Origin of the sequence: Amycolatopsis deserti (assembly GCF_014653945.1) — a bacterium.
GTDB classification, from domain to species: Bacteria; Actinomycetota; Actinomycetes; order Mycobacteriales; family Pseudonocardiaceae; genus Amycolatopsis_E; species Amycolatopsis_E deserti.
In genome coordinates this window covers 1-57671 of record NZ_BNAU01000002.1, presented here as the reverse complement: position 1 = coordinate 57671, position 57671 = coordinate 1, and the positions used below count along the sequence as shown (strand labels likewise).

Sequence of the window (57671 nt, the reverse complement as noted above, 5' to 3'; positions counted from 1 at the left end):
ACCAACGACGCGCTGATGCGCCAGTCCACCCCCGAGTGGCCGCACGCCTGGGCCCGCCTGGACGCGCCCGCCGAGAAGTTCCTGTCCGAGTTCGGCGCCAACCACATCCACGCGATCCCGGGCGACCACCGTGCCGAGCTGCGCGCCGCGGCCGGCCTGCTCGGTGTCGAAGTGCACGAGTGGTCCCGTGGCTGACCTGCTGCTCGGCATCGACATCGGGACGTCCAGCTCCAAGGGCGTCCTGGTCACCCGCGACGGCGAGATCGTCGCGCGCGCGTCCCGGGCGCACGAAACGTCCCACCCGCACCCCGGCTGGGTCGAGCACGACGCGGAAACCGTGTGGTGGCAGGACTTCCTCGCGCTGACCCGCGAGCTGGTGGCGGCGGCCGGCGACCGGAAGCTGGCCGCGCTGGCGGTGAGCGGCATCGGGCCGGTGCTGCTGCCCGCCGACTCCGACGGCACACCGTTGCGGCCGGCCATCCTGTACGGGGTGGACACCCGCGCGTCACGCGAAATCGAGGAGCTGACCGCGGAACTCGGCGCGGAGTCCATTGTGGAACGCGCCGGGACGGCGTTGTCGTCGCAGGCGGTCGGCCCGAAGTGGCGCTGGCTCGCGCGGCACGAGCCTGAGGTGTTCGGCCGCACCCGGCTGTTCCTGATGTGCAGTTCCTACCTGGTGCACCGGCTGACCGGCGAGTACGTCCTGGACCACCACTCGGCCAGCCAGTGCGACCCGATGTACGACCTGCGCGCCGGGGACTGGGCCGCGGACTGGGCGGCGCTGTGCGCGCCCGGCGTCGAGATGCCGCGGCTGGTGTGGCCGACCGAGGTGGCCGGCACCGTGAGCGCGGCCGCGGCGGCGGAAACCGGCCTGCCGCAGGGGCTTCCGGTCACCGCCGGCACGGTCGACGCGTGGGCCGAGGCCGCCAGCGTCGGCGTGAGTGAGCCGGGCGACACGATGGTCATGTACGGCACCACGATGTTCCTGATCCAGGTGCTCGCCGACCCGCGCCCGCACACCGGCCTGTGGACCACGTGCGGGGCGTTCCCCGGCACGTACTCGCTGGCCGCCGGGATGGCCACCTCCGGCGCGATCACCGACTGGCTGCGCCGCCTGGTCGGCGGCGACTTCGCCACGCTGGTCGACGAGGCCGCGAAGGTGCCGCCGGGCAGCCGGGGGCTGCTGATGCTGCCGTACTTCGCGGGCGAGCGCACGCCGCTGTTCGACCCGGACGCGCGCGGGGTGCTGGCCGGGCTGACCACCGCGCACGGCATCGGCGAGATCTACCGGGCGGCGCTGGAGGGCATCGCCTACGGCGTGCGGCACAACCTGGAGGCGATGCGTGACTCGGGCGGCGTGGCGCGGCGGCTGGTCGCGGTCGGTGGCGGCACGCAGGGCGGGCTGTGGACGCAGATCGTCAGCGACGTGACGGGCGCCAACCAGCAGGTACCCGCCGAGACGATCGGCGCGGCCTTCGGCGACGCGTTCCTGGCGGCCGTCGCGATCGGCGCGGAACCGGACATCACGCGCTGGAACCCGGTGGCGAGCACCGTGCGCCCGGATCCTGCCGCGGTGGACGTCTATGACCGGTTCTACCAGCGCTACCGCGACCTGTATCCCTCCACAAAGGACATAACGCACTTCCTGGCCGAGCGTCAGCGGGAGAGCGGGCACTAGCCTGGCCGGGTGTTGTCCGAACCCCCGGGCCAGGGCTGGCGGTACATCGGCGGCGGGCTGATCTTCGTGCGCCGCCGGGAGCTGGCGACCCGCTCGGGCCACGCGGCGTCACCGGACTGCTCGCCACGCTGGCCGAGCAGCCCGGGAACGGGACCGTGCAGACCGGCGGTGTGGACGACGCGAGCGAGTAGAAGCCGCAGGTCAGCGAGGTTCCACTACCCCAAGCGGGTGAAAAGCGGACGGTCAGGTTCCCGGAAGGTAACGATTGGCGCTCGGCTCGCGAGGAATGGTTGACGCGCTCGGTGGAAGCGCGGTGAGCCGAGAGAAGACGACGCCATGGGTGTTGTTCCCACCGCGGGCCCCGGCCCGGGACCGCGGCGGCCGCTGGCCAGTTCGATGGCGGTGTTCGCCGCGCTCGGAGTGGTCCTGACGGTCGGCCTCACCTCGATGCTCGTCGCCGGGCAGCGCTCCGCCGACCCGTCGGTGGGGTCGCTGAGCGGGGCCAGCGCGCCGGTGGTGGCGCCGGTCGCGCCGGTGCCGCAGGTGTCCTACGCCGTGACGTACGAATTGAGCGGTGGCGCGGGCGCGCTGAACGTGACGTACGTGGCGAGGGGGGCCGACATCGCGCAGGTCCTGGAGACGGACACCCCGTGGTCGGTGTCGCTGCAGCGGACCGGGGCGCAGGGGTCGGAGCAGTACTTCAGCCTGACGGCGCAGAACGCCGGCGGCGGCACCCTGACGTGCCGGATCATCGTGGACGGCGTGGTGGTGAGCGAGCGCTCCGTGTCGACGCCGCAGGGCATGGTGCGCTGCTCGAAGTCCCTGCCCTGATGGCGCTGCCTGCTGCCGCGCCCCCGGCCGTGCGGTGACTGAGCTGCCTGGCCGTGGGGGATCGCGCCGACCCTGTTAGTGGTCCCGCCCCGCCGAGTGGTGATCGTGCCGCGCCGCCGTGGGATCGCGCCGCGCCCGTGTAGTGGTCGCGCCGCCCGCCATGGGTGCCACGCGGCCCGCCGTGCTGGGGCCGCGCCGCCGGCCCGGCGGCCGTAGCGGCTCGCTCGGCCGGCTCGCCAGCCAGGGCCCCACCCGGGGTCTGGGTCGCCGAGGCGCCTTGAGCCGCCGTTCGATTCGCGCTGCCCTCGCCGACGGACCGTGAGATCGCGTTCGCATTCCGGCCCGAGCGCCGCACGCGTCGCGCCGTAGCTCAGCGCCGCCCCGCCCGCATCATGAGACGACCCCCGCCGCTAAGGCGCTCGCCACGCCTTGCCCCCATTGGCTGCCGCCCGCGAGCCGGGACCGGCCGCTGGGGTTGCCGAGCGCCCCCGCCGCATCACCGCGGCTTGATGGGCCATCCCCTGCGCCGCAGGGCTGCGATCGCATGCCGGCCCGTCCAGCCCTGCCCCAGCGCCCGCCCCTCATCCGGCGGCCCCTCCCCGCCGTGGGGCACGATCATCCCCGTGAGCGGAGCCACCCTGCAGGCCGGCCCGATGCTGGCCGTAGTCCTCGCGGTGCTCGTCGCGGCCGGGGCGCTGGCCGTGTGGCTCGGGCGGCTCGGGCCCGGGTGGGCGGTCGTCACCGCCGCCGGTCGCGCCGTCGCCCAGCTGGCCGCGGTGTCGCTGCTGATCACCGCCGTCCTGCGCTCCGGCTGGTGGACCGGCCTGTTCGTGCTGCTCATGTTCACCGTCGCCGCGGTCACCTCGACCCGGCGCGTCGGGCTCCCGCTGGGCCGCCTGCCGTGGATCGCCGTCGCGCTCGCCAGCGGCGTCCTGCCGGTGCTCGCGCTCGTGCTGGGCTCCGGCGTGATGCCCCTGAAGCCGATCGCGGTCGTGCCGATCGCCGGGATCGTCATCGGCGGCACGATGAGCGCCACCTCCCAGGCCGCCCGCCGCGCCCTCGACGAGCTGTCCACCCGGCACGGCGAGTACGAAGCCGCCCTCGCCCTCGGCTTCCTGCCGCGCGCCGCCGCGCTGGAGATCTGCCGCCCCACCGCCGGCCAGGCGCTGATCCCCGCGCTCGACCAGACCCGCACGGTCGGCCTGGTGACGCTGCCCGGCGCCTACGTCGGGGTGCTGCTCGGCGGGGCCAGCCCGGTGCAGGCCGGGGTGACGCAGGTGCTGGTCCTGATCGGGCTGCTGGCGGCCGAGGCGATCGCCGTGCTGGTGACGGTCCAGCTCGTGGCGGCGGGACTCGTCGATCGCGGTTAGCGTGGGGGCATGACTGTTGCGGACTTGGTGATCGACGGGTTCGGCCGCATCCAGGAGGTCGTGCACGAGGCCGTCGACGGGCTCACCGAAGACCAGCTCGCCGAGCGCCTCGAGGAGGGCGCCAACTCGATCGCGTGGCTGGTCTGGCACCTCACACGCGTCCAGGACGACCACATCGCGGACCTGGCCGGCAGGCCGCAGGTGTGGACCGAGCAGGGCTGGCACGAGCGGTTCGGGCTGCCGTTCGGACCGGGGGCGACGGGCTACGGCCACCGCTCGAAGGACGTGGCCGCCGTGCGCGCGGAGGCCAAACTGCTCACCGGCTACCACGACGCCGTGCACGACTCGACGGTCTCCTGGCTCGGGTCGTTGCGCGAGGACCAGCTGGACGAGGTGGTCGACGAGGCGTGGGACCCGCCGGTGACCCTCGGCGTCCGGCTGGTGAGCATCCTGTCCGACGACCTGCAGCACGCCGGCCAGGCCGCGTTCATCCGCGGCGTCCTGGAGCGCCGTTAGGGAGGCGGGAACTCGGCGGCGACCTCGGCCGCGTCGTCCATCGCCGCGGGGTCGGGGTGCCCGCCGCCGGGCGCGGCCTCGGCGATGACGACGAGCGAGCCGCTGCGCCGTGAGCCGTAGTACTGCCCGGTGAACTCGACGCCGGCGAGGCCGAGCGCTCCGGCCGCGAGCGGCTCGACGTTGCCCGTGCCGTCGGTGTCGGCCAGCTCCTTGAGGTCGGCGGCGGTGCCGGCGCTGGGCATCCGGACCCACGCGATCGAGACGACGACGGTGTTGCCGTGCGTGTCACCGATCGCGAGGAGGAGCCGGTCCAGCTTGCGGCACGGGTGCTTGAGGAAGAACTGCCGCACCTGGCCGTAGGAGTGGGCGCCGCAGGTCAGCTCGGCGCGGGCGGTCTGCTTCAGCTGGCGCAGGCCCAAGCGCGTCCAGGCCTCGCCGCGCTGTCCCTTGCGGGCGGCGTCCTTGCTCGCCGGCTTGCCCTGCGCGGAGGTCGCGGAGCCGCCCGCGGTGCCGCCGCCGGCCGTCAGCCCCGCCCCGCCCGCGGCGAGCGCTCCTACCGCCACGGCCGCCACCACCGCCTTCCCGCCCTTCTTCGGGCGATCCTCGCCGAACGGAAGCTTCTTGCCGTTCACCGTGCGCACCATGGTTCGGAATAATTGCCGCATCACTCCATTGGTGTTCTCATTTCGCGCGAAATCGCTCGAACGGCCCAGTCCCGCCGACTCCCGGATTTCGAAGTCTCCCGGAATCTCCGGAAAAACCGCTGGTCGTCACTAACGAAACCGGCACTGTCCGAAAAGGACATCAAGGCAACTGAGGGTGTTCTGCCCGCGTCATCCGAACAGGACCCAGGTTCGCTCACCTGGCCGTTGCCGCTCCCGGGCGGGGAATGACACCGTCGAAGGCATGCAGGCCTTCACTCTGCCCGAGTTCTACGTCCCCTATCCGGCCAGGCTCAACCCGAACCTGGAGGGCACCCGCGCGCACAGCATGGACTGGGCGCGCCGCATGGGCATGCTCGACGCGCCCAAACCCGGCGGGGGTGTGGTGTGGACGGAGGCGGCGCTGGCCGAGATGGACTACGCCCTCATGTGCGCCTACACGCATCCGGACTGCGCGGGGCCCGCCCTCGATCTGATCACCGACTGGTACGTCTGGGTGTTCTTCTTCGACGACCACTTCCTCGAGCAGTTCAAGTATTCGCGCGACATGGTGGGCGCGAAGGAGTACCTGGACCGCCTCGAGCTGTTCATGACCGCCCCCGGCCAGGAACCGCCGGAGCCGGTGAACCCCGCCGAGGCCGGGTTGAAGGACCTGTGGGAGCGCACGATCCCGGCGATGTCGGAGGGGTGGCGCCGGCGGTTCACGCTGAGCACCCACAACCTGATGGTCGAGTCGATGTGGGAGCTGGCGAACATCGACCTGGGCCGGGTGGCCAACCCCATCGAGTACATCCAGATGCGGCGGCGGGTCGGCGGGGCGCCGTGGTCGGCGAACCTGGTCGAGTACGCCGTGCGGGCCGAGGTGCCGGACCGGCTGGCGGGGACGCGGCCGATCGAGGTCCTGTCCGACACCTTCGCCGACGCGGTGCACCTGCGCAACGACCTGTTCTCCTACCAGCGCGAGGTGCAGGAGGAGGGCGAGAACTCCAACGCCGTGCTGGTGCTCGAACGGTTCCTCGGCTGCTCCACCCAGGAGGCAGCCGAGCTGGTGAACGAGCTGCTGACGTCGCGGCTGCAGCAGTTCGAGGACACCGCCCTGGTCGACGTGCCCGCCCTGCTCGCCGAGCGCGCCGCGCTGCCGCACGAGCAGATCGCCGTCGGCGCGTATGTGAAGGGCCTGCAGGACTGGCAGTCCGGCGGCCACGAGTGGCACGCGCGATCCAGCCGGTACATGAACGAGGGCGCGGCCGGCGGCGGTCCCAGTCGCATCACGCCCGGGCCGGTCCTGCGCACCCGGACGCGGCAGCGCGACCACATGCCGTTCACCAAGGTGGGGCACCTGCCGCTGCCCGAGATCTACATGCCCTACGCCTTCCGGATGAGCCCGCACCTGGAGGAGGCGCGGGAGCACAACGTGCACTGGTGCCGGGAGATGGGTTTCTACGATTCGGTCCCGGGCGTGGAGGCCGGGGGAGTGTGGGACGAGGAGCGGCTGCGCGCGATCGACCTGGCGCACTGCGCGTCGATGATCCACGCGGACGCCGATCCGGAGCAGCTGCACCTGTCCACGGCGTGGCTGGCGTGGGGCACCTACGGCGACGACTACTTCCCGGCGGTGTTCGGGGCGGGCCGGAACGTGCCCGCGGCGAAGGTGTCCAACGACCGGTTGTCGCTGTTCATGCCGCTGGACGCGGGCGAGACGCCGGAGCCGCTGAGCCCGCTGGAGCGCGGGCTGCAGGACCTGTGGCGCCGCACAGCGGCCCCGCTGAGCGTCGATGCGCGGCGCGTGTTCCGGAAGGCCGTGGAGGACATGACCGCGAGCTGGGTGTGGGAGCTGGCCAACCAGGCGCAGAACCGCATCCCGGACCCGATCGACTACGTCGAGATGCGGCGGCGGACGTTCGGGTCGGACATGACCATGAGCCTGTCCCGGATCACCCACCTCACGGCGGTGCCGCCGGAGCTGTTCGGCACCCGGACGCTGCGCGAGCTGGAGACCGCGGCCCAGGACTACGCGTGCTTCGTGAACGACCTGTTCTCCTACCAGAAGGAGATCGAGTTCGAGGGCGAGCTGCACAACATGGTGCTGGTGGTGGAACACTTCCTGGGCGTGGACCGGTTCGCCGCGCGGGACGTGGTGAACGACCTGATGACGGCGCGGATGCGGCAGTTCGAGCACATCCTCGCCACGGACCTCCCCCAGCTCTTCGAGGACGCCGAACTGGACCACCCCGCGCGCGAGGCGCTCACCCGGCACGCCGACGAGCTGAAGGACTGGATGTCCGGCATCCTCGAGTGGCACCGCCGGTGCGTCCGCTATACGGAGCCGGAGCTGAAACGCCTCACGAGCCCGCCCGCCTTCCCTGCGGAGCTGGGCATGTCGGCCCTCCGGCTGGCGGAGCGCTTCCGGGCAGCCTCAGCCTGAGCTGGTTGCCAGGTCAGGCTGTCGGCCTGCGGGCCGGCTGGGTTCCGCCGTGCCCCGGGGCCGGTAATGTTCCGACTGCCCGGGTTGGCTGAATTGGGCCCGACGCGGATCGGCCGGGTTCCGCCCAGCCCGGCGTGGCTTCCTTCAGAGCCGCCGGCGTGCGGCCGTGCGACCGTGCGACAGAGCCGCAGGCGGGGCCACGGTTGATTTCCCCCACCCGGGAGAGCCCCAGCGCCCCCGGTGGCGGCCTCTTCCGGGCGCCACCGTCGGCTCCGCCCAGGCGGCCTCCGCCTGCCCGCCTCCGGCGGCCATCTGCGGCGCCCGACTGTGGTGTCCGACTCCGCATCCCGCCCTCGGCCCGCCTCCGCCTGCGGGCGCCCCCTCCGGTGGCCTCCGCCTGTGGCGGCCACCACCGTCGGCTTCGCCTCCGGCCCGGCCGCCTCCGTCGGCTCCGCCTCCGCCTCCGCCTCCGCCTCCGCCTCCGGCGGCCCCGTCCGGTGGGCTTGGCCTCCGCCCACCTCCGGCGGCCTCCGCCTCCGGCCCGGCCGCCTCACCCTCGCCGAGCGGCTTCCTTCGCGCCTCGCACCGCCAGCCGGTCCGCGCGCTCGTTCTCCGGGTGTCCGGCGTGTCCCTTCACCCAGTGCCACTGCACCTCGTGCGCGCCGATGGCCGCGTCGAGGCGTTGCCACAGGTCGGCGTTCTTCACCGGCTCGCGGCTCGCCGTCTGCCAGCCGTTCGTTTTCCACCGGGGCATCCACTGGGTGACGCCGTTGCGGACGTAGCTGGAGTCCGTGTACACGCGCACCACCGACGGCCGCGTCAGGGCTTCCAGCGCGCGGATCGGCGCCATCAGTTCCATGCGGTTGTTGGTCGTGGTGCCGGGTTCGCCGCCGTAGAGTTCCTTCTCGTGCCGGCCGTAGCGCAGCACCGCGCCCCACCCGCCGGGCCCGGGGTTCCCGCTGCACGCGCCGTCGGTGTAGATGTCGACGACCGGCCCGTCCTCCTGCACGCGCGGAAGCGTAGCAGCGGCAACGAAACCGGCCCGCGCGGATCAAGTAACTTCCGCGCCCCGGGTGCGACTCCAGGGCGAGGCCCTCCGGAATCACCCGCGGGAGTGGATCATGCGTTATCGCCCCATCGGCAGCGATCCCCTGGACGGGCGGCTCGGCCGCTACATCCCGGACGACTGGCGCCACCTGGAGAACTACCCGATCACGGCGCTGCTGGAGGTGGACCGCCCCAGCGCCGTGCCCGTGGTGATCGGCGTGAACTGGTACGCGGCGTTCGACGAGCCGGAGCGTGACGAGCGGTCCGGGGAGATGTTCATCGGCCACAAGGGCGACCTCGGCCGGATCCGCGGCGGGCACTGCGTCTGCCTGGAACCGGGCGGCGACCCGGACACCGACGACTGGTACCGCTTCTACGACCAGGGCCACGAGGGCGCGTGCGTCGGCTTCGGCTGGTCGCGCTGCATGACCCTGCTGAACAAGGGTCTCTACGCCGCGCGCTGGCTGTGGGACCGCGCCAAGGAACACGACGAGTGGCCGCAGACCAACCCTGGCGACGACGAGGGCACCTCGGTCCGCGCCGCCGCCGAGGTGCTCGTCTCGGCCGGGCACGTGGACTGGGACCCGGCGTTCTCTGACGACGACTCAAGCGAACGCGCCGGTTACCGACCGGACGTGGCGGACGGGATCCTCGCGTTCCGCTGGGCCACTTCCGCCGCGGACGTGCACCAGGTGCTGGCCAACCCGCGCGCCGACGAGCTGAACGCGGTGCCGATCCTCAACTCGTGGGGCGAGAGCTACCCGCACCGGGTGTGGATGCCCGACGAGGTCCTCGACCGGCTCATCGGCGAGGACGGCGAAGTCGCGATTCCGACGGACCGCTGACATGGCGTCCTATCCGGACCGCGACGCGGTCGAGAAACGTGTGCACGAGCGCGCGGACGAGCGGCAGCGCAAGATCGCCATCCTGGCCGAGCCGTTCGGGCTCGCCCGGGCCGACGACCCGGGCCGGGTCGCCACCCGCATCGACCGGTTGAGCCGGTCCCGCCCGGACGTCCGCCCGGTCAACCCGGTGGCGATCGCGCGGGGCGAGGAGGACGCGCTGCGCGACGCGGGCACGGTGCTGGAGCGGGTCATCCGCACCGACGACCTGCTCGGCATCGGTTACCTGGAGGGCGGGGTGCGCGCGGCGAAGGCGGTCGGGCGCATCTCCATCCGGGACGACCGCGGCCGGCTGCGCGGCTACGGCACCGGGTCGCTGGTGTCGCCGGAGCTGCTGCTGACCAACCACCACGTACTCGGCGACGCGGCGACCGCCGCGTGCAGCGTCGTCGAGTTCGACTACCAGGACGGCCCGGACGGCCTGCCGCTGCCGGTGAAGCTGTTCGCCCTCGATCCGCAGCGGTTCTTCGCCGCCGACCAGGGGCTGGACTTCGCCCTCGTGGCGGTCCGGGCCGCCGCCGCGGAGTTGGGGCCGTTCGGTTTCAACCGGCTCGTCGAGGCGGAGGGCAAGGCGATCGTCGGGGATTTCGTGACGATCGTGCAGCACCCGAACGGGGAGCGGAAGCAGATCGCGTTGCGGGAGAACCGGATCGTCGACGTGCTGGAGCGTTTCCTGCACTACGAGACCGACACCGAGCCGGGTTCGTCGGGCTCGCCGGTCTTCAACGACCAGTGGGAGGTCGTGGCGCTGCACCACGCGAGCGTCCCGGCGCCGGGGCACGGCGAACTGGGCGGCGTGGTCAACGAGGGCGTCCGCGTCAGCCGCCTGCTGGCGGCCCTGCGGGCCCGCGCGTTCCCGCCCGAGCAGCAGGCGCTGCTCGCCGGGGTGTTCGGCGAGCCGTCCCCGGTGGTCGTCGCCCCGGTCACCGAGGCGATCCGCATCGATCCGGACTACGCCAACCGGAGCGGCTACGACTCGGATTTCCTGGCCGGGCACCGGATTCCGCTGCCCGCGTTGTCCCCGGATCTAGTGCCGCTGGCGGCGGTCAACCGGCAGGCCACGAGCGAGCCGAGGTACGTGCTGCCCTACCACCACTTCAGCGTGGTGCTGAACAAGCAGCGCCGGCTCGCGTTCTTCACCGCGGTCAACATCGACGGCACCACGAGCGTGCGGCTGCGGCGGGAGAAGGACAAGTGGTCGCTCGACCCGCGTGTGGCGGAGGAGGAGCAGGCCGGCGAGCGGGTCTACGAGGACAACCCGCTCGACCGCGGTCACCTGGTCCGCCGGCTCGATCCGGCGTGGGGCCCGTCGCGTGAGGCGGCGAAGTCGGCCAACGACGACACGTTCCACTTCACCAACTGCACGCCGCAGCACGAGGACTTCAACCAGAACCGGAGCACGTGGGCGGGGCTGGAGGACTACGTCCTGGAGAACGCCGACAACCGGGACCTGCGGGTCAGCGTCGTCACCGGCCCGGTACTGGCCCCCGACGACGACCAGTACCGGGGCGTGCAGCTGCCGCGGCAGTTCTTCAAGGTGGTGGCGATGGTCCGGCAGGACGGCAGCCTGTCGGCCACCGGCTACCTGCTCAGCCAGGAGCAGCTGCTGCAGGGCCTGGAGGTCGCGCCCGCGGAGTTCTCCTACGGCGCCTACCGCACGTTCCAGGTGCCGGTCCGCCGCATCGAGGGCCTGACCGGGCTGTCGTTCGGCGTGCTCACCGACGCCGACCCGCTGGGGCAGCGGGAATCAGTGACGACGGCGAAGGAGGTCGGCGGGCCGGCGGACCTGGTCCTCTAGACGAGTAATGCCTGAGTTGGGGTGATGTCCGGAGTGAGGCGAAGGGTGTTCAAGATCAGTGTGTGACGACCGACCTGAACACTCTTCTCCCCGCGCTCTAGGTCGAGATCGACGACCACCTGGCGGGCCGGCGTCGGCTGGGCCGGCCACCGAGGCTGGCCGACGCCGGGTTGGTCACCCTGGCCGCGGCCCAGGCACTGCTGGGGTTGACCGCCGAGGCCCGGTGGCTGCGGTTTCTGCCCGCCCGGATGCCCGGCGCGTTGCAGTACCTGCCCGGCCAATCCGGCTACAACCGTCGTTTGCGTGCCGCGTTGCCGCTGGTCAAGCACGTGATGCGCGGGCTGGCGGCGGACACGGACGTGTGGACCGACACCACCTGGATCCTCGACTCAATCCCGGTCGAGTGCGCCCGATCCCGGCCCATCGTGAAACGGTCACAGCTGGCCGGCTGGGCCAAGTACGGCTACTGCCGCTCGCGCTCCCGCTGGTTCTGGGGCCTGCGCCTGCACCTGGTCTGCACCCCGGCCGGGCTGCCCATTGCCTGGGCTCTGGCCGGTCCCAAGATCATCGAGTCAGTCAACGACACCCTCAAAGGCCAACTGAACCTCGAACCACACGTCGGAGGCACCATCGAAGGCGTCGGCGTCGGCATCACCCAACGCCTCCAGGACCTCCGGGCGAGGTGGGTGCCGTGGCGCACGCACCGGTCACCAGGGCGCCCGCCCGACCTGCTGCTCCGCGACGTGCCGCAGCACGAGGTCCTCGGCGGGCTCGTCGGAGGCCGGCAGGCTGTGCAGCATCCCCGCGGCGCGCAGCGCGCGTTCCACCGGGCGGGCGCCGGTGCCGGTGACCCGCAGAGCGGCGCCGCGGCGGGCGGCGGCCTGCTGGGTCTCCACGAGCACGGTCAGCCCGGCGGTGCCGAGGAAGGTGACCTCGGACAGGTCGAGCACGAGCAGGGTCACCGCCCCGCGGAAGCGGTGGCCGATGACCTCGGACAGCTCGGGCGCGGTGGCCAGGTCGACGTCGCCGCCGACCGAGACGAGCAGGGTGTGCCGCGCGGGCTGGGAGACGTCGATCGTGAACGGGACGGCGTCGGGGACCCGCGTGGATCGCGGGGCGGGGATGCCCCGCTGCGTGACGGGTGCGGGGCGGGTTTCCGGAGGTGCCATCAGCGGGGCCTCCACACTGCGCGGCGAGCGCCTGTCGGGTAAGTCTGACGGCTACCTGCTCAACCGTGGCCACAGCCTACCTGCGCTTCTCGGTTTCGGCGACCCCGCTGCTCAGCGGCCGGTGAGCTGCTCGGCCGCGGCGTGCAGGCCGGTCAGCGCGGCGTCCTCGTCCAGGCGGCCGGGCACGAACAGCACGCAGGCGCTGGCCACCCGCCCGGCTCGCAGGGTGACGGGCACCGCGAGCGAGGCGATGCCGGGCAGCACCTCGCCGGTGGTGCGGACGTGGCCCAGGTCGCGGGCCAGCGTGACCTCGGGCCGCTCGTTCGGCCGTGGCGGCAGCGCGGCGAGGATGGCGAGCCCGGGCGCGCCGCGGGTGAGCGGGTGGCGCACCCCGGGCCGGTAGGTCACCGGTCCGGCCGCGGCCGGCGGTTCGACGGTGACCAGCGTGAGCGCCTCCTCGCCGTGCGGGACGGCGAGGAACGCGACGGTCCCGGCCGCCTCGGCGACCGGGGCGAGCACGGACTGCGCTAGCGACTGCAGGTCGGAGCGCACAGCCGAGGCGACGGTGAGCACGGCCAGGCCCACCTCGTAGCGGCCGGCCGCGTCGCGCTGCAGGTAACCGTGCGCCTCCAGGGTGCACAGCACGCGGTAGGCGATCGACCGGTGCAGGCCGGTGACCTCGGCGATCGTGGCCGTCGTGCACGGTGCGTGCGCGGCGACGGCCTCCAGCACGGCCAGTCCCCGTTCGAGTGTTTGCAGGCCCGCTCCGCCGACGACCTTGCCTTCCGCCATGCGCCCCTCGTACTGTTCTCTCTGAAATAGAACTGGCTGCTCGATAATAGAGTAAGGACAGCGTCGTGACCACGGTCGGCATCGTCGGAGCGGGTATCGCCGGGCTGCACCTCGGCCTCGCGCTGCGTGCCGACGGCATCCCGGTCACGCTGTACGCCGATCGGTCGTTCGACGACCTCGCCGCCGGGCCGCTGCTCAACACGGTCGCGCACCACCACCCGCTGCTGGAGCGCGAGCGGGCGCTGGGGGTGCACCACTGGCCGGCGGCGGAGTTCGGCTACGGGGCCCACCACCACTGGATCGGCGGAATCCGCTTCACCGGCCGGTTCACCCACCCGTCGTGCGCCGTCGACCACCGCCTCTACCTGCCGCGGCTGGCCGAGGACCTCGCCGAGCGCGGCGGCCGCGTCGAAGTGCGCGCGGTCGGTCCGCGCGACCTGGGCGAGCTGGCCGGACGGCACGACCTGCTCGTCGTCGCGTCCGGGCGGGGCGCGCTCAGCGGCCTGTTCCCGCGCCGCCCCGAGCACAGCCCGCACGACGCGCCCCGGCGGCTGGTGTGCGCGGGCCTCTACACCGGTATCGCGCCGGCCGAGCCGGCCGCGGTCACCATCGGCGTCGCGCCCGGGCAGGGCGAGCTGCTGGAGATCCCGTTGCTGTCGCGGCACGGGCGGGTCACCGCGCTGCTGTTCGAGAACGTGCCCGGCGGCGACCTCGCGGTGCTGAACGAGCTGTCCCCGGCCGCGGATCCGGCGCTGTTCCGCAAGACCGTCCTGGAAAAGCTGCACGAGCACCACCCGGCGACCGCCGAGCGCGTGCTCGCCGACTTCGCCCTCACCGATCCGCGCGACCTGCTGCAGGGCGCGGTCACGCCCGCGGTGCGGGAGGACTTCCTGCCGCTGGGGGACGACAAGTTCGCCCTCGCGCTCGGCGACGCGCACGTGGTGGTCGATCCGGTGATGGGTCAGGGCGCGAACATCGCCGCCTACAGCGCGGCCGTGGTCGCCGCGGAGATCGCCGCCGAAACCGTCCACGACGAGGTGTTCTGCCGCCGCGTCGCGCGGGCGCGCGAGGAGGTGCTGCTCGGGGCGTCGGCGTGGACGAACCTGATGCTGGACCCGCCGCCGTGGCTCGGCGAGCTGTGGCAGGGGCTGGCGGAAGAGCCGCGCAAAGCGGACGAGTTCACCGACAACTTCGACCACCCGGACCGGCAGTGGCGCGCGCTCGCCACCCGGCGTCGGGTACGGGCGTTCCTCGACGGAAGCTGACCGGCAGAGCGGAGGACAACGTGGTCCACACAGCGACGAAGATCCTGAGCACACGTGCGGTGCCCGGCGGCGAAAGCGTCGACTACTGGCGGCACGTCATCTCTGACGCGTTCGTGCCGCTGGAGGCGGCCGCGCCGGAGCCGTCGTTCCGCGGCGAGGTGCGGATGGACCGCCTCGGTTCGACGCTGGTGTCCCGGGTGGACGCCGGGCCGCACCGCGTGCGCCGCACGAAGGCGATGATCGGCGCGAGCGAGCGCGGCTACTACAAGCTGGGCCTGCAGGTGCGGGGCAGCTGCCTGCTCGTGCAGGACGGGCGCGAGGCGCTGCTCGGGCCCGGTGACTTCGCGCTGTACGACACCGACCGGCCCTACACGCTGGCCTTCGCCGAGCCGACGTCGATGGCGGTGTTCATGTTCCCGCGGGAACGGCTGCGCCTGACCGCCGAAGGAGCGCGGCAGATCCTGAGCCGGCCCCTCCGCGGCGACGACGAACCCGGTTCGCTGCTGTCGCCGCTGTTCCGCCGCCTGGTGGGCCGGCTGGGCAGTGCCACGTCCCCGATGCCGCTGGCCGACGCGGTGCTCGACCTGCTGTCCGCGCTGCTGTCCGAACAGACCGCCGCCGCGCCCGATTCGCTGGTGCTGCGGGCCCAGGCCTACATCGACACGCATCTGTCCGATCCGGACCTGTGCCCGGACACGGTGGCCGCCGCACTGCACATCTCGACGCGGTACCTGCAGAAGCTGTTCGCCGAGCAGGGCACGGGCGTGGCGGGCTGGATCCGGTCCCGGCGGCTGGAGCAGTGCCGCCGCGACCTGTCCCGGCCCGGGCTGACCCGTCCGGTCAGCGCGGTGGGCGCCGCGTGGGGCCTGCCGGACGCGGCGCACTTCAGCCGCACGTTCAAGGCCGCGTACGGCCTGAGCCCGCGGGAGTTCCGCGCCCGGGCCCTGTCCTGACGGTACGCGGATCGTCAAGAAGCGTTCGCCTGAGGGAAAGACCGGCGGGGCCGCGGCGGGCACGATGGTCCCATCACCCTGGCCGGATCCACCGGTGCACGTCCGGCCGATGTGGACAGTGCCTTCGCCGCCACCACCGAAAGGAGCGTCCATGCCGAACATCGGCATCATCGGCGCCGGGATCGCCGGCCTGCAGCTGGGTTTGCTGCTGCGCCGCCACGACGTCCCGGTCACCGTCTACACCGACAAGACCGCCGCGCAACTGGCGAACGGCCGCCTGCTGAACAGCGTCGCCCACCACGCGCCGACGCTGAAGCGCGAGCGTGAACTGGGCATCGACTTCTGGCCCGTGGAGGAGTACGGCTACTCCTGCCACCACCACTACATCGGCGGCCCCGAGCCGATGTCCTGGCGCGGCGACTTCGACGAGTGGTCCAGCGCCATCGACTACCGCCTCTACCTGCCCAAGCTCACCGAGACGTTCGAGGAGCGCGGCGGGCGGCTGGAGATCCGCACGCTGCAGGCCGAGGACATCGAACCGATCGCCGACCGGCACGACCTGCTCGTCGTCGCCGCCGGCCGGGGCGCGTTCGCTGCGTTGTTCCCGCGCCGCCCCGAGCTGAGCCCGTACGACGGGCCGCAGCGGATCCTGTCCGTCGGCCTGTACCAGGGCATCACCTACTCGGAGCCGAAGGGCGTCACGATCAGCGTCTCGCCCGGGCACGGCGAGCTGCTGGAAATCCCGATGTACGGCCGGGACGGGTTCACCACCGCGCTTCTGTTCGAGAACGTGCCCGGCGGTGACCTGGAGATCCTCGGCCGCCAGTCCTACGAGGCGGACCCGAAGGCGTACGAGCGGCTCGTGCTGGACAAGCTCGCCAAGCACCACCCGCAGACGTTCGAGCGCGTCGACCCGGCTCGCTTCGCGCTCACGGGTCCGCTGGACATCCTGCAGGGCGCGCTGACGCCGACCGTGCGGCAGGACTACGTGAAGCTGCCCAACGGAAAGTTCGCCCTGGCGATCGGTGACGTGCACACCGTGGTCGATCCGGTCGTCGGGCAGGGCGCGAACTCGGCGTCGCACTCGGCGTGGGTCACCGGGCAGGCGATCCTGGCCGACTACGGGTTCGACGAGCTGTTCTGCCAGGACGTGGCCGCGCGCCGGGCCGACGTCGTGCTGGGCGCGGCGAACTGGACGAACCTGATGATCGGCCCGCCGCCGGAGCACCTGCTGCGGCTGTTCGGCGCGATGTACGCGGACAAGGCGATCGCCGACGAGTTCACCAACAACTTCGACTACCCGGACCGGCAGTGGCGGATCCTCGCCACCGCTGAGCGCACCGACGAGTTCCTGGCCCGCCGCGGCAAGGCCTGAGGAAGAGGAGTTTTTCGCATGCACCGCCTGACTGTGTTGTACCCGCCGCCGGCCGACCCGGAGCACTTCAAGGAGTACTACGTGAGCACGCACCTGCCGCTGGCGGCGAAGCTGCCGGGCCTGCGGGCGATGCGGTACAGCTTCGACGTGGCCGCGATGGACGGGGCGAGCCCGTACTTCGCGATCTGGGAGGGCGAGTTCGACTCGGCCGAGGCGATGGCCGCGGCGATGTCGTCGGAGCAGGGCCGGGCCGTCGCCGCGGACGTGCCGAACTACGCGACGGGCGGGGCGCGGATCCTGCACTACGCGCCCGTCGAAGGCCCGTGACCGCGGGCGTGGCGACCGACCCGCGCCGTTTCCGCACGGCGATGGGCCGGTTCGCCACCGGCGTCACGGTGATCACCACCCGCACCGCGGACGGCGGGGTCCACGGCATGACCGCCAACGGGTTCCTGTCGGTGTCGCTGGAGCCGCCGCTGATCCTGGTGTCGCTGGGCGCGTGCACGATGGCGCGCCACCTGACCGAGGGCGACCGGTACGCGGTGACGGTGCTCTCGGCCGATCAGGAGGACGTGTCCCGCCACTTCGGTGGCCGCCCCTGCGTCGACGTGCGGTTCGACTCCCGGGGCGCGTACGACTTCATCCCGGGCGGCCTGGCCTCGATCGGCTGCCGGGTCGTGGACCGCCACCCGGCGGGGGACCACACGCTGTTCCTCGGGGAAGTCGAACACCTGGAGTACCGGGACGGCGCACCGCTGCTGTTCTACACGGGCTCGTACCGGACGCTGCACGCCGGCCTGACGGAGGACGTGTTCTTCTACTGAGCCCGGACGCCGGAACCCGCCGGCTGAGGGGATCGCTTCAGCCGGCGCTTCCGGCGATCGGCTCAGCGGACACTGGCCCACCACACGAAGTCGCGCGCTCGCGTGGCGGCCACGAGACGCTGCCGGTTCCGGAGCTCGGTGGATTCCTCCCGGGCGGCGCCGCCGGACGGCTCTCCGCTGTCGAACTGCACCACCAGGACCGCGCGGAACTCGAGTCCTTTCGCGCGGTGGACGGTACCGATCTTGAGGCGGTCGTCCGGGGCGCCGGTGTAGTCCTCGAGCGGCAGGGTCGCGATCCCGGCCTCGCGCAGGAGCTTGCGGCACCGGACGAGGTCCCGGTGGTGGAAGACGATCAGGGCGGTCTGTCCGAGCGGTGCCGGCATGGCCGCGATCTGACCGAGCAGCGCGTGGGGCAGCTCGGCGGCGGGCCCCGACCACGATCGGCATTCGCCCCCGCCGTTGACCGCCTCGACCTGACCCAGTACGACTCCTGGCCCGCCGTCGAGGTCGTCGACCTCGTTGGTCGCGTCCAGGCCTCGCGCGAAGTCGAGCACTCCGGTGCGGTTGCGGTAGTTCACCCGGAGGATCTCACCGCGCCCTTGCACGGGGATGCCGGCGTCGGAGAGCCGCCAGCCACCCGGGTAGACCTGCTGCTGGCCGTCGCCGACGAGCAGCAGGCGGTTCGGTCCGTCACCGGCGAGGCGCCGCAGCAGACGGAGGCCGGTGAGCGTGATGTCCTGCACCTCGTCGACGGCGATCGCGGCGTAGCTCTCGGTCAGGGGTTCGCGGACGAGCTCCTCCTCCGCGAGGCTGACCACGTCGTTGTAGTCGTGCAGGCCACGCTCGGCGAGCTTCGCCTGGTAGGTCTCGTGGAGCGCCCAGACCTGTTCCTTCTGGCGCGCGTCCAGCCGCAGCTTCCTGCCCCGCCGGGGAGCACGGAGGTATTCGTCCACTGTAGTCAGTCCGCGGCCCTTGACGACCCGGTCGACCTCCGCCCGCCAGTAGTCGATCGACGGCTCCAGGTTCTGCAGGTTCTCCCGGTGCACGGTCCAGGCGCGGGCGAAGGCCGTGCTGATCCCCCGGGCGTTCACCCGGACCGCCCGTCCCCGCGACTGCAGGAAGCGTCGCAGCCAGGCGTGCAGGTGCAGGAACTCGACGCGGTCGGCGACTTCGGGCGCCAGTCGCCGGAAGGTCGCCGCGTGCACGGCGGGCAGGGTCCGGACGAACGTGGTGAACAGGAGCGGCCCGGTGCTGTTGCGCGCGAGGCGGCGCAGCCGGTGCAGCACCACCACCGTCTTCCCGGTCCCGGCGGGACCGCTGATCCTCGCCGGCCCGCTGTAGTCGCGGGCGACGATCGCGTGCTGGTGCGGGTGCAGGAACGTGAGCCAGCTGTCGAAGGGTCGCGCCTGCGCGGCTTCGACCTCGTTCTCCGCGAGACTCCCGGCGTCGAGCAGGCCCGCGGTCTCCGGCCGAGCCTCGGGCAGGCCTGCTTCGAGCCGTGTGTACCCGTCGAGGCGCGTTCTGGCCTGACGCGCCACGACGTCGACCTGACGCCGGTTGAGATGCGCGTCCTCGCGCCGGAACAACCGCGCGAGGTCGGTCTCCGGCAAGGCCCAGTACGGTCCGGCCGCGCGGACCGTGCGCCCGGCACCCGCTCCCGGAACGACGACCACCGGATGGATCGCGCTCACCGGCACGACTCGCCCGCGGTGGTCGGTGATACCCGCACAGCGTTCCTCGGCATGGCGGAACGCGGCCCGCGCGGCCTGCTCGTCCGGCCGCTCCCCGGCGATGATCAGAGCGAAAACGCCGTTGGTGCTGATCAGGACGGCGTCGGGCCGGTCCCCGCCACGTTCTTCCAGGTCCTGACGGACGAAGAGGTGGACGTTGCCCACCGTGCGGGCCAGCAGTGCGCCGAGGACCCGGCGTGGCAGGGGAGCGAGCCGGGGAAACTCCGACGCCAGCAACCGGACCGATTCCTGATGCACGCGCCGTTCGGCATGCCGGCTCAGGTTCACGCGCGCTCCCGGGTTCCTCACTTCCGGTAGTCACGGTATTCCGGAGAGCGCTCGTTGTTGGCCGAATCGAACACCGCCACCCGAACGGCGCACTGGCCCAGTGCTCGTCCGGCCACCAGCCCCGCTCGCGCCACCCAAGGGGTGCACGTGAGGGCCCTCGACGCGTGCTGCCCGGGTGCCGCGGGTTACCGGCCGGGCTCCCCTTGGCGTGGCCCAGTTTCCGCGCCGCGGTAACCCTCGGCGCAGGAGCACTGAGCCGCAGCAGCCCCGTTCGGGAAGTCCGCCCGGCTCACCAGCCCCGCTCGCGCCACTCCGGTAGCTTCGGCCGCTCCGCGCCCAGCGTCGAGTCGTCGCCGTGCCCCGGGTAGAACCACGTCTCGTCGGGGAGGCGGTCGAACACCCGCGTCTCGACATCGCCCAGCAGGGACTGGAAGTCCTCGGGCGAGGTCGTCTTCCCGACACCACCCGGGAACAGCGAATCGCCCGTGAAGAGGTGCGTGCTGCCGTCCGTGTCGCGGTACAACAACGCGATCGAGCCCGGAGTGTGCCCCCTCAGGTGAATCACCTCGAGGGTGCAGTCACCGACCGTGAGGGTGTCGCCGTCCTCGACCAGGAAGTCCGGCGGGACCGGCAGCACCGAGGCATCCAACGGGTGAGCCGCGGTGTTCGCTCCGTACGCGCCGGCCACCGCGCCCAGCGCCTGCCAGTGGTCGGCGTGCTGGTGCGTCGTCACGATCGTGCGCAGCGCCGGGCGGTCCGGCCCGTGGCCGATGAGATCCGAGATCCGCTCCGGGTCGGCCGCGGCGTCGATCAGCAGCGCCTCGTTCTGCCGGCGGCAAACCAGCAGGTAGGCGTTGTTGTCCATGGGCCCGACCGACAGCTTGGTGATGGCCAGGCGGTCCAGCACCCGCCGGGCCGCGTCCCCGCCCGGCTCGACGTGGCCGGTGTAGTCCTCTACGACGTTCACGCCGCCAACGGTAGCCGCCGCGCCACGCGCCGTTCCACCCGTTCAGGTTGGTCTCAGATCGGTAACGTAGGCTCCGCTGCGTCCCCGACCCGATCTTGCGAGACGCCCCGAGACAGTGCCGAGTTTCCTCCCCGAGAACCCCCGCACCAGCACCCGACGCATCAGCTGGGACGCCGTGCGCGTCCTGGCGGTCCTGTCCGTGATGCTCGGTCACATCACCCACCAGGGCCCGCTCGCCCACACCGAGCTGGACGACTACCCGGTCAAGATCACCGCCCAGTTCGGCGCCGCGATCCTGATGGTCGTCTCGGCGTTCTTCGTCTGCCAGACGATCCGGCGCGGCGACACCCGCCGGTGGATGTGGAAGAAGGCGGCGCGGCTCGTCCCGCCGTACCTGGTCGCGGTGCTGCTCACCTACTTCGTGATGCGCTGGGCGGACGCCTCGTTCAACGGCCAGGAGTTCGGCAGCCACTGGTGGGACAAGCTGTTCGGCCCGACCACCGACGGCCTGGCCTGGGCCAGCAGCTGGTACGTGCCGGTCGGCTGGGACCTCCTGGTCAACCTGACCATGATCCAGGGCTGGCACCAGGGGTTCATCTGGCTCGACGGCTCGTACTGGACGCTGCCGGTCCAGCTGATGGTCTTCGCCGGCGCCGCGCTGCTGTGGTCGCGCACCCGCTGGTTCCGCTCGCCGCACGCCGCCCGGCACGCGAAGCTGCTGGCCTGGGCGATGATCGTCGTCCCGCTCGTCCTGCGGTTCTGGGTGTTCGGCGTCACCAACCCCTCGCCGTGGGCGTTCGCGGTGGTGTTCGGGTTCGGGCTGCACCGGCTGCACGCGTTCGCCGCCGGCGTCGCGGTCTGGCTGTGGTCGCGGAACCGGCTGTCCACCCCGCACCTGGCGCTGCTGCTCGCCGCCGCGGTCGCGGCACAGGACCTGCACCTCTACCCGTTCCACGTGGCGTTGCCCACCGACCCCGCGCGGCTGCCCTCCGACATCGGGTTCGCGCTGGTGCTGCTCCTGGTGTGCGCGGCGGCGAAGGGGCCGGACTGGACGTTCCTGCGCCCGCTGGCCCCGGTGATCACCTGGTTCGCCGGAATTTCCTACGGCGTGTACCTGTTGCACCAGGAGCTGGGCTACATCCTGGCCAAGGCGCTGCAGCTCGCGGGTCTGCCGGGCTGGGCGCGGCTGCCGCTGGTGCTGGGGGCGGCGATCGGCGCCGGGTGGCTGCTCACGAAACTCGTCGAACGGCCGGCCCACCGCTGGCTGACCGCGCCGCGCGGTGCCACCGCACCGCCGCCCCGGACGGCTCCGGACGACCTCGTCCGCGAGGGGCCGACCGGTCCGGCTCCGGTTTCTGTCGGTGGGTCGTCCTAGCATGGATGCGGCTGGCTGATCCGGCCGTCACATTCCAGGGAAGGGACCTCATCCGTGGCTGATCGCCTCGTTGTTCGCGGTGCGCGCGAGCACAACCTCCGCGGCGTCGACCTCGACCTGCCCCGGGACAGCCTGATCGTGTTCACCGGCCTGTCCGGGTCGGGCAAGTCGAGCCTGGCCTTCGACACGATCTTCGCCGAGGGGCAGCGGCGGTACGTGGAGTCGCTGTCGGCCTACGCCCGGCAGTTCCTGGGGCAGATGGACAAACCGGACGTCGACTTCATCGAGGGCCTGTCGCCCGCGGTGTCGATCGACCAGAAGTCCACCTCGCGCAACCCGCGCTCCACCGTGGGCACGATCACCGAGGTCTACGACTACCTCCGGCTGCTCTACGCGCGCGCCGGCAAGGCGCACTGCCCGCAGTGCGGTGAGCCGATCAGCAAGCAGACCCCGCAGCAGATCGTCGACCAGGTGCTGGCCATGGAGCAGGGCACCCGGTTCCAGGTGCTCGCTCCGGTCGTGCGCGGCCGCAAAGGCGAGTACCTCGACCTGTTCAGCAACCTCCAGCAGCAGGGCTACTCGCGGGCGCGCATCGACGGGCAGGTGTACCAGCTCACCGACCCGCCGAAGCTGAAGAAGCAGGAGAAGCACCACATCGGGGTCGTGGTCGACCGGCTCACCGTCAAGACCTCGGCCAAGCAGCGGCTGACCGACTCGGTCGAGACCGCGCTGCGCCTGGCCGACGGCCTGGTCGAGCTGGAGTTCGTCGACCTGCCGGAGGGCGACCCGCACCGCATCCGCGGGTTCTCCGAGAACCTGGCCTGCCCGAACGGGCACCCGCTGGCCATCGAGGACCTCGAACCCCGCTCGTTCTCGTTCAACTCGCCCTACGGCGCGTGCCCGGAGTGCACCGGCATCGGCATCCGCAAGGAGGTCGACCCGGAGCTGGTGGTGCCCGACGACGAGCTGTCGCTGGCCGAGGGCGCGATCGCGCCGTGGTCGGGCGGGCAGAGCGCCGAGTACTTCCAGCGGCTGCTGGAGTCGCTGTCGGAGACCATCGGGTTCCGCATGGACACGCCGTGGCGCAAGCTGCCCGCGAAGGCGCAGAAGGCGGTCCTGCACGGCGTCGACGAGCAGGTCCACGTCCGCTACCGCAACCGCTACGGCCGTCAGCGCAGCTACTACGCCAGCTTCGAGGGCGTCATCCCGTTCCTGGAGCGGCGGCTGGACCAGACCGAGTCCGAGTACATGCGCGAGCGGTACGAGGGCTACATGCGCGAGGTGCCGTGCCCCGCGTGCCAGGGCAGCCGGCTCAAGCCGGAGATCCTCGCGGTCACCCTCGAGCACGCCGAGCGCGGCGAGCGTTCCATCGCCGAGGTGTGCGCCCTGTCCATCGAGGAGGCCTCGGAGTTCCTCGACGGCCTCAAGCTGGGGCAGCGCGAGGCGATGATCGCCGGCGCGGTGCTCAAGGAGATCCAGGCGCGGCTGCGCTTCCTGCTCGACGTGGGCCTGAACTACCTGTCGCTGGACCGGGCCTCGGCCACGCTGTCCGGCGGCGAGGCCCAGCGCATCCGGCTGGCCACCCAGATCGGCTCCGGCCTGGTGGGTGTGCTCTACGTGCTGGACGAGCCGTCGATCGGCCTGCACCAGCGGGACAACCGCCGCCTGATCGACACGCTGACCCGGCTACGCGACCTGGGCAACACGCTGATCGTCGTCGAGCACGACGAGGACACCATCCGCGCCAGCGACTGGGTGGTCGACATCGGGCCGGGCGCGGGCGAGCACGGCGGGCACATCGTCCACAGCGGACCGTTCACGAAGCTGCTCAAGAACAAGAAGTCGCTGACCGGCGCGTACCTGTCCGGCCAGGAGGTCATCCCGGTGCCGGCGATCCGGCGGCCGGTGAACAAGAAGCGGCAGCTGACCGTGGTGGGCGCGCGGGAGCACAACCTGCGCGGCGTGGACGTGTCGTTCCCGCTGGGCTGCCTGGTGTCGGTCACCGGCGTGTCCGGCTCGGGCAAGTCGACGCTGGTCAACGACATCCTCGCGACCGTGCTGGCGAACAAGCTCAACGGCGCCCGCCAGGTGCCCGGACGGCACACCCGCGTGCGCGGCCTGGACCAGGTGGACAAGCTGGTGCGGGTCGACCAGTCGCCGATCGGCCGCACCCCGCGGTCCAACCCGGCCACCTACACCGGCGTGTGGGACCACGTGCGCAAGCTGTTCGCGGCCACCACCGAGGCGAAGGTGCGCGGCTACCAGCCGGGCCGGTTCTCGTTCAACGTCAAGGGCGGCCGCTGCGAGGCGTGCGCCGGCGACGGCACCATCAAGATCGAGATGAACTTCCTGCCCGACGTGTACGTGCCGTGCGAGGTCTGCAAGGGCGCCCGGTACAACCGCGAGACGCTCGAGGTGCACTACAAGGGCAAGACGGTCTCCGACGTGCTGGACATGCCGATCGAGGAGGCCGCCGAGTTCTTCGAGCCGATCAAGGCGATCCACCGGCACCTGCAAACGCTGGTGGACGTGGGCCTGGGTTACGTCCGGCTGGGCCAGCCGGCGCCGACGCTGTCCGGTGGCGAGGCGCAGCGCGTGAAGCTCGCCAGCGAGCTGCAGAAGCGCTCGACCGGCAAGACGGTGTACATCCTCGACGAGCCGACCACCGGCCTGCACTTCGAGGACATCCGCAAGCTGCTCGGCGTCATCAACGGCCTGGTCGACAAGGGCAACACGGTGATCGTGATCGAGCACAACCTCGACGTGATCAAGACCTCGGACTGGGTCATCGACCTCGGCCCCGAGGGCGGTTCCGGCGGCGGCATGATCGTCGCCGAGGGCACGCCCGAAGACGTCGCCCAGGTCGGCGAGAGCTACACGGGCAAGTTCCTGCAGGACCTGCTCAACTGATTCCGGAACGCGCCGCGCGCCCGCGCGGCGCGTTCCGCGGCCGGGTCGGGATCGCGTGCGGCACGATCGGTCCCTCCGGCGGTGCGGCCCAGGTCGTGGCCCGGGCCCTACCGCCGGCGGTGACGGCGGGTGCGAGCAGGTGCGCCGGGGCGCCCTCGCGGTGCACCCTCAGCGTCGGCCGGCCGGTGAACCGCGCGGCGGGCCCTCTCGTGTCATGGGGTGACCCGGTCGCCCGAGCCGGGGCTCCCGTCGCGGGGAGGTGCCCATGACCCGCCTGTTCATCCCGATCGTCGCCGTGATCGTGGCGGCGCTCGGGTCCGCCTGCGGCCCGGCGACGCCGGAGGGACCGGCCGCCGACCTGCGCGTCGCCGCCATCAACGGCCTGGGGGAGGTCGTCGCCGACAGCCAGGGCCGGACGTTGTACCGGTTCGACCGGGACTCCGCGTCGCCACCGGCGAGCAACTGCGACGGCCCGTGCGCGGTCCGGTGGCCGCCGGCGGACGCAGGCCCCGCCGCGCCCACCACCGACGGGATCGACGCGGGGCTGGCCGGGGTGCTCGTCCGCCCGGACGGCGTCCGTCAGCTCACCCTCGGCGGCTGGCCGCTGTACCGCTACGCCGACGACACCGCGCCGGGCCAGGCCCGCGGCCAGGGCGTCGACGGCACCTGGTTCGCGATCAGCCCGTCCGGGACGAAGACGACCGGGACTCCCGCGGACGGCGACGGGGGGTTCGGCTATTGATCTCCACGCATACTGGTCGCATGCGGGTCAACGCCTACCACTTCCGGGACACCTGGCTGCTGTCCTCACCCGTGCGCACCGTCTTCGACGCGGTCACCGATGTCGCCGGATATCCGCGCTGGTGGCCGGACGTGCGTGAGGTGACCCGGGTGGACGACGACACGGCCCAGCTCGTCTGCCGCGCCGTCCTGCCGTACGCGCTCGTCATCCGCATGCGGCGCGCCGAGGAGGACCGCGACACCGGCCGCATGCGGGTCCACCTCACCGGCGACCTGGAGGGCTCGCTGGCCGCCACCGCGCTCCAGCTCCCCGGCGGCACCCGCCTGGAGATCACGCAACAGGTCATCGCCACGAAACCGTTGCTGCGCACGCTCTCGCCGCTGGCCCGGCCGGTGTTCCGCGCCAACCACGCCCTCATGATGCGACGTGGCTGGCGCGGGCTCGAATCCCACCTCAGCGCGACGGGCGCGCGCTGAGAGACATCAGGATCACCGGCGTCGCACGCGGCCCAGCCGCCGTGTCCGGGCGAGGACAGAACCGGCGAATCCGGCCGGTCGGGCCGGATTCGCCGGAACATTCAGACAGCCGCGCGTGACCCCGCCCGAGGTGACGGTGTGGGGCACGCGCTGTCCGGCCGGCACGGGTGCGGGGTGACCGCAGCCGGCGGACGGCATGGGGGAGCCGGCGATCCCGGCGCGGCGCCGGCGGCCGGTCATCGCGAGATCACCAGCCGCCGGGCCCGCCTCAGACGCCGGCCTTCACGGGCTCCCGCTCCGGTTCGGCCGCCGGACGGTCGTCCACCAGCGTGGTCTCGTTGAACGGGTCCTGCCCGGACAGCACCCGCTGGGCCCGCGACCGGTCGAACTCCTTGGTCCACGACCCGATGACGACGGTCGCCACGGCGTTGCCGGCGAAATTGGTCACCGCGCGCGCCTCGGACATGAACCGGTCGATGCCGAGGATGAACCCGACCCCGCCGACCAGGTCCGGCCGGTGCGACTGCAGCCCGCCAGCCAGGGTCGCCAGGCCCGCGCCGCTCACACCGGCCGCGCCCTTCGACGCGATGATCATGAACACCAGCAGGGAGATCTGCTCGCCGACCGACAGCGGGCTGCCCTGCGCGGTGGCGATGAACAGCGTCGCCATCGTCAGGTAGATCGCGGTGCCGTCCAGGTTGAACGAATACCCCGTCGGCACCGTGATGCCGACGACCGGTTTGGACACACCCAGGTGCTCCATCTTCGCGATCAGCCGCGGCAGCGCCGACTCCGACGAGGACGTCGACACGATCAGGATGAACTCGCGGGCGAGGTAGCGCAGCAGGCTGAAGATGTTGATCCGCGCGCCGAGCCACAGGATCGCGCCGAGCACGATCGCCACGAACAGCGCGCACGTCACGTAGAACCCGACCATCACCACCGCGAGGCTCTTCAACGCGTTCCACCCGGTCGCGCCGACGACGGCGGCGATCGCGCCGAACGCGCCCACCGGCGCGGCCCACATGATCATCGCCAGGATGCGGAACACGAGCTTCTGGATGTGCTCGATGCCGCGCAGGATCGGCTTGCCTGCCTCACCCATCTTCTGCAGCGCGAACCCGGCGAGCAGCGCGACCAGCAGGGTCTGCAGCACCGAGCCCTCGGTGAACGACGACACCAGCGAGGTCGGGATGATGCCGAGCACGAAGTCGGTGGTGCCCTCGCTGCCCTTGCTGGCCTGTTCCTGCGCCTTCGCGATCGACGACGGGTCCAGGTGCAGGCCGCTGCCCGGGTGCAGCAGGTTGCCCACGATCAGCCCGATCGCCAGGGCGAACGTGGACATCACCAGGAAGTAGCCGATGGCCATCAGGCCGACCTTGCCGACCTTGGCCGCCTTGGCGACCGACCCGATGCCGAGCACGATCGTGCAGAAGATGATCGGCGAGATCATCATCTTGATCAGGTTCACGAACCCGGTGCCGAGCCAGGCGAGGCTCTTGCCGAAGCCGGGGAACAGGATCCCGACCGCGACACCGAGCACCACCGCGGCGACCACCGCGAGGTAGAGGTAATGCATCCGGTCGCGACGCGGTTTCACGCCGGACGGTTGTGCCGTAGGCAACGTTGCCTCCTGTGGGGACGAGGCGCGCCTTCCTCGGCGCAGCTTGCGAGTGACTATCAGCCACCCTTATGACCCCCGTCACCGTTATGTTCATAGAGTTCGCGCCGCCACCGGTGTCCCCGGGCGAACGTCCGGTGTGCTGGGATGGCGGGGTGCGGATCACGAGCCGGCGCTGGAGCCTCGCGCGGCAGCTGCTCCTGCTGCAGGTGGCGGGAGTGGCCGTGCTGGTCGCGGTGGGCGCGCTGCTGGCCTACTTCGACGCCGCCCGCGCGGTGGACGCCCGCGCCCAGGACAAGGTCGTCGCCATCGCGAGCACGCTGGCCGACTCGCCGACGGTGCTGTCCGCGTTGCGGCTGCCCGCGCCGAGCACCGAACTGCAGCCCTTCGCCGAGCAGGTGCGGCGCGACACCGGGGTCGACTTCGTCACGATCATGGACCCGGACGGCATCCGCTACACCCACCCGAACCCGGAGCTGATCGGGCAGAAGTTCCTCGGCACGATCGACGTCGCCCGGCAGGGCCGGGTCTACACCGAGACCTACACCGGCACCCTCGGCCCGTCGATGCGCGCGGTGGTGCCGGTCTTCGACGAGCAGCGGAACGTGGTCGCCCTGGTGTCGGTCGGCATCAAGGTCGACGCGATCTCGGCGGCGCTGGCGCAGCGGATCTGGACGCTCGCCGCGGTGGCCGGCGCCGCGCTGGTGGTCGGGATCGCCGGCAGCTACCTGGTGAGCAGCCGCCTGCGCCGGCAGACCCGCGGCCTCGCCCCGGCCGAGCTGAGCAGCGTCTTCGCCTACTACGAGGCGACCCTGCACGCGGTGCGCGAGGGGCTGGTGCTGGTCGGCGCGGACGAACGGGTCGTGCTGTGCAACGACGCCGCCCGCGAGCTGCTCGGGCTGGACGCCGATCCCACCGGCACCCCGGTCACCGCGCTGGGACTGCCACCGAGCCTGGTCGGCGCGCTGCGCGGACAGGAGCCACGGCGCGACGAAATCCACCTGACCGACGTGCGGGTGCTGGTCGTGAGCACCGCGCCGGTGCGCTCCCGCGCCCGGGCGAACGACCACGGCACGGTCGTCACCCTGCGCGACCACACCGACCTGCAGCTGCTCACCGGCGAGCTGACCACCGCCCGCGGCCTCGCCGAGTCGCTGCGGTCGCAGGCGCACGAGGCGGCCAACCGCCTGCACACGGTGGTGTCGCTGGTGGAGATGGGCCGCACGCAGGAGGCGATCGAGTTCGCCACCGCCGAGCTGGAGATCGCGCAACGGCTCACCGACCAGGTCGTGGGCGCGGTCGCCGAGCCGGTGCTGGCCGCGCTGCTGCTCGGCAAGACCGCCGAGGCCAGCGAGCGCGGCGCGGAACTGGTGCTCACCGAGGACACCGCGATCGAGGACACCGACACCGGCATCGAGCCCCGCGACCTGATCACCGTGCTGGGCAACCTGATCGACAACGCGATCGACGCGGCCATCGAGGCCGCGGGGGAGCGCCCGGGACGGCCGCGCGTCACAGTGACCGCGAAGATCGAGGGGCGGGAGTTGCTGCTGCGCGTCGCCGACACCGGCCGGGGCGTGCCGGACGAGGTCCGGCGGCGGGTGTTCGAGCGGGGCTGGACGACCAAACCGGACGGTCACGGCCTGGGGCTGGCGCTGGTCGGGCAGGTGGTGCGGCGCAACGGCGGGAGCGTGGACGTGACCACGGCGGAGGGCGCGGTGTTCACCGTGCGGCTGCCGGTGCGGCAGGAGGTGCCGCGGTGATCCGGGTACTCGTGGTCGAGGACGACCCGGTCGCCGCCGAGGCGCATCGGACGTATGTGGAGCGGATCGCCGGGTTCACGGTCGCCGCGGTCGTCCATTCCGGGGCGGAGGCGTTGCGGTTCTTCGAGCGCGACACCGCCGACCTGGTGCTGCTCGACTTCTACCTGCCGGACACGCACGGTCTCGCGGTGTGCCGGGCGCTGCGGGCCGCCGGCAACCCGGTGGACGTGATCGCGGTGACCTCCGCCCGCGACCTGGCGGTGGTCAAGGCCGCGGTGTCGGTCGGGATCGTGCAGTACCTGATCAAGCCGTTCACCTTCGCCTCGCTGCGGGACAAACTCGACCGGTACGCGAAGTTCCGCGAAAGTTTCGCCGAAACCGGTGAGGTGGGACAGTCCGAGGTGGACCGGGCGTTCGCGGCGCTGCGCTCGCCGGTGGCGACCGCGTTGCCGAAGGGGATGAGCGGCCAGACCCTGGACGCGGTGGTCTCGGCGTTGCGGGAGGAACCGGACGGGCTGTCCGCGGGCGCGGCAGCCACCGCGACCGGCGTGTCCCGGGTGACCGCGCGGCGCTACCTGGAATACCTGGCCGACAACGGACTCGCCCGGCGAGAACCGCGATACGGACAGGTCGGGCGCCCCGAGGTTTGGTACCGGGCCGTGACCTGAAGGGCGCTACGATCCGCGGCATGAGCCAGCCTTACCAGCAGCAGCCGCGGTTCCCGATCCTGCTGTCCACTATGAATGATTTGCCGGGCTACCGGGTCGTGCGCGTGTACGGCGAGGTGTTCGGGCTGACCGTGCGCAGCCGGAACATGTTCTCCACCATGGGCGCCGGGTTCAAGGCGATGGCGGGCGGTGAGCTGAAGGGCCTGTCGAAGCTGCTGTCCGACTCCCGGTACGAGGCGCTGGGGCGGCTCTGCCAGGAGGCGATGGCCTTCGGCGCGAACGCGGTGCTGAGCATGCGCTTCGACTGCAACGAGATCGCCCAGACCGCGAGCGAGATCGCCGCCTACGGCACGGCGGTGTACGTGGTGCCCGACGGTGCGGACCCGAACGCCCAGCAGGTCGCGCAGCAGCAGCAGTACCAGCAGCAGCCGCAGGGCCAGTTCCCGCAGCAGTGACGCCTCCGGGCTCGCCGCCCCCGGGGCGGCGAGCCCGCGCCACTACACGACGGCCATCAGGATCGCGGCCATGGCGAACCCCGACAGGGACAGGATGGTTTCCAGCACCGTCCAGGTCTTGAGCGTCTCGCCGACGGTCAGGCCGAAGTAACGCGACACGATCCAGAACCCGCCGTCGTTGACGTGCGAGGCGATGATCGACCCGGCGGCGATCGCGACCACGATCAGCGCCAGCTGCGCCTGCGAGTACCCGAGCTCGGCCACGCTCGGCGCGACGATGCCGCCGGTGGTCACGATCGCGACCGTCGCCGAGCCCTGCGCGAGCCGCAGCCCGCAGCTGATCACGTAGGCGGCCGCGATCACCGGCAGGCCACCGGCCTGCAGCGAATCGGCGACCGCCTTGCCGATCCCGGTCGCCGACAGCACCGCGCCGAAGAACGCGCCCGCGCCGACCACCAGCAGCAGCATCGCCACCGGCCGCAGCGCGGCGGCCGACAACGCGGACAGCTCCTTGCCGGTCATCCCGCGGCGCGTGCCCAGCAGCCAGGACGCGAGCAGCACGGCGATCGTGAGCGCCACCGCGGGCGTGCCGACGAACGCCGCGACGCCCGCGGGCACCGAGTTCTTCGGCAGCCAGATGCTGCCGAACGTGCCGGCCAGGATCAGCACCAGCGGCACCGCGATGATCGCCGACACCAGCCCCAGCGACGGCCCGGGCCCCTCGTCGCCGTCGGAGTCGACGATCATCTCGGCCGGCACCTCGATGTTCATCCGCTTGCCGATCCACGACGGGAACACCACCCCGGCTAGGAACCACGCCGGCAGCCCGCAGACCGCGCCCATCAGGATGATCCAGCCGAGGTCGACGTGCAGCAGGCCGGCCGCCGCCACCGGCCCCGGGTGCGGCGGGATGAACGCGTGCGTCATCGACAACCCGGCCAGCAGCGGCAGGCAGTACAGCAGCAGCGACCGGCCGCCCTGCCGCGCGGCGACGTAGACCAGCGGCGCGAGCACGAAGATGCCGATGTCGAAGAACACCGGGACCCCGAAGATCAGTCCGGCCAGCCCCATCGCCAGCGGCGCGCGTTTCTCGCCGAACGCCCGCAGCAGCGCGCCGGTCAGCACCCGCGCCCCGCCCGACTTCTCCAGGATCGCGCCGAGCAGCGTGCCCAGTCCGATGATCGCGGCGATGTGCCCGAGGATGCCGCCGAACCCCTTCTCCAGCAACGAGTCCGACGTCTTCTGCGCGGTGCCGACGATCGTGCCGACCGGCAGCCCGGCGGCCAGCGCGGTGAGCAGCCCGATGATGATCAGGGCGATGAACGGTTCGGTCTTGAACCGGATGATCATGACCAGCAGGACGGCGATGGACACCGCGGCGAGGGTGAGCAGCCCCGGGGTCGAGTGCTGCAGCCAGTCGATCAAGCGGACCTCCTGAGGGAGTGGCCGGCGAGCGCGCCGGTCGGCCTGCCGTCGTCGATGGCCGCGACGCCGTTGACGAAGACGTAGGGGATGCCCGCGGCCTGCTGCCGCGGGTGGTCGAAGGTGGCCGTGTCGGCGACGGTGTCCGGGTCGAACAGCACCAGGTCGGCCGCGTACCCCGGCTTGACCAGTCCGCGGTCGGTCAGCCGCAGCCGCCGCGCCGCGCGCCCGGTCAGGTGCGCGACGCACTCGGCCAGCTCGAGCACGCCCAGTTCCCGCACGTACCGGGCGAGGTAGCGGGGGAAGGTGCCCCAGGCCCGCGGGTGCGGGCGGTCGCCCACCAGCAGCCCGTCGCTGCCCCCGGTGTGCGTGCGGTGCCGCATGATCGTCCGCACGTTCTCCTCGTGCCCGACGTGCATCAGGCACGACGTGCCGAGCCGCTCGGAGATCAGCACGTCGAAGTACAGCCGCGCGGCGGGCACCCCGGCGCGGCGCGCGGACTCGGCCACGGAATGCCCGACCAGATGGGCGTTCTCGGCCCTGCGCACGCCGTTGATCTCGATGCACTCCCAGTCGATCGGCACCCCGTGGGCGCCGTCGGAGCCGGTTTCCTCGATCTCGGCGCGGATCCGCTCCCGGGTGTCCGGATCGGACAGTCGTGCCAGTGTCGCGTCGATCCCGCCCTCGGCCGCCCAGCTCGGCAGCAGCGCCGAGAGATACGTCGCGCCGGGCAGGTACGGGTAGGTGTCGAGGGTGATGTCCACGCCGTCGTCGAGCGCCTCGTCCAGCAGCTGCAGCAGATCAGGTGCTTTGCCCTTGTTGACCGAGAAGTTCATCGTGGCGTGCGCCAGGTGCAGCGGGCACTTCGCGCGACGGCACACCTCGACCATCTCGGCGAACGCCTCCAGCGCACCGGCGCCGTAGCTGCGGTGGTGCGGGCTGTAGTAGCCGCCGCGCGCGCCGACCACCTCGCACAGCGCGACCAGCTCGTCGTCATCGGCGTACATGCCCGGCGTGTAGGTCAGGCCCGAGGACATGCCGACCGCGCCCTCGTCCAGGCCGGTCGCGACCAGCTCGCGCATCCGGTCCAGTTCGGACTCCGTCGGCGGCCGGTCGTCGAACCCGACGGCGAGCATCCGGACGGTGCCCTGCGGGACCAGGTAGGCGGCGTTGACGGCGATGCCGCGGTCGAGCCGGTCCAGGTACTCGCCGACCGAGCGCCAGTTCCAGTCGAACCCGGGCGGATCGTCGTTCCAGCCGGCGAGCTGTTCGCGCAGCGCGGCCAGCGTGGTGTCGTCCACCGGGGCGTAGGACAGCCCGTCCTGGCCGAGCACTTCGGTGGTCACGCCCTGGGAGACCTTCGCCAGGTGGTCTGGCGCGGCGAGCAGCTGAAGGTCGGAGTGCGAGTGCATGTCGACGAACCCGGGCGCGAGCACGAGCCCGTCCGCGTCGATCACGCGCGTGCCGGTCAGGCCCGGTCCGATCCCGGTGATCCGGCCGCTCGTGATGCCGACGTCGGCCCGGAACAGGGGAGCGCCGGTGCCGTCGGCGATCCGGGCGCCCCGCAGGACGAGGTCCATTCCGGCCTCCTAGAAGTAGGTGCGGACGAAGTCCACGACGGTGTCGCCGTCGACCACGGGCAGCAGCGGCCACTTGTCGAACACGGTGCACGGGTGGGACAGGCCGAGCCCGACCCAGTCGCCCACGCGCAGCGGCGAATCCGGTGGCAGCGCGACGAAGGCGTGCTGGTCGTTGAGCGCGGTGACGGTGTGGCCGGTCAGCTGCGTGGCCGGCTCGCCGGGGCGCCGGTGCCACTGCGGTTCCGGCAGGCCCTCGTCGAACGAGGCGTCCCGCTTGCCCAGCGTCAGCAGGGCGAGGTCGTCGGTGGGGCGCGAGGTGACCTGCGCCCAGGCGCGCAACGCGGAGCGGAACCGCGGGGTGCCGGCAATGCGCGGCTGCTCGCCGAGCGGGGAGATGCCGCGGTAGAAGCCGTCGTCGTGGGTCAGGTACGCGCCGCTGCGCAGGACCGGCACGACCGGCAGGCCGTCCCAGTCCGCGGTGAGGGCGGCGGCGACCTGGTCGAAGTACGCGCTGCCGCCCGCGGTGACGATCACCTGGTCCAGCCCGGTGAACAGGCCGCGCCGGGCGATCGCGAGGGTGAGTTCGCGCAGGCGGCCCAGGTAGGTGCCGACCGTGTGCCGGGACGCTGGGCTCGGGTCGTGGGCCAGCGCGCCCTCGTAGCCGCCGGTGCCGGCCAGGCGCAGGGCCGGGCTGGCGTGCGCGGCCTCGGCGACCTCCAGCGCGGTGTCCAGGTCGCGGGCGCCGGTGCGGCCGCCGTCCCCGCCCAGTTCGACCAGTACGTCGACCTGCCGGCCGGTGCCGCGCAGCGCCTCGGTCATCAGCTCGACCGAGGCGACCGAGTCGATCCAGCAGCTGAACTCGAACTCCGGGTGCGCGTCCAGCTCCGCGCCGAGCCAGCGCAGCGCCGCGGGGTCGACGAGCTGGTTCGCCAGCAGGATCCGGGACACGCCGAAGGCGCGGTAGATCCGCAGCTGGCTCGCGTTGGCCGCGGTGATGCCCCATGCGCCGTGTTCGGCCTGCCGTGCGAACAGTTGCGGCGCCATGGTGGTCTTGCCGTGCGGCGCGAGCTGCACCCCGGCCCGGGCGCACCAGTCGGCCATGGTCCGCAGGTTGTGCTCCAGCGCGTCCGCCTCCAGCACCACGACCGGGCCGACGAATCCGCCGGTGAACAGGCCGGGCCTGCGTGCGGCGGCCTCGGCGAGGGTGGAGCCCCACAGGTCGGCGGGGAGGGATTTGAACCGCCAGTCGAGCCGTTCGCCGGCGATCGCCGCCAGCGCTGCCGGGTCGAGGGTGCAGTCGGAGGAAGCCATTCGAACTCCGTTGCGTGTTGTGCAACGTCCGTTGCGCAGAATGAATGCGATAGGTGTAGCATCCGGTGCGTGGCGGGTCAACGGAGTGAGCGTGAGCCAGAGTCTTGATCGCGGGCTGAGCCTGTTGACCGCGCTCGCCGGCGGCGCGAGCACGCTCGACGAGCTGGCCGGTGAGCTCGGGGTGCACAAGTCGACGGTGCTGCGCCTGTTGCGCACCCTGGAGACGCAGCACTTCGTGCAGCGCGAGGGGACCCGGCACTACCGGCTCGGCAGTGCCCTGTTCGACCTGGCCAGCCGCGCGCTGGAGGGCCGCGACGTGCGGCGCGAGTCCGCGCCCGCGCTGGCCGCGCTCAACGAGCGCACCGGGCACACCGTGCACCTGGCGACCTACGAGGACGGCGAGGTCGTCTACGTCGACAAGTACGAGGGCCGGCACAGCGTGCGGATGTACTCGCGCGTGGGCAAGCGCGCGCCGCTGCACTGCACGGCGGTCGGCAAGGTCCTGGTCGCCGCGCTGCCGCCGGCGCAGCGGGAGAAGATCGCGCACGGGCTGGACTACCCGCCGCTGACCGCGAACACGATCACCACGGCCGAGGCGTACCTCGCCGAGCTGGCGAGGGTCGCCGAGCGCGGGTACGCGGTGGACGACGCCGAGCACGAGGACTTCATCCACTGCATCGCCGCGCCGGTGCGCGGCCCCGGTGGCACGGTGCTGGCGGCGGTGTCCCTGTCGGTGCCGAAGGTGTTGCTGGACCACGACGGCCTGCTGGCGCTGCTGCCGGACCTGCGGGCCGCCGCCGAGGACGCGTCCCTCCACAATGGATGGACCCGGTGAGGAAGGAACCCCTACATGCCGAAGGTCGCGATCAGCACGGACAACGCCCCCAAGCCCGCGGCGAACTACTCGCCCGCGGTGCGCAAGGGCAACATCCTCCAGCTGGCCGGGCAGGTCCCGTTCGACCCGAAGACCGGGGAGGTCGTCGGGACCTCCGTGGGTGAGCAGACGCGCCAGGTGTTCAAGAACCTGGAGGCGGTGCTCACCGAGGCCGGCGCGGGCTGGGAGGACGTCGTGATGGTCCGCGCGTACCTCACCGACACCGGCCACTTCGCGGAGTTCAACGAGGTCTACAACGAGCTGATCCCCGAGCCGTACCCCGCGCGCACCACGGTGTACGTCGGGCTGCCGAAGGGCCTGCTGGTGGAGATCGACCTGCTGGCGGTCCTGGACTGATCTCGCGGGCTCCCGGGAGGTCAGGTACCGGGTTGCTTCCGGCGGGATGGCAGGTGGCGGAATTCCCAGGGCGAGCGGTTCTGCCCCGGTGGAGTCCCGCCTGATGCTTCCCGCCCCGCGGCAACCCGGTGCGGCTCCTCCCAGGGCCGCTGGCCGCCGGTGCCCCCCGCACCGGCGGCCGGCGTCTCGCTCCCGGCGCTCCGCGCGCGGTGCCTCGCTCCCGGCGCTCCGCGCGCGGTGCCTCGCTCCCAGCGCCCCGCGCCGCGGCGGCTGGCGCCTTGCTCGCCGCGCCTCACTGCTGGCGCTTGCGCCTCGCGCCTCACTCCTGGCGCTGTGCGCCTCGTGCCGCACTGGTGGCGCTCCGCGCCTCGCACGTCGGCGGCTGGGCATAGCTCGCCGCGCTCTCGCTCGTGGTGGCTCGCACACGGCGCCTCACTTCTGGCGCCCCGCGCGCCGACGGCTGGCACCTTGCCCGCCCACGCGCGACGCCTCGCTCGTGGCGCCTCGCGCGCCGGCGGCACGTCTCGCTCGCGGTGCCTCACGCGCGGCGCCTCGCTACTGGCACCTTGTTCGCCACGCCCGCGCCCCCGGCGGCTCGCACCTTGTTCGCCACACCCGCGCCCGGCGGCTCGCGCTTTGCTCGCCACCCCCTCGCTCCCGGCGCCCCGCGCGCCGACGGCAGGCGCCGCGCGCACCGGCGGCCGTGGCCTAGCTCGCCAGGCCCTCGCTCGTGGCGTCTCGCTCACCGCGCCTCGCGCGCGTTGCCCGCGCTCACGAGAGACGCCCGGCAGGGCAACCCTGCCGGGCGTTCACCAGCACTCATCCACCTGCGGCGCGCCGCGCATCCGCGGGTGGTCCACTCACCGGGGAACCTCAGATCACCGGTCCGGTGTACTTCTCGCCGGGGCCCTGGCCAGGCGCGTCCGGCACCGCCGAGGCCTCCCGGAAGGCGCGCTGCAGCGACTGCAGCCCGTCACGCAGCGGAGCGGCGTGCACACCGAGGTACTCGGCCGAGGCGGTGACCAGCCCGGCCAGCGCAGTGATCAGCCGCCGGGCCTCGTCGAGGTCGCGGTGCGGGCTGGTGTCCGGGTCCTCGTCGGCGAGCCCGAGCCGCTCGGCCGCCGCGGACAGCAGCATCACCGCGGCCCGGCTGATGACCTCGACACTGGGGATGTCCTGCAGGTCGCGGACGGGCGGGGAAATATCGCCCGGGTCGGGCGCGTTGGAACCATCGTCAAGCACGTCTGGTACCCTTCCACGTGCGACCAGTCCCCGAGGAATCGGGGGCGGCAAGTGGAGCCCCGCTCCCACCCGAGTCGCCGCACGAGGCGGCCGGGTCCGGTCCCGTCACCGGCGTTGGCCGATGGCGGCGGAACGTTCGGCATTCGCTGCCGGATGTGATCGGAAAAGCTGGGCCCCGCATCCCGGGCAGAACTGCCAGGGACGGGGCCCGTGGTATGTGGGCACCAGGTCGAGCAGGCTAGACAACACACCTCGGACCAAGGAGGCCACATCAGCTCCGAGACACGCATCAACGAACGCATCCGCGTTCCCGAGGTCCGGCTCGTCGGACCGAACGGGGAACAGGTCGGCATCGTCCGCATCGAGGATGCGCTCAGGCTCGCCCAGGAAGCGGATCTCGACCTCGTCGAGGTCGCCCCGCAGGCGCGCCCGCCGGTCTGCAAGCTCATGGACTTCGGCAAGTTCAAGTACGAGAGCGCGCAGAAGGCCCGCGAGTCACGCCGTAACCAGCAGCTCACCGTCATCAAAGAGCAGAAGCTGCGCCCGAAGATCGACCAGCACGACTACGAGACGAAGAAGGGGCACGTGTCCCGCTTCCTCGCCGCGGGGAACAAGGTCAAGGTGACCATCATGTTCCGCGGTCGTGAGCAGTCGAGGCCGGAGCTGGGTTTCCGGCTGCTGCAGAAGCTCTCCGAAGACGTGGCCGAGCTCGGTTACGTGGAGGCGTCCCCGAAGCAGGACGGCCGCAACATGATCATGGTGCTGGCGCCGCACAAGAACGCCAAGCCCAAGCAGAAGGCCGCCAAGGAACCCGTCGACTCCTGACGGGCGCCGCGACCGACGCAGTTCGCAGCACACCGGAACTCCGGTGTGCTGCACCATGAAAGAGAGCACTCAATGCCGAAGATGAAGACGCACAGCGGGACCTCGAAGCGGATTCGGGTCACCGGCTCCGGCAAGCTTCGCCGCCAGAAGGCCGGCCGCCGCCACCTGATGGAGAAGAAGTCCAGCCGGGTCACCCGTCGTCTGGAGGGCACCGGCGAGGTCGCCAAGAACGACGTCGGCCGGGTCAAGCGGCTCCTCGGCCGCTGAAGCCTCTCCTCTTCCGCCGTAAACCCCCGGGGCGCCGATCGCGCCCCCTGAGATCGACAGGACGGACCCGTGGCACGCGTCAAGCGGGCGGTCAACGCCCAGAAGAAGCGTCGCGCAACTCTCGAACTGGCCAGCGGTTACCGCGGCCAGCGCTCGCGGCTGTACCGCAAGGCGAAGGAGCAGATGCTCCACTCGCTCAACTACGCCTACCGGGACCGCCGTGCCCGCAAGGGTGACTTCCGCCAGCTGTGGATCACCCGCATCAACGCGGCCGCGCGGCAGAACGGCGTGACCTACAACCGCTTCATCCAGGGCCTCAAGGCCGCTGGTGTCGAGGTCGACCGCAAGATCCTCGCCGACCTCGCCGTCAACGACCCCGCGGCGTTCACCGCGCTGGCCGAGCTGGCCAAGCAGAACGTGACGACCGGGCCGAGCGACGAGAAGAAGTCGGCCTGAGCAAGCACGCCGATCTGACCCGGCCCGGGGCGGCTCCGTTCACCGAACGGACCCCCCGGGTCGTCGCTGCGCGGCGCCTGACGCGCCGCGCCGAGCGCGACAAGACGGGCCGGTTCCTCGCCGAGGGCGCAAACGCCGTCGGCGCGGCCCTGGCCCGCGACCCCGGTGCCGTGCACGAGCTGTTCGTCACCGAACGCGCCGCGCAAGCCCACCCGGACCTGGTCGCCGCCGCTGGTGAGGCGGGCGTGCGCGTCTCGCCGATCACCGACCGGGCCGCCGCCGGGCTGTCGGAAACCGTGACCCCGCAGGGCATCGTCGCGGTCTGCTCCCTGCTCGACCGGCCCCTCGAGGGCCTGCTCGACGGCACCGCGCGGCTGGTCGCGGTGCTGGACGGCGTGGCCGACCCCGGCAACGCCGGCACCGTCATCCGGGTCGCCGACGCCGCCGGCGCCGACGCGGTCATCCTCACCGGCGACAGCGTCGACCCGCACAACGGCAAGTGCGTCCGCGCCTCCGCGGGCAGCGTCTTCCACCTCCCACTCACACGCGTGCGGGACACCGCCGCCGCGCTCGCCGCTTGCCGCGCGGCCGGGCTGCGCCTGCTCGGCGCCCACGGCTACGCCGAGACCGAGCTGGGATCGATCGACGCCGCCGCCCCGACCGCGTGGGTCTTCGGCAACGAGGCCCACGGGCTCTCCGCCGAGGTCCTCTCCGCGGTCGACCTTCCGGTCCGGATTCCGCTCTACGGCGCGGCGGAGAGCCTCAACCTGGCCACGGCGGCCGCCGTGTGCCTGTACACCAGCGCGATGGCGGCCCGTTGTCCGGCCGGGTGACGCGCCGGTGCCGGATCGCGATCGCCTAGAATCCACCGGTAATCGTCACGTGTGCACCTCGCACGGCGGATCCCGTCCAGCGGACACCGAGGAGTTATGTCCGGAGCCACCGAGAAGCAGGACCTGACCCCGGCCGAGGCCACCTCGCCCGAGACCCTGGGGGCGGCGGTGAAGCACGCCGAGGCCGAGTTCCAGGCCGCCGGCGACCTGGACGCCCTGGCCGCGGTGAAGCCGGCCCACCTGGGTGACCACTCGCCGCTGATGCTCGCCCGCCGCGCCATCGGCTCCCTGTCCAAGCAGGAGAAGGCCGAGGTCGGCAAGCGCGTCAACGAGGCGCGCCAGTCCATCCAGGCCGCCTTCGACGCCCGGCGGGCCACGCTGCTGGCCGAGCGCGACGAGCGCGTCCTGCGTGAGGAGGCCGTCGACGTCACGCTGCCGTGGGACCGGATCCCGCGCGGCGCGCGGCACCCGCTCACCACGGTGAGCGAGCGGATCGCCGACGTCTTCGTCGCCATGGGCTGGGAGGTCGCCGAGGGCCCCGAGCTGGAAGCCGAGTGGTTCAACTTCGACGCGCTCAACTTCGCCAAGGACCACCCGGCTCGGCAGATGCAGGACACCTTCTACGCCGGCGAGCCCGGCTCCGGCCTGGTGCTGCGCACGCACACCTCGCCGGTGCAGGCCCGCACGCTGCTGCACCGCGACGTGCCGGTGTACGTCGTCTGCCCGGGCCGCACCTACCGCACCGACGAGCTGGACGCCACCCACACCCCGGTGTTCTCCCAGGTCGAGGGCCTCGCGGTGGACAAGGGCCTCACCATGGCCCACCTCAAGGGCACCCTGGACGCGTTCGCCCGCGCCATGTTCGGCGAGAAGTCCCGGACGCGGCTGCGCCCGCACTTCTTCCCCTTCACCGAGCCCTCGGCCGAGGTCGACGTGTGGTTCGAGGAGAAGGCCGGCGGCCCGGGCTGGGTCGAGTGGGGCGGATGCGGCATGGTGCACCCGAACGTGCTGCGCGCCTGCGGCGTCGACGCGGACGTCTACTCCGGCTTCGCGTTCGGCATGGGCATCGAGCGGACCCTGCAGTTCCGCAACGGCATCCCCGACATGCGCGACATCGTCGAAGGCGATGTCCGCTTCACCCTTCCCTTCGGAACGGAGGCCTAAGTGCGAGTCCCCGTCAGCTGGCTGCTCGAGCATCTGGATGCCGGCGAGGTCGGACCGCAGGAGCTGGCCGAGGCCTTCGTCCGCATCGGCATCGAGGTCGACGAGGTCCGCCCGCTCGACCAGGTCACCGGGCCGCTCGTGGTCGGTCGCGTCGCCGAGATCGAGGAGCTGACCGGCTTCAAGAAGCCGATCCGGTTCTGCCGGGTCGACGTCGGCGAGGAGGCCTCCGAAGACGAGCCCGCGGACAACGAGGGCCCGTCCGGCATCCGCACCCGCGGCATCGTCTGCGGGGCGACCAACTTCGTCGAGGGCGACCTGGTCGTCGTGGCGCTGCCCGGCACAGTGCTGCCCGGGCCGTTCGAGATCTCCGCGCGCAAGACCTACGGCCGCGTCAGCGACGGCATGATCTGCTCGGCGCGCGAGCTGGGCCTGGGCGAGGACCACACCGGCATCCTGGTGCTCCCGCCGTCCACGGCTAGCCCCGGCGACTCCGGCCACGAGGTCCTCGGTCTCGGCGACACCGTGCTGGACCTGACGCCCACTCCCGACCGCGGGTACGCCCTGTCGGTCCGCGGGCTGGCGCGCGAGCTGGCCGCCGCGCTCGACGTGCCCTTCGGCGACCCGGCCGCGCTCGACCTGCCCGCCGCCGAGGGCGAGGCCTGGCCGGTCGAGATCGAAGACCCCACCGGCTGCGACCGGTTCGTCGTGCGCCGGGTGACCGGTCTCGACGCCGGCGCCCCGACCCCGTGGTGGATGCGCCGCCGCCTCCTGCTGGCGGGGATCCGGTCGATCTCGCTGGCCGTGGACGTCACCAACTACGTGATGCTCGAGCTCGGCCAGCCGCTGCACGCGTGGGACACCGCGTCGCTGCAGGGCGGTCTGGTCGTCCGGCGCGCGAAGCCGGGGGAGAAGCTCACCACCCTCGACGACGTGGAGCGCACGCTCGACGCCGACGACGTCGTGATCGCCGACGAGCGCGGCCCGGTGTCGCTGGCCGGCACCATGGGCGGCGCGAGCACCGAGATCAGCACCGAGAGCACCGACGTCCTGATCGAGGGCGCCCACTGGGACCCGCCGTCGATCAGCCGCACCGCGCGGCGGCACAAGTTGTTCTCCGAGGCAGCCAAGCGGTTCGAGCGGTTCACCGACCCGCAGGTCTGCGCGGCCGCGGTGGAGCGGGCCTCCCGGCTGCTGCGCACCTACGGCGACGGCAGCATCCAGCCCGGCCGCACCGACGTCGGGGCCGTCGAGCCGCCGTCGCCCATCACCATGCCGATCAGCCTGCCCGACCAGATCGCGGGCGTCCGCTACGACCGCGGGGTGACCGTCCGGCGGCTGAACCAGGTCGGGTGCAAGGTCACGGTCGGCGCGGGTGACGACGGCGTCGCGACGGTGACCGCGACCCCGCCGAGCTGGCGTGGCGACCTGAAGCAGCCCGCCGACCTCGTCGAGGAGGTGCTGCGGCTCGAGGGCTACGACAGCATCCCGTCGGTCCTGCCCACCGCCCCGGCCGGCACCGGTCTGACCGCCGCCCAGCGGCGCCGCCGCACCGTGTCCCGCGCCCTGGCGGAGGCGGGCTACGTCGAGGTCCAGCCGTTCCCGTTCGTCGGCGATTCGGTGTGGGACGCGTTCGGCCTGCCCGCCGACGACGTGCGCCGCAAGACGGTGCGGGTGCGGAACCCGCTGGAGGCCGACAAGGACCGGCTGGCGACGACCCTGCTGCCCGGCCTGCTGGAGGCGTTGCAGCGCAACGCATCCCGTGGCTTCAAGGACCTCGCGCTGTTCCACATCGGACAGGTCGTCCTGCCCGGCGCGAGCCCCGTCCCGATGCCGGAGCTGGGTGTCGCGGGACGCCCGTCGGACGAGGACCTGGCGCAGCTGGAAGCGGCGGTGCCGGCCCAGCCGCAGCACGTCGCGGTCGTGCTCGCCGGTCAGCGCGAGCAGGCCGGCTGGTGGGGCAAGGGCGAGCAGGCCGGCTGGGCGGACGCCGTCCAGGCCGCGCGCCTGGTCGGTCAGGCCGCCGGTGTCGAGCTGCGCGTGCGCAACGCCGAGCTGGCACCGTGGCACCCCGGCCGGTGCGCCGAGCTCCTCGTCGGCGACTGGCCGGTGGGGCACGCCGGTGAGCTGCACCCCAAGGTGATCGAGGCGCTCGGCCTGCCCAAGCGGACCGTCGCGATGGAACTCGACCTGGACGCGATCCCGCTGCGTGAGCGCAGGCCGGCCCCGGTGATCTCGCCGTACCCGCCGGTGCTGCTCGACGTCGCGCTGGTCGTCGACGCGAAGGTCCCTGCCAGTGACCTGGCGGAGGCGCTGGTGGCCGGGGGCGGCGACCTGCTCGAGGACACCTCGCTGTTCGACGTCTACACCGGCGACCAGGTCGGCGACGGCAAGCGGTCGCTGGCCTACAAGCTGCGCTTCCGCGCCCCGGACCGCACGCTCACCGTGGAGGAGGCGACGCAGGCGCGCGACGCCGCTGTCGCCGAAGCCGGCTCGCGCTACGGCGCGGAGCTGCGGGCCTAGCCGGATCCACCGCCGAGGTGTTTGAGCGCTTCCCGCACTGACAACGGCGACAGTGCGGGATGCGCCTCGACGAAGGCACGCACCCAGTCCGGTTCCGTGCGCGCGTAGTCGCGCAACGCCCAGCCGATCCCCTTGCGCAGGAAGAAGTCCCGGTCGGCCTGGTTGGCCTCGATCGCCGCGGTCAGCAGGTCGCGGTCGGTGTCCGCCTTGGCAGTCACCTGGCAGATCACCGCGGCCCGGCGCCGCCACCTGTCCGCGTCGCGCGCCCACTGCCGCAGCACCGGCGTCACCCGGTCCCGATCGGCCCGCAGGATCGGCCCGATGCGGCGGATGGCGATCTCGTCCACGTAGTCCCACCAGGCTCCCGTGACGATCATCTCCTCGTAGAGCGGCACCAGCTCGTGGTCCTGCCACCGCGCGTACGGCCGGTGGCCGGTGAGGTCGATCGCCAGGTAACGCTCCTCCCGGAAGTTGGCCTCCCGCCACAGGGTCCGCACCGCCGCGACGAAGGATTCCCGGTCCGGCAGCGGATGCTCGCCGAAGACGCGCCGCGCCAGCTTGGCCCGCTCCGGTTTCGGCACTCCCAGGAAGTCCATCTCGGACTTCATGTACCGGCGCATCTCCGGCGCCTTCACCGGATCGGCCAGCTCCGCCAGCCCCGACCGCGCGGCCTGGACCAGTTCGTCCGCTTCGTCCATCCGAGCTCCCGTCTCCGTCGGGTGGCATCCCGGGTTCCGCCGCGAGTCGGCTGGCGGAAAGCGCCGTGATCCACGATCTTGTGGTGAGGTTCTGACCGCACTGTCGACGAGAAGGAGCACTGTGAGCAAGCTCGTGCCCGCGATCCTCGCGGCCGGTGCGCTGGCGAGCTGTCTGGTGGCGGTGCCCGCGGCCGCCGCGGCCCCGCCGCAGTTCACCCCGGCCCCGATCAGCTGGGAACCATGTGGTTCCGCGGGCCTGGCGCGCGCCGGTGCCGAATGCGGGTTCCTCGAGGTGCCCTTGGACTACCAGGATCCCGCCGGCGCGAAGATCTCGCTCGCGGTCTCGCGGGTGCGCCACACGAGCACCGACTACCAGGGCGTGATGCTCGTCAATCCGGGCGGCCCCGGCGGCTCCGGTCTCGGGCTGTCCGCGCTCGGCCGGGCCGTGCCGAAGGACGCCGGCGACTCCTACGACTGGATCGGCTTCGACCCACGGGGCGTGGGATCGAGCCGCCCGGCGCTGTCCTGCGATCCCGACCACTTCCGCTACAACCGGCCCGCCTACGTGCCGAGCACGCCGGAACTGGAACGGACGTGGCTGCAGACCTCCGCCGACTACGCGGCGGCGTGCGAGAAGAACGGCCCGCTGCTGCGGCACATGCGCACCACCGACGTGGCGCGGGACCTGGACAGCCTGCGCAAGGCGCTGGGCGCGGAGCAGATCAACTACTACGGCTTCTCCTACGGCACCTATCTGGGCCAGGTGTACGCGACGCTGTACCCGCAGCGGGTGCGGCGGATGGTGCTGGACAGCAACGTCGATCCGCGGAAGGTCTTCTACCAGGCCAACCTGGACCAGGACGTCGCCTTCGACCGCAACATCAAGGTCTACTTCGACTGGATCGCCCGCCACGACGCGGTGTACCACCTGGGCACGACGGGCAAGGCCGTCGAGGACCTGTGGTACGCCCAGCAGCGTGAGCTGACCCGGGCGCCGGCGGGTGGCGTGATCGGTCCGGCCGAGTGGACCGACATCTTCCTGCAGGCCGGGTACTACCAGTCGACGTGGGTGGACCTGGCCGGGGCTTTCGCCGGCTGGGTGCACCAGCGCGACTGGCAGACGCTCAAGACCCGGTACGACAACACGAACTCGCCCGGCGACGACAACGGGTTCGCCGTCTACAACGCCGTGCAGTGCACCGACGCCCCGTGGCCGCGGAACTGGACCACGTGGAAGGTCGACAACTGGATCACCTACGCGAAGGCGCCGTTCGAGACGTGGGGCAACGCCTGGTACAACGCCCCGTGCCGCACCTGGCCGGCGCCCGCGGGCAAGCCGGTCGACGTCGACGGCCGCGGTGTGGCGGGCGCCCTGCTGATCGGGGAGGAGCTGGACGCCGCCACCCCGTTCACCGGGAACCTGGAGGTGCGCCGCCGGTTCCCGCAGTCGAGCCTGATCGCCGAGCCGGGCGGCACCACCCACGCCGGCTCGCTCTCGGGCAACGCGTGCGTGGACGACCGGATCGCGGACTACCTCGCCACCGGTGCGCTGCCGCCGCGGCAGCGAGGCAACGGCCCGGACGCGGTGTGCGAACCATTGCCCGAACCGGTGCCGGAAGGTGCGCCAGGCACGCGCGCGGATCGAGTGGACACCGGACAACCGGCCGAGCTGACCGAGGCTCTGCGGGCCGCGGTCCGTTAGGGGCGCGGGACTCGTCTTCCGCGCCGGCGTGGATGCGTGAGGCAGCTCGTCGTTGCTCATCGGCTCGTCCGCGACGACGTGAGCCCGGTGATCGGCTCAGGCACGAGCCCATACCGAGCGGTGAGCCGCGGGTAGCAGCGCGCCAGCGTGTCGGCGTCGAGCGCGGGGCGCTCACCAGGTGGTGATCCGTGCGGGCCGGCTTCACCCAGGATGGCGGCGATCGCCTCGCCGCACGCCGCGGCGACCTCGCCCGACCCGGGCGGCGTCAGCAGCCGCCGGGCCAGGCCCGCAAGATCACCGGATGGGGTGATCTCCAGGGGGTCGATCCGGAACTCCGCGAGCACGTCCGGGTTCACCACCACCCGGTGGTAGATGCGGCGGCCCCGCAGGATCAGCCAGCACACGCCGTCGCGTAACTGGGCCGCTCCGGCGCCGCCGCAGATCAGGCCGAACGCCGTCCACACGTCCCACCGGCAGGCGCGCAGGTGGAGGCGCCGGAAGTGGTGGTGGAACCGGATGACCTCCAGCGCCGGCCGTCCGCGCAGGAGCTCGCCGATCTCCGCGACCGTCCGTCCGGTGACGAGCCGCCAGAACTGGTGTTCCCTCATGTCTCCCCCAGTGGTCCGTGATGAGGCGAACAACGTTAGGCGGGGGGTCTGACAATTTCGGTCCGCGACCGCCCCGCGACGGACGGTGCGCCGAAAATTGTCGGTGGGGGTCGCTAGCGTGCCCGCCATGAACATCATTCAAGAGCACCGGAGCACGCTCCGGGCCGGCAACACCACCTTTTCCATCGAGGTCACCGCGCTGCCGGACGGTGACCGTGACCTCCTCGCCGACCGGCTCGTGATCCGGGTCGGCGCCGCCGGAGCCGAGGGCGAGCCCGTCGCCGACGGGCAGATCGAAGTCGCCGCCAGTGCGGCGGAGACGCTCGGCTCGGTGCTGTCGGAGACCTTGCGACATCACGCCGCCCTGGCCGATCCGGGCGGGCGGAGAGGACGCGACCGGCCGGCCAGCCAGGGCCGGCCGTGGACGCCGGAACTCGACGCGGAACTCGAGCGGCGGTGGATCGCGGGCGAGAGCGTGGCGGACATCGCCCGCGAGCTCGGCCGCAGTCCCGGCGGCATCCGGGCGCGGCTGCCGCGGGTGGGTTGCGACCCCGAGCGTCGCGGGGAGTACCTGCCCGACCCGCCGAGCATGCGGACCCCGCCGGAGGGGAGTGGTGATGCCGCCTGAAGGGGTCGCGAGGGCGCGCGGGAGCACCTCGGAGTCCAGGTGGGCCCATGGTGACTCTGGAACTGCGGACTCGGCCGCAGTCCCGGGCCGGGCTCGCCCAGGCGAGAGCCGGTTGCATCGTCGGCACGGCTCGGCTCCGGGAGGTGACGATGGCGGCTAAACGCTGACGCTCGCCCGCTACGGCCCTGCGGTGGGACTCCGCCGGAGGGGAGTGGTGATGCCGCCTGACAGGGGCTGCCGCTACTCCGATGCCTACGGGAGCACGTCGAACTCCGGGGCCGGTGGTGCCCCCGGGGCCGCAGCCTCGGCCGCAGGCCCGGGGGCCGGGCTCGGGCGGGCCTCGCGCATCGTCGGCACGACCCGGCTGCCGGAGGTGACGATGGCGGCTGGGCGCTGACGCTCGCCCGCCCGGCCCTGCGGTGGGACTCCGCCGGAGGGGGTGGTGGCGCCGCATGACGGCGTCGCCGCTTCGCTAGGGCGTACGGGAGCGCGTCGAACCTTGGGCGGGCCAGTGGCCCCAGGGCTGCGGCCTCGGCCGCAGCCCCGGGGGGCTGGGCTCGGGCGAGGGCCTCGCGCATCGCGGCCCGACCCACTCCGGAGGTGACCGTGGCAGCTGAGCGCTGACGCGCGCCCGCCGCCTGGCCGGTGTGACCCCGCCCGAACTTGTTTGATTGATCTTCCGTCGCAATGCATAATCATTCGTATGACGGTGAAGGTCGCGGTGGCCGGGGCGAGCGGGTACGCGGGCGGGGAAGCCCTCCGCCTGCTGCTGGCGCATCCCGAGGTCGAAATCGGTGCGGTGACGGCGGCGAGCAGTGCCGGCACCCCACTGGGTCAGCATCAGCCCCACCTGGTCCCGCTGGCCGGGCGCATCCTGCAGGAAACCAGCGCCGAGACGCTGGGCGGCCACGACGTGGTCTTCCTCGCGCTGCCGCATGGTCATTCAGCGGAGATCGCGGCCCAGCTCGGGCCGGACGTGCTGGTCGTCGACCTGGGCGCGGACCACCGCCTGACCAGCGCGGCCGACTGGCAGCGCTGGTACGGCGGCGACCACGCCGGCACCTGGCCCTACGGCCTGCCCGAGCTGCCGGGCGCGCGGGAGAAGCTGGCCGGCACCAAGCGGATCGCCGTGCCGGGCTGCTTCCCGACCGGCGGCACGCTCGCGCTGGCCCCGGCGCTGGCGGCCGGCCTGGTGCGGCCGGAGGTGACCATCACGGCGGTCACGGGCACGTCCGGCGCGGGCAAGAGCCTCAAGCCGCACCTGCTCGGCTCCGAGGTGATGGGCTCGGCGAGCGCGTACGGCGTCGGCGGCGCGCACCGGCACACGCCCGAGTTCGCGCAGAACCTCAGCTCGGTCGCCGGGGTGCCGGTGACCGTGTCGTTCACGCCGGTGCTCGCGCCGATGCCGCGCGGCATCCTCACCACGGCGAGCGCGCCGCTGGCCGGCGAGACCGACACGGCGGCGGCGCGCGCGGTGTACGAGAAGGCCTACCAGGCCGAGCCGTTCGTGCAGGTCCTGCCCGAGGGCAGCTGGCCGGTCACCTCGGCGACGCTGGGCTCGAACAACGTGCAGCTGCAGGTCGCGGTGGACGCCGACGCGGGCCGCCTGGTCGTCGTGGCCGCGATCGACAACCTGACCAAGGGCACCGCGGGCGGCGCCATCCAGTCCATGAACATCGCACTCGGTCTCCCCGAGACCACCGGCCTTCCGACAGTAGGAGTCGCACCGTGACCGTGACCGGACCGAAGGGGTTCCGCGCCGCAGGCGTGGCCGCCGGGATCAAGGATTCCGGCGCCCTGGACCTCGCGCTCGTCGTCAACGACGGGCCCGAGCAGGCGGCGGCGGGCGTGTTCACCCGCAACGTCGTCAAGGCGGCGCCGGTGCTCTGGTCCCAGGAAGTGCTGCGGCACAAGCGGTTGCGCGCGGTCGTCCTCAACTCCGGCGGCGCGAACGCGGCCACCGGCCCCGGCGGCTTCCAGGACACGCACGCCACCGCCGAGAAGGTCGCCGAGCTGCTCGAGGTCGGCGCGATCGACGTGGCGGTCTGCTCGACCGGCCTGATCGGGGAGCGGCTGCCCATGCCGGCCGTGCTGTCCGGTGTGGACGCCGCGGTCAAAGCGCTGGACACCACCGCCGAGTCGGCCCTGGCGGCCGCCACCGCCGTGATGACCACCGACAGCAAACCGAAGCAGACGTTGCAGAGCCACGACGGCGGCTGGAGCGTCGGCGGGTTCGCCAAGGGCGCGGGCATGCTCGCGCCGAACCTGGCGACGATGCTGTCGGTCCTCACCACCGACGCGGTCGTCGACCCGGACGCGCTCGACGCCGCGCTGCGCGCCGCCACCCGCGTCACCTTCGACCGGCTGGATGTGGACGGCGGCACGTCCACCAACGACACCGTCCTCGTGCTCGCGTCGGGCGCCAGCGGCATCACCCCGGGCCTGGACGAGTTCACCGACGTCCTCACCGCCGCTTGCATGGACCTGGTCCAGCAGCTGCGCGCCGACTCCGAGGGCGTCACCAAGGAGGTCGACGTCGTCGTGCGCGGCGCCGCCAGCGAGCAGGACGCGATCAACGTCGGCCGCACCGTCGCCGAGGACAACCTGGTCAAGACCGCGCTGTTCGGCTCGGACCCGAACTGGGGCCGCGTCGCGATGGCGGTCGGCCGCGCCCAGGCCGAGATCGACCCGGGCACGCTGTCGATCAGCATCAACGGCGTCACCCTGTTCGCGAACGGCACCACGGCGGCCGACCGTTCCGCGGCCGACCTGTCCGGCCGCGCCATCGAGATCGTGATCGACCTGGGCATCGGCGCCAGCGAAGCCACGATCTTCACCACCGACCTGTCGCACGCCTACGTCGAAGAGAACAGCGCCTACTCCTCATGACTCCTCCCGAACTGGTCGCGGCCGACGACCGGATGGCCACCGCGGCCGAGAAGGCCGGCGTGCTGATCGAAGCGCTGCCCTGGCTGCAGCGCTTCCACGGCGCCACCGTTGTCGTCAAGTACGGCGGCAACGCGATGATCGACGACGAGCTCAAGCGCGCCTTCGCCCAGGACATGGTGTTCCTGCGGCTGGCCGGCCTGCGCCCGGTCGTCGTGCACGGCGGCGGCCCGCAGATCACCGCGATGCTGAGCCGGCTCGGCATCGAGGGCGAGTTCCGCGGCGGCCTGCGCGTCACCACCCCGGAGACGATGGACATCGTCCGCATGGTCCTGGTCGGCCAGGTCAGCCGCGAGCTGGTCGGGCTCATCAACGCCCACGGCCCGTACGCGGTCGGCATCTCCGGCGAGGACGCCCAGCTGTTCACCGCCGAACGCAAACAGGCGACCGTGAACGGCGAGTCCGTCGACGTCGGCCTGGTCGGCGAGGTCGCCTCGGTCAACCCGGACGCGGTGCTGGACATCGTCAACGCCGGCCGTATCCCGGTGGTGTCCACAGTGGCCCCGGACGCCGACGGCGTGGTGCACAACGTCAACGCCGACACCGCGGCCGGCGCGCTCGCCGCCGCGCTGGACGCCGAGAAGCTGGTCGTGCTCACCGACGTCGAGGGCCTCTACGCCAACTGGCCGGACCGCTCGTCGCTGATCGACCGGATCCGCGTGGACCGGCTCGAGGAACTGCTCCCGACCCTGGCCAGCGGCATGATCCCGAAGATGGAGGCCTGCGTGCGCGCGGTGCGCGGCGGCACCCGCCGCGCCCACGTCATCGACGGCCGCATCGCCCACTCGGTCCTGCTGGAGGTCTTCACCTCCCGCGGGATCGGCACCATGGTCCTCCCCGAACAGGAGTCCTGATGGACGCGCTCACCTCCAACGCGGACGGCCGGCAGCACTGGCAGTCCGCCCTCATGGACAACTACGGCACCCCCGGCCTGACGCTGGTGCGCGGCGAGGGCGCCCGCGTCTGGGACGCCGACGGCACCGAGTACGTCGACCTGGTCGGCGGCATCGCGGTCAACGCGCTCGGGCACGCCCACCCGGACATCGTGGCCGCGGTGACCGAGCAGATCACCAAGCTGGGCCACACGTCCAACCTCTACGTCAACCCGGTCACCGTCGAGCTGGCCGAGGCGCTGCTCGATGTCGCCGGCCTGGCCGGGCAGGGCAAGGTCCTGTTCGTCAACTCCGGTGCGGAGGCCAACGAGGCGGCGCTGAAGATCAGCAGGCTCACCGGCCGCACCAAGGTGGTCGCCTGCGAGGGCGCCTTCCACGGCCGCACCATGGGCTCGCTGTCGCTGACCGGCCAGCCCGGCAAGAAGCAGCCGTTCGAGCCGCTGGTTCCCGGCGTCGTGCACGTCCCGTTCGGCGACGTCGAGGCTCTGCGCGCGGCTGTCGACACCGACACCGCCGCGGTGTTCCTCGAGCCGATCCTCGGCGAGGCCGGCGTCATCCCCGCCCCCGACGGCTACCTGCAGGCCGCCCGCGAGATCACCAAGGCCACCGGCACCCTGCTGGTGCTCGACGAGGTGCAGACCGGCATCGGCCGCACCGGCGACTGGTTCGCCTTCCAGCGGGCCGGCATCGTCCCGGACGTCATCACCCTGGCCAAGGGCCTCGGCGGTGGCCTGCCGCTGGGCGCGGTGATCGGCGTCGGCGAGGCGGGCGAGTTGCTCAAACCCGGCCAGCACGGCACCACTTTCGGCGGCAACCCGGTGTGCTGCGCGGCCGGGCTCGCGGTGCTGCGCGCGATCGCCCGCGACGGCCTGATCGACCACGTCTCCCGCGTGGGCAAGGACATCGCCGCCGGGGTCGAGGAGATGGCCCACCCGCTGGTCAAGGGCGTGCGCGGCGCGGGCCTGCTGATCGGCGTCATGCTCAACGAGCCGGTTTCGCCCGCCGTCGCCCAGGCCGCCCAGGCCGCGGGCTACCTGGTCAACCCGGTCGCCCCGGACACGATCCGGCTGGCCCCGCCCCTGATCCTGAGCCAGGAGCAGGCCGAGGGCTTCCTCGCCGCGCTGCCCGCCGCGCTCGACACCACCACCACGAAGGACTGACTGCCCGATGCTCCGCCACTTCCTGCGCGACGACGACCTCACCCCGGACGAACAGCTCGCCGTCCTCGACCTGGCCGCCGAGCTGAAGAAGGACCCGCTGTCCAACCGGGCACTGGCCGGCCCCAAGTCGGTCGCCGTGCTGTTCGAGAAGAACTCGACCCGCACGCGGCTGTCGTTCGAGGTCGGCATCGCCCAGCTGGGCGGCCACCCGATCATCGTGGACGGCCGCTCGATGCAGCTGGGGCGCGAGGAGACGATCGAGGACACCGCGCGGGTGCTCTCACGCTACGTCGACGCCGTCGTCTGGCGCACCTTCGCCCAGCAGCGCATCGTCGCGATGGCCTCGGCCGCCACGGTCCCGGTGGTCAACGCCCTGACCGACGAGTTCCACCCGTGCCAGGTGCTAGCGGACCTGCAGACCATCCGCGAGCGCAAGGGCACGCTCGCCGGGCTGACCCTGACCTACCTCGGCGACGGCGCCAACAACATGGCCCACTCGCTGCTGCTCGGCGGGGTGACCGCCGGCCTGCACGTGCGGGTCGTCGCGCCGGAGGGCTTCCAGCCGGACGCGGACGTGGTGACCGACGCGCGCAAGCGCGCGGCGGAGACCGGCGGCAGCGTGGGCCTGTTCACCGAACCGCACGCCGCGGTCGAGGGCGCCGACGTCCTGGTCACCGACACCTGGACCTCGATGGGCCAGGAGAACGACGGCATGGACCGCGTCACGCCGTTCAAGAAGCTGCAGGTCAACACCGAGCTGCTGGCCGAGGCCGGGGACGACGCGATCGTGCTGCACTGCCTGCCCGCCCACCGTGGCTGGGAGATCACCGACGAGGTGATCGACGGCCCGGCGAGCGCGGTGTGGGACGAGGCCGAAAACCGTCTGCACGCTCAGAAAGCGTTGTTGGTATGGCTCATGAACGAACGACGATGAGCCGCGCCGCCCGGCAGGCCCGCATCGTCGAGCTGGTCTCGTCGATGGCCATCCGCAGCCAGACCGAGCTGGCGAAGCTGCTGGCCGCCGAGGGCGTCGAGGTCACGCAGGCTACGTTGTCCAGGGACCTCGACGAGCTGGGCGCGGTCAAGCTGCGGGGCGCGGACTCCGGTGCGCCGGTGTACGTGATCCCGGAGGACGGCAGCCCGGTGCGCGGAGTCCAGGGCGGCACGTCGCGGCTGTCCCGGCTGCTGGCCGAGCTGATGGTGTCGGTGGACTCCTCGGGCAACCTGACGGTGCTGCGCACGCCCCCGGGCGCGGCGCAGTTCCTGGCCAGCGCGATCGACCGGGCCGCGCTGGAGGAGGTGGTCGGGTCGATCGCCGGGGACGACACCGTCGCGGTGATCGCGCGCGAGCCGCTCACCGGCCGGGACCTGGCCGACCGGTTCTCGGCGCTGGCGCGGCGTTCCTCTACTTTGGACTTGGACCACCACGAATGAGCGAAGGCTGAGACGAACACATGGCAGACAACGGCCAACCGGGGATCGCGCTCTGGGGCGGGCGCTTCAGCAGCGGCCCGGCCGAGGCGATGGCGGCACTGAGCGCGTCGACGCACTTCGACTGGCGGCTGGCGCCCTACGACATCGCCGGCTCCCGCGCCCACGCCCGGGTGCTGCACCAGGCCGGTCTCCTGACCGCGGACGAGCTGACCCGCATGCTCGCGGCGCTGGACACGCTCGCCGCGGACGTCTCCTCCGGTGCCTTCACGCCGACGGTCGCCGACGAGGACGTGCACACCGCGCTGGAGCGCGGCCTCATCGAGCGCGCGGGCGCCGAGCTGGGTGGCAAGCTGCGCGCCGGCCGCTCCCGCAACGACCAGGTCGCCACGCTGTTCCGGATGTGGCTGCGCGACGCCGGCAAGCGCGTCGCCGCGGGCACGCTGGACGTCGTCGACGCCCTGGTCGCGCAGGCGCGGCGGCATCCGGACGCGATCCTGCCCGGCCGCACCCACCTCCAGCACGCGCAGCCGGTCCTGCTGGCGCACCACCTGCTGGCGCACGCGCAGTCGCTGCTGCGCGACGTGAGCCGGCTGCGGGACTGGGACGCCCGCACCGCCGAATCGCCCTACGGCTCGGGCGCGCTGGCCGGGTCGTCGCTCGGGCTCGACCCGGAGGCCGTGGCCGCCGAACTGGGGTTCGCCACCAGCGTGGAGAACTCGATCGACGGCACCGCGTCCCGCGACTTCGCCGCCGAGTTCGCGTTCGTGCTGGCCATGCTCGGGGTGAACCTCTCCCGCATCGCCGAAGAGGTCATCATCTGGAACACCGCCGAGTTCGGCTACGTCACGCTCGACGACGCGTGGGCCACCGGCAGCTCGATCATGCCGCAGAAGAAGAACCCGGACGTCGCCGAGCTGACGCGCGGCAAGTCCGGACGGCTGATCGGCAACCTGACCGGCCTGCTCGCCACGCTCAAGGGCATGCCGCTGGCCTACAACCGGGACCTGCAGGAGGACAAGGAACCGGTCTTCGACTCGGTCGAGCAGCTGGAGCTGCTGTTCCCGGCCATCGCCGGGATGGTCGGCACGCTGACCTTCCACACCGAGCGGCTCGCCGAGCTCGCCCCGGCCGGCTTCACCCTGGCCACCGACATCGCCGAGTGGCTGGTTCGGCAGGGCGTGCCGTTCCGCGTCGCGCACGAGGCCGCGGGGGAGTGCGTGCGGGTCGCGGAGGCGCGCGGTGCGGGCCTGGACGAGCTCGCCGACGAGGAGCTGGAGAAGATCAGCCCGGCGCTCACCCCGCGGGTGCGGGAGGTGCTGACCGTCGAGGGCTCGGTGGCCTCCCGGGACGCCCGCGGTGGCACCGCCCCGGCACGCGTGGCCGAGCAGCTCGACCGGCTCGTCGCGCGGGTCGCCGACCACCGGCAGTGGATCGGGTGAACCTCGACCACCTCGTCTACGCGACACCGGACCTCGCCGGGACGGTGGCGGACCTGCGCGGGCGCGGGATCGACCTCGTGCCCGGCGGACCGCACCCCGGCCGCGGCACCCGCAACCACCTGGCCGGTCTCGGCGACGGCGCGTACCTGGAGGTCATCGGCCCGGACCCGGAGCAGGACGCGCCGGAGGGGCCGCGCTGGTTCGGCATCGACGACCTGACCGGACCGCGCCTGGTCACCTGGGCGGTCCGGGTGCCGGACCTGGCCGGGGCGCTGGCGCGGTCGCGTACGGCCGGCTACCCGTTCGGCGAGGCGCTGCCGATGTCCCGGCGGCGGCCCGACGGCGTGCTGCTGAGCTGGTCGCTGGCCTTCCCGCTCGAGGACGGGGGAGTGGTGCCGTTCCTGATCGACTGGCAGGACTCGCCGCATCCGGCCGACGCCCTGCCCGGCGGCGTCACGCTGGTGTCGCTGACCGGTGTCCATCCGGACCCGGGCCTGGTTGCCGGCCCGCTCGCCGCGCTCGGGGCCGCGCTGACGGTCGTCACCGGTCCCGGCCCGCGCCTGGAGGCGGTGCTCGCCACCCCCGGCGGCGAGGTGGTGCTGCGATGAGCGGGCGGCTGTTCAAGCGCGAGGAGCTGGCGATCGACCCGGTCGACCTGGCGCACGTGCTGCTCGGCTCGGTGCTGGAGTCCACGGGCCCCGAGGGCACCGTCCGTGCGCGCCTGGTCGAGGTGGAGGCCTACCGCGGGGAGGAGGATCCGGCGTCGCACTGCTACCGCGGGCGCACCGCGCGCAACACCGTCATGTGGGGGCCGGCGGGTCACCTGTACGTGTACTTCGTCTACGGCATGCACTTCTGCGCCAACGTGGTGGGCCGGGAGGACGGGGAGGCGGGCGCCGTGCTGCTGCGCGCGGCCGAGGTCACCTCGGGCGCCGACCTGGCCCGCTCCCGGCGCAAGGCCGCGCGCCGGGACGTCGAACTGGCCCGCGGCCCGGCCCGGCTGACCTCCGCGCTCGGCATCGGCCCCCAGCACAACGGCGCCGACCTGGTCGACCCGGACTCGCCGGTGCGCCTGCTGACGGGCGAGGAGATCCCCGCCGAGCGCGTCCGGTCCGGCCCGCGCGTCGGGGTGGCGGCGGCGATGGACACGCCGTGGCGGTTCTGGATCGACGACTCGCCCGCGGTGTCGCTCTACCGGCGCGGCGGACGGGTGCGCCCCGCCAAATAGTCGGTTGACCTCGTAGGAGAGTATCGAGCCGTGAGCGAACACATCCTCGACGAACTGTCCTGGCGCGGGCTGATCGCGCAGTCCACCGACCTCGATGCGCTGCGGAAGGATCTGGACGCCGGTCCGCTCACCCTCTATGGCGGCTTCGACCCGACCGCGGAGAGCCTGCACGCCGGCCACCTCGTCCAGCTGCTGACGCTCGCGCGGTTCCAGCAGGCCGGGCACCGGCCGATCGTGCTCGGCGGGGGAGCGACCGGCCAGATCGGCGACCCGCGGGACGTGGGTGAGCGCTCGCTGGTCACGCCCGAGGTGACCGCCGCCCGGCTGGAGAAGATCCGGGTGCAGCTAGAGAAGTTCGTGGACTTCGACGACTCGCCCACCGGGGCGATCGTGGAGAACAACCTCAACTGGTTCAAGGACGTGTCCGCGCTGGACTTCCTGCGCGACGTCGGCAAGCACTTCTCGGTCAACGTGATGCTGGCGCGCGAGACGGTCAAGCGCCGTCTGGCGACCGACGGCATCTCCTACACCGAGTTCAGCTACCTGCTCCTGCAGTCCTACGACTACCTGCGGCTGTTCCGCCAGTACGGGACGAAGCTGCAGATCGGCGGTTCCGACCAGTGGGGCAACATCGTCGGCGGGGTGGACTACATCCGCAAGGTCGACGGCGCGGCCGTGCACGCGCTGACCACGCCGCTGGTGACCGACTCGGAGGGCCGCAAGTTCGGCAAGTCCACCGGGGGCGGGAACCTCTGGCTCGACCCGGAGATGACCTCGCCGTACGCGTGGTTCCAGTACTTCGTGAACGTCCCCGACTCCGACGTCCTGCCGTACCTGCGGATGCTGACGTTCGTGCCGCGGGAGGAGATCGAGGAGATCGCGCGCCTGACCGAGGAGAAGCCGCACCTGCGGGCCGGGCAGCGCCGGCTCGCCGAGGAGCTGACCACGCTGGTGCACGGCGAGGACCAGACGCGCCAGGTGATCGCCGCGAGCCAGGCGCTGTTCGGCCGCGGTGAGCTGGCGGAGCTGGACGCGCGCACGCTCGACGCGGTCATGGCCGAGGTGCCGGTCGGTGAGGTGCGGCTCGCGGACGAGCCGACGATCGTCGACCTGCTCGTGGCGACGGGTCTCGTCGACAGCAAGGGCGCGGCCCGGCGCACCGTGAAGGAGGGCGGCGCGTACGTGAACAACGCGAAGATCGCCGACGAGGAGTGGCGACCGGAGCGCACGGACGCCCTGCACGGGACGTGGCTCGTGGTCCGCCGGGGCAAGCGGAACACCGCCGGGGTCAAATTGCTGGCCTGACCAGGGGAAACGCGGTTAAGGGACCCCCCTGTTCGAGGGGGGTTTCCGACCATGTAAAGTTCTTTTCGTCGCCAGGGAGACCGGGCCGGAGCCGAGAGGCCGAGGAGCACGGGGTACCGGGCGGGGGGTCACGAACCAAGCTCCCACCGATGGTGGTAGAGTGGGTGACCGCCGCCG

General features: G+C 72.3%; 53 protein-coding genes and 1 pseudogene (1 of these 54 running past the window's edge). 41 read left to right on the top strand and 13 right to left on the bottom strand.

What is annotated here, in order from left to right:
* The 5 genes from IE290_RS08755 to IE290_RS08735 form a co-directional block, all read left to right on the top strand.
* Positions 1-195, top strand: partial view of an L-fucose/L-arabinose isomerase family protein gene (locus tag IE290_RS08755; RefSeq protein WP_191244055.1) — the 3' portion only. The gene continues 1221 nt to the left of window position 1, outside the view; 195 of the gene's 1416 nt are visible here — the last part of the coding sequence; its start codon lies off the left edge, out of view; its stop codon occupies positions 193-195.
* A complete protein-coding gene (locus tag IE290_RS08750; protein WP_191244054.1) occupies positions 188-1678 on the top strand; it encodes an FGGY-family carbohydrate kinase in 1491 nt (496 codons plus the stop codon). The genes IE290_RS08755 and IE290_RS08750 overlap by 8 nt, the downstream gene beginning before the upstream one ends.
* A 336-nt stretch (positions 1679-2014) precedes the next feature.
* Positions 2015-2509 carry an MmpS family transport accessory protein gene (locus IE290_RS08745; RefSeq protein WP_229874345.1) on the top strand — a complete coding sequence of 165 codons (495 nt, stop codon included), beginning with the start codon at positions 2015-2017 and terminating at the stop codon, positions 2507-2509.
* 623 nt (positions 2510-3132) lie between these two features.
* On the top strand, positions 3133-3879 hold the full coding sequence (locus tag IE290_RS08740) for an ABC transporter permease (protein WP_229874344.1): 747 nt from the start codon (positions 3133-3135) through the stop codon (positions 3877-3879).
* A gap of 9 nt (positions 3880-3888) precedes the next feature.
* Positions 3889-4395, top strand: a complete 507-nt coding sequence (locus IE290_RS08735) for a mycothiol transferase (protein WP_191244053.1) — start codon at positions 3889-3891, stop codon at positions 4393-4395.
* Here the strand turns inward: IE290_RS08735 and IE290_RS08730 are convergent.
* The gene (locus tag IE290_RS08730) at positions 4392-5039 is read right to left on the bottom strand and encodes a hypothetical protein (RefSeq protein ID WP_191244052.1); all 648 of its coding nucleotides are present in this window, start codon (positions 5037-5039) and stop codon (positions 4392-4394) included. The genes IE290_RS08735 and IE290_RS08730 overlap by 4 nt on opposite strands.
* Before the next feature lie 262 nt (positions 5040-5301).
* Here IE290_RS08730 and IE290_RS08725 point away from each other — a divergent pair, with 262 nt between their 5' ends.
* Positions 5302-7482 carry a terpene synthase family protein gene (locus IE290_RS08725; protein WP_191244051.1) on the top strand — a complete coding sequence of 727 codons (2181 nt, stop codon included), beginning with the start codon at positions 5302-5304 and terminating at the stop codon, positions 7480-7482.
* Between the two features lie 550 nt (positions 7483-8032).
* Here IE290_RS08725 and rnhA read toward each other — a convergent pair.
* Complete coding sequence (rnhA, locus tag IE290_RS08720) at positions 8033-8491, bottom strand: ribonuclease HI (RefSeq protein WP_191244050.1); 459 nt, start codon at positions 8489-8491, stop codon at positions 8033-8035.
* Positions 8492-8603: 112 nt separating this feature from the next.
* On the opposite strand from rnhA, the gene IE290_RS08715 reads away from it, so the two are divergent.
* The 3 genes and pseudogenes from IE290_RS08715 to IE290_RS38650 form a co-directional block, all read left to right on the top strand.
* Positions 8604-9374 carry a hypothetical protein gene (locus tag IE290_RS08715; RefSeq protein ID WP_191244049.1) on the top strand — a complete coding sequence of 257 codons (771 nt, stop codon included), beginning with the start codon at positions 8604-8606 and terminating at the stop codon, positions 9372-9374.
* Position 9375: 1 nt separating this feature from the next.
* Positions 9376-11229: a DNA/RNA non-specific endonuclease gene (locus IE290_RS08710; protein ID WP_191244048.1), complete on the top strand. Its 1854-nt coding sequence runs from the start codon at positions 9376-9378 to the stop codon at positions 11227-11229.
* Between the two features lie 107 nt (positions 11230-11336).
* Positions 11337-11951: pseudogene (locus tag IE290_RS38650) on the top strand (transposase family protein); the annotation flags it as partial.
* On the opposite strand, the gene IE290_RS08705 reads toward IE290_RS38650, so the two are convergent.
* Positions 11937-12398 (bottom strand): STAS domain-containing protein, encoded by a 462-nt coding sequence (locus tag IE290_RS08705; RefSeq protein ID WP_229874343.1) that lies wholly within the window; start codon positions 12396-12398, stop codon positions 11937-11939. The pseudogene IE290_RS38650 and the gene IE290_RS08705 sit on opposite strands and share 15 nt — an antisense overlap.
* A 111-nt stretch (positions 12399-12509) precedes the next feature.
* Positions 12510-13190 carry an IclR family transcriptional regulator gene (locus IE290_RS08700; RefSeq protein WP_191244046.1) on the bottom strand — a complete coding sequence of 227 codons (681 nt, stop codon included), beginning with the start codon at positions 13188-13190 and terminating at the stop codon, positions 12510-12512.
* Between the two features lie 65 nt (positions 13191-13255).
* On the opposite strand from IE290_RS08700, the gene IE290_RS08695 reads away from it, so the two are divergent.
* From IE290_RS08695 to IE290_RS08675, 5 genes are all read left to right on the top strand, one after another.
* The gene (locus IE290_RS08695; protein WP_191244045.1) at positions 13256-14455 is read left to right on the top strand and encodes a styrene monooxygenase/indole monooxygenase family protein; all 1200 of its coding nucleotides are present in this window, start codon (positions 13256-13258) and stop codon (positions 14453-14455) included.
* Between the two features lie 20 nt (positions 14456-14475).
* The gene (locus IE290_RS08690) at positions 14476-15408 is read left to right on the top strand and encodes an AraC-like ligand-binding domain-containing protein (RefSeq protein WP_191244044.1); all 933 of its coding nucleotides are present in this window, start codon (positions 14476-14478) and stop codon (positions 15406-15408) included.
* Between the two features lie 151 nt (positions 15409-15559).
* Positions 15560-16783, top strand: a complete 1224-nt coding sequence (locus IE290_RS08685; RefSeq protein WP_191244043.1) for a styrene monooxygenase/indole monooxygenase family protein — start codon at positions 15560-15562, stop codon at positions 16781-16783.
* An 18-nt stretch (positions 16784-16801) separates the two neighbouring features.
* On the top strand, positions 16802-17110 hold the full coding sequence (locus IE290_RS08680) for an EthD family reductase (RefSeq protein ID WP_191244042.1): 309 nt from the start codon (positions 16802-16804) through the stop codon (positions 17108-17110).
* Positions 17107-17607, top strand: a complete 501-nt coding sequence (locus IE290_RS08675) for a flavin reductase family protein (RefSeq protein WP_308431334.1) — start codon at positions 17107-17109, stop codon at positions 17605-17607. The genes IE290_RS08680 and IE290_RS08675 overlap by 4 nt, the downstream gene beginning before the upstream one ends.
* A gap of 62 nt (positions 17608-17669) precedes the next feature.
* Here IE290_RS08675 and IE290_RS08670 read toward each other — a convergent pair whose 3' ends face one another.
* A complete protein-coding gene (locus IE290_RS08670) occupies positions 17670-19595 on the bottom strand; it encodes a UvrD-helicase domain-containing protein (RefSeq protein WP_229874342.1) in 1926 nt (641 codons plus the stop codon).
* A gap of 319 nt (positions 19596-19914) precedes the next feature.
* Positions 19915-20592, bottom strand: coding sequence for an MBL fold metallo-hydrolase (locus IE290_RS08665; RefSeq protein ID WP_191244040.1), 678 nt, complete (start codon positions 20590-20592; stop codon positions 19915-19917).
* A gap of 115 nt (positions 20593-20707) precedes the next feature.
* Here IE290_RS08665 and IE290_RS08660 point away from each other — a divergent pair, with 115 nt between their 5' ends.
* From IE290_RS08660 to IE290_RS08645, 4 genes are all read left to right on the top strand, one after another.
* Positions 20708-21967 (top strand): acyltransferase family protein, encoded by a 1260-nt coding sequence (locus tag IE290_RS08660; RefSeq protein WP_191244039.1) that lies wholly within the window; start codon positions 20708-20710, stop codon positions 21965-21967.
* A 54-nt stretch (positions 21968-22021) separates the two neighbouring features.
* Complete coding sequence (gene uvrA, locus IE290_RS08655) at positions 22022-24877, top strand: excinuclease ABC subunit UvrA (RefSeq protein WP_191244038.1); 2856 nt, start codon at positions 22022-22024, stop codon at positions 24875-24877.
* Positions 24878-25142: 265 nt separating this feature from the next.
* Positions 25143-25619 (top strand): hypothetical protein, encoded by a 477-nt coding sequence (locus tag IE290_RS08650; protein WP_191244037.1) that lies wholly within the window; start codon positions 25143-25145, stop codon positions 25617-25619.
* Between the two features lie 20 nt (positions 25620-25639).
* Positions 25640-26095 carry an SRPBCC family protein gene (locus IE290_RS08645; RefSeq protein ID WP_191244036.1) on the top strand — a complete coding sequence of 152 codons (456 nt, stop codon included), beginning with the start codon at positions 25640-25642 and terminating at the stop codon, positions 26093-26095.
* Positions 26096-26363: 268 nt separating this feature from the next.
* Here IE290_RS08645 and IE290_RS08640 read toward each other — a convergent pair whose 3' ends face one another.
* A complete protein-coding gene (locus IE290_RS08640) occupies positions 26364-27674 on the bottom strand; it encodes a cation:dicarboxylate symporter family transporter (RefSeq protein WP_191245080.1) in 1311 nt (436 codons plus the stop codon).
* A gap of 197 nt (positions 27675-27871) precedes the next feature.
* On the opposite strand from IE290_RS08640, the gene IE290_RS08635 reads away from it, so the two are divergent.
* From IE290_RS08635 to IE290_RS08625, 3 genes are read left to right on the top strand one after another with little or no spacing between them, the layout of a single operon-like run.
* Positions 27872-29479 carry an ATP-binding protein gene (locus IE290_RS08635; protein ID WP_191244035.1) on the top strand — a complete coding sequence of 536 codons (1608 nt, stop codon included), beginning with the start codon at positions 27872-27874 and terminating at the stop codon, positions 29477-29479.
* Positions 29476-30147 carry a response regulator gene (locus IE290_RS08630; RefSeq protein ID WP_191244034.1) on the top strand — a complete coding sequence of 224 codons (672 nt, stop codon included), beginning with the start codon at positions 29476-29478 and terminating at the stop codon, positions 30145-30147. Before IE290_RS08635 ends, IE290_RS08630 begins: the two co-directional genes overlap by 4 nt.
* A gap of 20 nt (positions 30148-30167) precedes the next feature.
* The gene (locus IE290_RS08625) at positions 30168-30602 is read left to right on the top strand and encodes a YbjQ family protein (protein WP_191244033.1); all 435 of its coding nucleotides are present in this window, start codon (positions 30168-30170) and stop codon (positions 30600-30602) included.
* Between the two features lie 42 nt (positions 30603-30644).
* Here IE290_RS08625 and IE290_RS08620 read toward each other — a convergent pair whose 3' ends face one another.
* The 3 genes from IE290_RS08620 to IE290_RS08610 are packed head-to-tail and all read right to left on the bottom strand — an operon-like array spanning position 30645 to position 34915.
* A complete protein-coding gene (locus IE290_RS08620; RefSeq protein ID WP_191244032.1) occupies positions 30645-32027 on the bottom strand; it encodes a GntP family permease in 1383 nt (460 codons plus the stop codon).
* A complete protein-coding gene (locus IE290_RS08615; protein WP_191244031.1) occupies positions 32024-33604 on the bottom strand; it encodes an N-acyl-D-amino-acid deacylase family protein in 1581 nt (526 codons plus the stop codon). Before IE290_RS08615 ends, IE290_RS08620 begins: the two co-directional genes overlap by 4 nt.
* Before the next feature lie 9 nt (positions 33605-33613).
* Entirely contained in the window at positions 33614-34915 is a 1302-nt protein-coding gene (locus IE290_RS08610; protein WP_191244030.1) for an amino acid deaminase, read from the bottom strand.
* Positions 34916-35006: 91 nt separating this feature from the next.
* On the opposite strand from IE290_RS08610, the gene IE290_RS08605 reads away from it, so the two are divergent.
* Positions 35007-35750, top strand: a complete 744-nt coding sequence (locus IE290_RS08605) for an IclR family transcriptional regulator (protein WP_191244029.1) — start codon at positions 35007-35009, stop codon at positions 35748-35750.
* Positions 35751-35765: 15 nt separating this feature from the next.
* A complete protein-coding gene (locus IE290_RS08600) occupies positions 35766-36146 on the top strand; it encodes a RidA family protein (RefSeq protein WP_191244028.1) in 381 nt (126 codons plus the stop codon).
* A gap of 873 nt (positions 36147-37019) precedes the next feature.
* Here the strand turns inward: IE290_RS08600 and IE290_RS08595 are convergent.
* Positions 37020-37388, bottom strand: coding sequence for a DUF1844 domain-containing protein (locus tag IE290_RS08595; protein ID WP_191244027.1), 369 nt, complete (start codon positions 37386-37388; stop codon positions 37020-37022).
* Between the two features lie 210 nt (positions 37389-37598).
* On the opposite strand from IE290_RS08595, the gene infC reads away from it, so the two are divergent.
* From infC to pheT, 6 genes are all read left to right on the top strand, one after another.
* The gene (infC, locus tag IE290_RS08590; protein ID WP_094009115.1) at positions 37599-38213 is read left to right on the top strand and encodes a translation initiation factor IF-3; all 615 of its coding nucleotides are present in this window, start codon (positions 37599-37601) and stop codon (positions 38211-38213) included.
* A 72-nt stretch (positions 38214-38285) separates the two neighbouring features.
* On the top strand, positions 38286-38480 hold the full coding sequence (gene rpmI / locus IE290_RS08585; RefSeq protein WP_020420415.1) for a 50S ribosomal protein L35: 195 nt from the start codon (positions 38286-38288) through the stop codon (positions 38478-38480).
* Between the two features lie 69 nt (positions 38481-38549).
* Positions 38550-38936 (top strand): 50S ribosomal protein L20, encoded by a 387-nt coding sequence (gene rplT, locus IE290_RS08580; RefSeq protein ID WP_017981981.1) that lies wholly within the window; start codon positions 38550-38552, stop codon positions 38934-38936.
* Positions 38937-38950: 14 nt separating this feature from the next.
* Positions 38951-39769: a TrmH family RNA methyltransferase gene (locus IE290_RS08575; protein ID WP_191245079.1), complete on the top strand. Its 819-nt coding sequence runs from the start codon at positions 38951-38953 to the stop codon at positions 39767-39769.
* 96 nt (positions 39770-39865) lie between these two features.
* Positions 39866-40933 (top strand): phenylalanine--tRNA ligase subunit alpha, encoded by a 1068-nt coding sequence (pheS, locus tag IE290_RS08570; RefSeq protein ID WP_191244026.1) that lies wholly within the window; start codon positions 39866-39868, stop codon positions 40931-40933.
* Positions 40934-43453, top strand: a complete 2520-nt coding sequence (pheT, locus tag IE290_RS08565; protein WP_191244025.1) for a phenylalanine--tRNA ligase subunit beta — start codon at positions 40934-40936, stop codon at positions 43451-43453. It begins immediately after the preceding gene.
* Here the strand turns inward: pheT and IE290_RS08560 are convergent.
* The gene (locus tag IE290_RS08560; RefSeq protein ID WP_191244024.1) at positions 43450-44151 is read right to left on the bottom strand and encodes a DNA alkylation repair protein; all 702 of its coding nucleotides are present in this window, start codon (positions 44149-44151) and stop codon (positions 43450-43452) included. The genes pheT and IE290_RS08560 overlap by 4 nt on opposite strands.
* 121 nt (positions 44152-44272) lie before the next feature.
* Between IE290_RS08560 and IE290_RS08555 the strand changes: the two genes are divergently transcribed.
* Complete coding sequence (locus IE290_RS08555; protein ID WP_191244023.1) at positions 44273-45853, top strand: alpha/beta hydrolase; 1581 nt, start codon at positions 44273-44275, stop codon at positions 45851-45853.
* Between the two features lie 56 nt (positions 45854-45909).
* On the opposite strand, the gene IE290_RS08550 is transcribed toward IE290_RS08555, so the two are convergent.
* Positions 45910-46461 (bottom strand): DUF4240 domain-containing protein, encoded by a 552-nt coding sequence (locus tag IE290_RS08550; protein WP_191244022.1) that lies wholly within the window; start codon positions 46459-46461, stop codon positions 45910-45912.
* A gap of 127 nt (positions 46462-46588) precedes the next feature.
* On the opposite strand from IE290_RS08550, the gene IE290_RS08545 reads away from it, so the two are divergent.
* From IE290_RS08545 to tyrS, 11 genes are all read left to right on the top strand, one after another.
* Positions 46589-47089: a helix-turn-helix domain-containing protein gene (locus tag IE290_RS08545; protein ID WP_191244021.1), complete on the top strand. Its 501-nt coding sequence runs from the start codon at positions 46589-46591 to the stop codon at positions 47087-47089.
* A 703-nt stretch (positions 47090-47792) separates the two neighbouring features.
* On the top strand, positions 47793-48821 hold the full coding sequence (argC, locus tag IE290_RS08540) for an N-acetyl-gamma-glutamyl-phosphate reductase (RefSeq protein WP_191244020.1): 1029 nt from the start codon (positions 47793-47795) through the stop codon (positions 48819-48821).
* Entirely contained in the window at positions 48818-49978 is a 1161-nt protein-coding gene (argJ, locus tag IE290_RS08535; RefSeq protein ID WP_191244019.1) for a bifunctional glutamate N-acetyltransferase/amino-acid acetyltransferase ArgJ, read from the top strand. The genes argC and argJ overlap by 4 nt, the downstream gene beginning before the upstream one ends.
* A complete protein-coding gene (gene argB, locus IE290_RS08530) occupies positions 49975-50889 on the top strand; it encodes an acetylglutamate kinase (protein WP_017981990.1) in 915 nt (304 codons plus the stop codon). Before argJ ends, argB begins: the two co-directional genes overlap by 4 nt.
* On the top strand, positions 50889-52088 hold the full coding sequence (locus tag IE290_RS08525) for an acetylornithine transaminase (protein WP_191244018.1): 1200 nt from the start codon (positions 50889-50891) through the stop codon (positions 52086-52088). The genes argB and IE290_RS08525 overlap by 1 nt, the downstream gene beginning before the upstream one ends.
* A 7-nt stretch (positions 52089-52095) precedes the next feature.
* Entirely contained in the window at positions 52096-53022 is a 927-nt protein-coding gene (gene argF, locus IE290_RS08520) for an ornithine carbamoyltransferase (protein WP_191244017.1), read from the top strand.
* The gene (locus tag IE290_RS08515) at positions 53019-53522 is read left to right on the top strand and encodes an arginine repressor (protein ID WP_229874485.1); all 504 of its coding nucleotides are present in this window, start codon (positions 53019-53021) and stop codon (positions 53520-53522) included. Before argF ends, IE290_RS08515 begins: the two co-directional genes overlap by 4 nt.
* 20 nt (positions 53523-53542) lie before the next feature.
* On the top strand, positions 53543-54961 hold the full coding sequence (argH, locus tag IE290_RS08510) for an argininosuccinate lyase (protein WP_191244015.1): 1419 nt from the start codon (positions 53543-53545) through the stop codon (positions 54959-54961).
* Positions 54958-55569, top strand: coding sequence for a VOC family protein (locus IE290_RS08505; RefSeq protein WP_229874339.1), 612 nt, complete (start codon positions 54958-54960; stop codon positions 55567-55569). The genes argH and IE290_RS08505 overlap by 4 nt, the downstream gene beginning before the upstream one ends.
* Entirely contained in the window at positions 55566-56189 is a 624-nt protein-coding gene (locus IE290_RS08500; protein ID WP_191244013.1) for a DNA-3-methyladenine glycosylase, read from the top strand. The genes IE290_RS08505 and IE290_RS08500 overlap by 4 nt, the downstream gene beginning before the upstream one ends.
* Before the next feature lie 30 nt (positions 56190-56219).
* The gene (gene tyrS, locus IE290_RS08495) at positions 56220-57494 is read left to right on the top strand and encodes a tyrosine--tRNA ligase (RefSeq protein WP_191244012.1); all 1275 of its coding nucleotides are present in this window, start codon (positions 56220-56222) and stop codon (positions 57492-57494) included.
* The last annotated feature ends 177 nt before the right edge of the window (positions 57495-57671 follow it).

What these genes read in the sequence shown, in the direction of transcription:
- IE290_RS08745 (WP_229874345.1), top strand. Translation starts at nt 2,015, where the DNA reads ATGGGTGTTGTTCCCACCGCGGGCCCCGGCCCGGGACCGCGGCGGCCG.
- IE290_RS08735 (WP_191244053.1), top strand. Translation starts at nt 3,889, where the DNA reads ATGACTGTTGCGGACTTGGTGATCGACGGGTTCGGCCGCATCCAGGAG.
- IE290_RS08730 (WP_191244052.1), bottom strand. Translation starts at nt 5,039, where the DNA reads ATGGTGCGCACGGTGAACGGCAAGAAGCTTCCGTTCGGCGAGGATCGC.
- IE290_RS08725 (WP_191244051.1), top strand. Translation starts at nt 5,302, where the DNA reads ATGCAGGCCTTCACTCTGCCCGAGTTCTACGTCCCCTATCCGGCCAGG.
- IE290_RS08715 (WP_191244049.1), top strand. Translation starts at nt 8,604, where the DNA reads ATGCGTTATCGCCCCATCGGCAGCGATCCCCTGGACGGGCGGCTCGGC.
- IE290_RS08710 (WP_191244048.1), top strand. Translation starts at nt 9,376, where the DNA reads ATGGCGTCCTATCCGGACCGCGACGCGGTCGAGAAACGTGTGCACGAG.
- IE290_RS08705 (WP_229874343.1), bottom strand. Translation starts at nt 12,398, where the DNA reads ATGGCACCTCCGGAAACCCGCCCCGCACCCGTCACGCAGCGGGGCATC.
- IE290_RS08700 (WP_191244046.1), bottom strand. Translation starts at nt 13,190, where the DNA reads ATGGCGGAAGGCAAGGTCGTCGGCGGAGCGGGCCTGCAAACACTCGAA.
- IE290_RS08685 (WP_191244043.1), top strand. Translation starts at nt 15,560, where the DNA reads ATGCCGAACATCGGCATCATCGGCGCCGGGATCGCCGGCCTGCAGCTG.
- IE290_RS08680 (WP_191244042.1), top strand. Translation starts at nt 16,802, where the DNA reads ATGCACCGCCTGACTGTGTTGTACCCGCCGCCGGCCGACCCGGAGCAC.
- IE290_RS08650 (WP_191244037.1), top strand. Translation starts at nt 25,143, where the DNA reads ATGACCCGCCTGTTCATCCCGATCGTCGCCGTGATCGTGGCGGCGCTC.
- IE290_RS08645 (WP_191244036.1), top strand. Translation starts at nt 25,640, where the DNA reads ATGCGGGTCAACGCCTACCACTTCCGGGACACCTGGCTGCTGTCCTCA.
- IE290_RS08640 (WP_191245080.1), bottom strand. Translation starts at nt 27,674, where the DNA reads ATGCATTACCTCTACCTCGCGGTGGTCGCCGCGGTGGTGCTCGGTGTC.
- IE290_RS08625 (WP_191244033.1), top strand. Translation starts at nt 30,168, where the DNA reads ATGAGCCAGCCTTACCAGCAGCAGCCGCGGTTCCCGATCCTGCTGTCC.
- IE290_RS08615 (WP_191244031.1), bottom strand. Translation starts at nt 33,604, where the DNA reads ATGGACCTCGTCCTGCGGGGCGCCCGGATCGCCGACGGCACCGGCGCT.
- IE290_RS08610 (WP_191244030.1), bottom strand. Translation starts at nt 34,915, where the DNA reads ATGGCTTCCTCCGACTGCACCCTCGACCCGGCAGCGCTGGCGGCGATC.
- IE290_RS08600 (WP_191244028.1), top strand. Translation starts at nt 35,766, where the DNA reads ATGCCGAAGGTCGCGATCAGCACGGACAACGCCCCCAAGCCCGCGGCG.
- rpmI (WP_020420415.1), top strand. Translation starts at nt 38,286, where the DNA reads ATGCCGAAGATGAAGACGCACAGCGGGACCTCGAAGCGGATTCGGGTC.
- pheS (WP_191244026.1), top strand. Translation starts at nt 39,866, where the DNA reads ATGTCCGGAGCCACCGAGAAGCAGGACCTGACCCCGGCCGAGGCCACC.
- IE290_RS08560 (WP_191244024.1), bottom strand. Translation starts at nt 44,151, where the DNA reads ATGGACGAAGCGGACGAACTGGTCCAGGCCGCGCGGTCGGGGCTGGCG.
- IE290_RS08550 (WP_191244022.1), bottom strand. Translation starts at nt 46,461, where the DNA reads ATGAGGGAACACCAGTTCTGGCGGCTCGTCACCGGACGGACGGTCGCG.
- IE290_RS08545 (WP_191244021.1), top strand. Translation starts at nt 46,589, where the DNA reads ATGAACATCATTCAAGAGCACCGGAGCACGCTCCGGGCCGGCAACACC.
- argC (WP_191244020.1), top strand. Translation starts at nt 47,793, where the DNA reads ATGACGGTGAAGGTCGCGGTGGCCGGGGCGAGCGGGTACGCGGGCGGG.
- argB (WP_017981990.1), top strand. Translation starts at nt 49,975, where the DNA reads ATGACTCCTCCCGAACTGGTCGCGGCCGACGACCGGATGGCCACCGCG.
- IE290_RS08525 (WP_191244018.1), top strand. Translation starts at nt 50,889, where the DNA reads ATGGACGCGCTCACCTCCAACGCGGACGGCCGGCAGCACTGGCAGTCC.
- argF (WP_191244017.1), top strand. Translation starts at nt 52,096, where the DNA reads ATGCTCCGCCACTTCCTGCGCGACGACGACCTCACCCCGGACGAACAG.
- IE290_RS08515 (WP_229874485.1), top strand. Translation starts at nt 53,019, where the DNA reads ATGAGCCGCGCCGCCCGGCAGGCCCGCATCGTCGAGCTGGTCTCGTCG.
- argH (WP_191244015.1), top strand. Translation starts at nt 53,543, where the DNA reads ATGGCAGACAACGGCCAACCGGGGATCGCGCTCTGGGGCGGGCGCTTC.
- IE290_RS08500 (WP_191244013.1), top strand. Translation starts at nt 55,566, where the DNA reads ATGAGCGGGCGGCTGTTCAAGCGCGAGGAGCTGGCGATCGACCCGGTC.